Origin of the sequence: Pedobacter sp. KBW01, from assembly GCF_003852395.1 — a bacterium.
In the GTDB taxonomy this organism is placed as follows: Bacteria; Bacteroidota; Bacteroidia; order Sphingobacteriales; family Sphingobacteriaceae; genus Pedobacter.
Map to the genome: position 1 here is coordinate 115,344 of NZ_QAJQ01000006.1, position 57,671 is coordinate 173,014.

Genomic DNA, 57,671 nt, shown 5'->3' on the forward strand with positions numbered 1-57,671 from the left:
CAGCCGGGAAGCCCATAGGAAGCTCGTTTTCTTTAGTCATTAAATCCTGTAAACGATCTACGTATGCGCGTTGCAAGTTACGTTTAAACGCATCTGCTCTGCCTGCAACAAAAACCGATGATCTTAAATCAGTAAACAGTTCTGGTAAAGTATAAGCTTTAGCCGCACCGTTTTTAGTTTCGTTGTCTAACAAACGTGCAATACGCGAAGGTGATAACAGGTTAGCAAGGGTATTGGTTTGAACACTTTTAATACGGTTTAACAACACACCATTATCGAACTTGCTCAACTGGTCGTTGCTGATTAACCAAAGTGGTGTAGTAAATAACTGCTGATTAAAGAAAGTAACAGCTTCTTTTTGTTTTGCTTTTGGTAAGTAAGCATAAACTGCTCCTTTTTGTTCGTAAGTTTTAAAGTTTTCGCTTAAACCACCCACATTAGTAGATACATGGCCCATATAACGGTTAAACTGACCAACAATCTCTGTGTAAATCTCTTTTAAATCGCTATAGTCTTTACCTTTCTGGTAAGTCCATTTTTCTACATTTGGTAAAATGCGTTTTAAGTTAGCAATACCATAAGTACTGGCTTTCATGGCATTGTCTCCTAAATCTTCGCTTTGTAAACGTGGATCTAATGAAGTACCTTGACGGCCGTAGAAGTACAATGGATTACCTGCATTTTTTAAAGTCCATTGATCCAGGATCTCCTTTTCCTGCTCAGCAGTTTTATTCCCCGGAATCCATGAATATCCCCATTTCACAACCCATTTATCGTACTCGCCAATTTGCGGGTGCAGTTTGGTTACACCATCACCTGGCTGGGCAATGTAGTTAAAACGAGCATAGTCCATAATAGATGGGGCTGTACCATGTTTATCAGTAAATGCTTTTGAACGTAACGAATCAACAGGGTAAGCATAGCTCGAACCAAAGTTGTGCGGCAAACCTAAAGTGTGGCCAATCTCGTGCGAAGAAACAAAACGGATTAACTCACCCATTTGCTCATCTGTAAATTTAGCTTTACGTACTTCAGGGTTAATGGCAGCAGTTTGTACAAAATACCAGTTGCGCAATAAGTTCATTACGTTGTGGTACCAGCCAATGTGTGTTTCCAAAATCTGTCCGGTACGTGGGTCGCTAATGTGCGGACCGTAAGCATTTGCAATATCTGAAGCGAAATAACGTACCACTGAATATCTCGAATCTTCTACGCTAAACTGAGGATCTTGCTGTGCAGTTGGAGCTTCTTTACCCATAATGGCATTTTTAAAACCAGCGGCTTCGAAAGCTACCTGCCAATCGTTAATACCCTGAATTAAGAATGGCACCCATTTTTTAGGCGTTGCCGGATCGATATAAATTACGATAGGTTTAACCGGCTCTACCAATTCGCCACGTTTGTACGCGTTGGTGTCTTTAGGTACCAGGTTCCAGCGGTGAATATAAGCGGTACGCTCTGCCTTTTGTGCATTGCTACCGTAATCAATCTGCGACTGGCCAAAGAAACCTACCCTGTTATCCATAATTCTGGCTTTAACAGGTATTTTTGGCAATAACAGCATCGAGGTATTAAACTCGAAAGTAACCGCTCCGTTGCTGCTATCAGTTGGCGATTCGGCTGCACGGTAAGTTTTAGCTGTTTTTACCTCCACATTGATCGGGAAGGTTTTAACAGTATCGATATACGAGCGACCAGCATCGTACATGGTAACTTTATAGGCTTTACGGATCTGATCGGTAGCACCGATGGCCATTACATCGCCATTGTAAAAATCAGTTACATCGATTACTACACCTGTAGTGTCTTTATTATAAGCTTTAATTTCAAAACTGGCCAAAATCTGCGCAAGATTAGAGTTTTGAACTGATTCGTACATGTCGCTATTTGGATCAGCTTTGGTTGAGTAGCTTGGTACACGGATGAAAACCTGTTTACCTCTGCGCTCCCATTTCCAAACCTGCTCGTTAAGCTGCTCGCCACCATATTGCTGGTTGCCAACTTTAACGCCTGCCGGTACTTTAGCCAAACGGGTAACTACAAGCATTTCTCGGTTGATCATCGAATCAGGAATTTCGAAATACCATTTATCATCAACTTTATGGGTTTTAAACAAGCCATTGGTGGTTCTTGCTTTTGCAGTAATGATTTCTGAGAATGGTTTTATGCCCTCTTTTTTAGGGGCTGCAGCAGCAGCGGCTGGTGGTGTGGCAGGCGTTGCGCCTTTACCTTTTTTAGGAGTCTTCTGGGCGTATACCGAGTCCGTTGCGGCTACACCAAGTGCTACAATACCTGCTAAAGCAAGTATTTTAAAGTTTTTCTTCATGTGCAATTAAAAGTTAGTTTGCTTGGCAATTAAGAGGTTAAAGTTAAAGGCTTGTTACAAGCCAAGCACTATGTAACCGGAAAATTACGTTCAATTAAATTCGTTTCTCCAATTTTACCACTTTAAAGAACACTTGTTTATCACGATATACTTCAAAAATGATATTCCGCTCGGCCTTCGATTTAAACAGCTCGGTAAGATCGTTCAAAGAATAAGCGTCAACGCTTTTAAAGTTTACACCTATAATTTCGTCGTCCTGGCAAAGGCCTGCCCGTTCTGCCGGGCTATTGGGGTCTATTTCGCCAATCAGTAATCTTTTGTATTCTTTCTGGTCTAAATAAATCACCATACCAACCATATCGTGCTCGAAGGGTTGCTTGCTAAAACTGTTTGGTTTAATGTAGATAAAGCCCTGTTCGTAATTAATTTGAAGGTTAAATTTACGGAGCAGGTCGGCACCCAGATTTCCATTCCGTTTGGAGAGATCAATTTTATCTGAAATGGTTTTAAAATCGGGAAAACCGGCCACAACATCTTTAAAAGTATAATCGCCTAATTTAAACTTGCGCACTCTACCCACATAGCCTTTAATTTGACCGCTAAGGCTCATCCCTAAATTGGCACTAATGGTTTTGGCCGGCAGTGGAAATGCTTCTCCACCGAGGGTTTCGAGCGATAAGGCATGACTGGCTCCTGTATCAATCAGAAACCTGGCGTTAATGGTTCCGCCATCCGGAATTTCGATAGTAGCCATCAGGTAAGGTTTTTGGTTTTCGACTACAATGGGTATTTTTTCTCCACGATATTTGATCTTTGTGCCATAATTGTGCACAATAATCCTGTTTTCGTTATACCTGATCTCAACCACAAAGCTGTTAAAAAAATTATAGCCGATTAAGCCATAAATCTTAATCCCCAAATGCCCGGATAAATTAAAAAGATCTTCTTTTAAAATGGCCGTAGGCACATGATCCATCACCGCATTCCCCAAGCGGGCGGTAATATTTTGCGAAACAAAAGCTTCGACCGTTTCGATACCCAAACCCGAGACTTTAATTTTGCGGAGCATGTTAAAATTCAGCGAATCGATAATTGAAGGGTCGGTAACAATCATAGGCCCCACGCCAGTATCTAAAACAAAATCGTAAGGTCCTTTTCCATTTACATAGAGCGGAACAACAATCAGATTTTTAATGCATTTAAAGGTAATAGATTGCTTCTGCTGGTTCCGCCTGAAAGCAAACTCCTGGGCAGTTGCCTGAAAAATAGTCAAAACCAGGCCCAGGCAAATAATCAACTTGCGTAAACAGATTATTACAACAGGGCTATACTTGGCTAACATTTAACTAAATTTAATAAATTAGTTGATAATTGTGCTTCCCTAAATTTAGAACATGTTCCCTTTAAAAAAAACATATACTTTTTTTCTTGCCATTGCAATATGTATAAGCCTGTTTAGCGGCTGTTCTACCGATAAAATGATAGCTAAAAAAGTAGCCAGAACCTTTAAAAAGTCGGAAGCAATTAAACAGTACCAGGTTGGTTTTGCTCTTTTCAATCCGACCAATAAAAAGATGGTTTTTCAGCGGGATGCAGATAAATATTTTACCCCTGCCTCGAATACCAAACTCTATACCTTTTTTGCGAGTTTAAAAATGTTGCCCGATGTGATGCCTGCCTTAAAATATATAGAGCGGAATGACTCACTGATTTTTTGGGGAACCGGAGATCCTTCATTTTTGCAGTTTGCCATAAAAGATAAATCGGCCTATAATTTCCTCCTAGCATCAAACAAAAAGCTGTTCTTTGCCCCCGGTCGTTATTCGGGTAGTTTTTTTGGCGACGGGTGGTCGTGGGATGATTACGATTTTTACTACCAGCCCGAAATTACCGAGCTGCCCATTATGGACAATATGGTTACCTCCACCTATGCTGGCCCAAATAAAATCAACATCGAACCCCGGGTTTTTAGCTCCTGCTTCGAAATCGACTCTACTAAAACCTCTGGCAATTTCCAGGTAAGCCGCGATTTCCTGACCAACACTTTTCATTATCCTGCGGTAGCAGCAAAGCCGGGCTACAACCAGCAAAACCCGTATAAAACCAGTCCGCAGCTTACTGTAGAAATACTATCAGATACCTTGCACAAATCAGTTGGTCTGGTTAACCTTAAAATACCAGCTAATGCTAAAACTTTACCTGGTGCAAAACGCGATTCGGTTTTAAAACACATGATGTTACCGAGCGATAATTTTATAGCCGAACATTTATTGCTGGTATGTGCCAACCAGATTGGCGATACTTTAAGCACAGTTAAAGCCATTCAGCACATAACCAAAAACTACCTTTCATTTTTACCCGATAAGGTAAAATGGGTGGATGGTTCAGGCCTGTCGCGCCAAAATTTATTTACCCCGAGGGATAACGTGTACCTGCTCGATTCGATTTACAGTTTGGTAAATAACCCCGAAAAACTTTTTAATATGTTACCTGCAGGTGGAAAGAGTGGCACTTTGAAAAATGCCTACCCTAAAACCGATAAGCCCTTTGTATTTGGCAAAACAGGTTCGCTGGGTGGTGTACATAACCAAAGTGGTTATGTTTTAACCAAAAAAGGTAAAACCTACATTTATGCTTTTATGAACAATGGCTTTGTTAAGCCAACAGCCGAGGTACGGGCAGAAATGGTTAGGATAATTACTTATATACACGACAATTTTTAGGTTTAGCGCATGAACACGGCATTTAAAGCGATAAATCAGCCCCTAAGCAACAAAATAGCTGTTGATGGAAAAAGTTACCTGTATTTTGGCGGCACCGCATATCTGGGCATTCCAAAAAACACCGATTTTATTAAGTTATATATTGAAGGGATTAACAAACTTGGCTTAAATAATGGTACAAGCCGCACCAATAATATTCAGCTTGGCATTTATGATGAGGCCGAAAAAGTAGCAGCAGCGCGTTATGGTGCAGCAGCAGCGCTGATTACCTCGAGCGGATATTTAGCCGCACAGCTTACAGTTAGGGCCTTAGCCAACCTGGGCCAGGTAAGTTATGCCCCGGCAGCCCACCCTTCGCTTTGGCTAAATGCGCAACCCTCCTCTTCTGATTCTTTTACAGCCTGGAAAGCAGAAACTGTTGAAAGGATTAATGCTTCGACCGAACAAAACTGGGTGCTCATCAGCAATTCGATGAACAACCTTGTACCCGAGATTTACGATTTTACTTTCCTGAACGATATCGATGCCAGTAAAAAACTGGTGGTAATTGTAGATGATTCGCACGGCATAGGTGTAAACAATGGGGGGTTAAGTGCGTACTCTGGTCTACCCGAACGGCCCAATACTGAATATGTTGTGGTGGCCTCGATGGCTAAAGCACTGGGTATAGATGCCGGTATTGTTTTAGGCTCGCAGAAAATAATCGGCCAGCTTAAAAAAAGCCCTGTTTTTGTTGGGGCTTCTCCCCCGGCTGCCGCAGGTCTCTACGCCTTCACCAAGGCCGGAGAAATTTATCAGGCTGCCTGGCAAAAGCTCCAGCAGAATATTGATTTACTGGCTGGTAGCTTAAGTTCCACGTGGAAATACGAGCCCGGGTTCCCTGCTTTCTTAACTTACGACCAACAAATTGAGCAGCACTTTTTCAAGCAGCAGATTCTGATTTCATCCTTTCCGTACCCTAACCCAACCAGTGCTCCCATTAACCGGATTGTATTAAGCAGCTGGCACGAAAAAGCCGATATCGAAAAATTAATTAGCAGTATTAATGCATAGGGTCTCGCAATATTTTTTAATCTTTATAAAATGAAACGACTATTCCTTTTCCTGCCCCTGCTATTTATCCTCTCCACTTCTGTTTTGGCGCAAACTACCGATGTTTGGATTGTGAGGCATGCAGAAAAAGATAAATCGAACCCACAAGATACGAACCCGAGCCTGTCAGATGAAGGCAGAATCAGGGCCGGCGACCTCGCCACCTATCTAAAGAAAGTAAAGTTCGATGTAGCTTTCAGTACTCCTTTTAAAAGAACCCACCAAACCTTAGATTCTTTAATCGTTCAAAAAGTTGTAGATTATAAGGACGCTAAATCACTGGTGGATTCGGTTAAGAAAAATTACAGTGGAAAAACGGTTATTGTGGCAGCCCACTCTAATACGGTATTAGAAATTATTGAGGCTTTTGGCGGTAAAAGGCCAATGGAAATGCTCACCGACGATGATTACGACTACATTTTTCACTTAACGGTAAAAGACGACAAAGCGCGTGTAAAGAAAGACCAGTACGGTAGGCCACACCACTTGTAGTTGGGAGTTAACAGTTTTTAGAGTCGAGTCGGATGTTCCCAGCTGACTCAGATCTACATTTGGCATCTAGCCCAATCAACAAATGACCAATGAACTACTGAACCTTTAAAGCTTTTCAAAGGGAATATCCATCAGGTTGTAGTTTTTCCAACCCACGAAATCGTAGTGCCACCATTCATTTTCTAAAACCTTAAGCCCGTGTTTGGCCATAGTGCCGATTAGTAAATCGCGGTTCTTTTTTTGTTGAGGCGATACCTTTTCATAGTTAGCAGCCGCAGCCGCCGAAAAGCTATCATACGGAGTAGGCATAGGTATCTCTTTGCCTGTTTTTAAGTTAATAAGGGTTAAATCTACAGCGCAGCCCCTGTTATGTTTGGAGCCTTTGGACGGATTAGCCACAAAGTTCTTATCGCTCGCTTTTTTATAAAACTCAACCGTAATGGCATAAGGGCGGTAACCATCAAATATTTTTAAACCAAGGCCTTTTTTGTTCAACTCCTGCTGAATTTTCTTTAATGCCTCTACCACAGGCTTCCTTGCAAAGGCCCTTGCCTGTTTATACATTACTTGCTGCATAAAGTTATTTTTAGTAGCATAACGGATATCGAGCGCAATATTGGGGATCGCTTTTTTAATCTCTACCAGTTCGTTGTTCGGATTCGATTTTACTGAGGCCTGATATTGGGTATAGGCGCTAACCACGACTAGTTTCTTCGTTGCGATAGGTTTGTTTTGGGAGGAGGCCGAAACAGCGATAAGGAGAAAAAATATCAATACACTGAACTTCATAAACGGTTATATTTAGATTGCTTCATCGTTTTTCTAACATCGAACAGACTCCAATAAAAGGATCGTCATCTCGACTGAAGCGAAGCGAATGCCTGCCCGTACAGGCGGGGAGAGATCTATGAAGGTAGATTTCTCGGCTGCGTTACACTCCGCTCGAAATGACGGATTATGACCTACTGATTCGAAACAACCAGTAATTCCAGATCTTTAAAAGGCAGGTTAAACATATCCGAAAGGTCTTTATTGGTACAATTGCCCTGATAAATGTATAGCGCTTCGCGGATACCCGGATTGTTCCAGGCCATGTTCACCAATCCACCCAATTCACCTATATCCAATAAAATTGGCGCAAAAATATTGGTTAGCGCATAAGATGCTGTTCTAGGCACCCTGGAAGCAATATTAGGCACACAATAATGAATTACATCATATTTGCGGAAAACCGGATTGGTATGGTTGGTTACTTCGGAAGTTTCGAAACAGCCTCCCTGATCAATACTTACATCAATAACCACCGAATGGGGTTTCATGCGGGCAACGGTTTCTTCCATTACAATGCAGGGACTGCGGCCGTGGGTTGCCCTGATGGCACCAATTACCACATCGCAGGTTACAATGGCTTTATTAAGCACAATAGGCTGCATTACCGAGGTAAAAACCCGGCTGCCCAGGTTATTTTGTAAACGGCGTAAACGGTAAATAGAGCTATCAAAAACCTTTACTTCTGCCCCCAGGGCTAAAGCGGTTCTTGCAGCATACTCGCCCACCGTACCAGCACCTAAAATTACAATTTCGGTTGGTGGAACTCCGGTAAAGCCTCCTAACATTAAACCTTTGCCTCCGGTAACATTACTCAGGTACTCTGCAGCAATTAAAATCGATGTCGAACCTACAATTTCGCTCATGGCCCGCACCACACTCAACACATTACCTTCATCGCGCAGGTTTTCGAAACACAGGGCATTAATTTTTTTATGCATCAATGCTTTCAGGTAATCCTGCTTTAAGGTACCGGTCTGTAAAGAAGAAAGCAGTGTTTGCCCCTTGTGCATCATGTCAATTTCTTCCAATGTTGGCGGCGCAATTTTTACCAGAATATCGGCTTCGAAAACCTCTTTTTTGTTGTAGGTTATTTTAGCACCTTGTTCTGCATATTCAGAGTCGGTAAAATTGGCTCCGATACCGGCACCACTTTCAAGGACTACACGGTGGCCATTATTTACCAGCAAGGCAACAGAAAGCGGGGTTAAAGCAATTCTATTTTCCTGGAAAGAAATTTCTTTGGGTATTCCGATATATAGATTGTTCTTTTTATTTCTGGTTTCGAGTTTTGCCTCTTGTGTTTGCAATAAACCCTGACGAGCTATATCGGCCATTCCTTCGCGTAATCCTGTAGCCATGTTGAATTAATATTTTGGTAGTTTTAGGTTGTTCAAGGTAAGGAAAATCTGTTAATTAATTGATAACTAATTGTTATACCTTACAAAGACTAAACAATCGTTCATTTTCGTCTACCACACTAATTTCAACTTTGATATAATTTTCGGGCAATAACTCGGCTACCCGCTCCGGCCATTCAATCAGGCAAATGCCCCCTCCGTAAAAATATTCTTCGTAGCCAAGATCGTAAGCTTCGCGAATATCTTTAATCCGGTAGAAATCGAAATGGTAAACCGATCCGTTAGGACTTACGTATTCATTTACGATAGAATAGGTTGGACTGGAAACTACGTCTTCGATGCCTAAGTGGGCACAAAAGTGCTTAATAAAGGTCGTTTTTCCTGCGCCCATCTCACCTTCAAAAATGAAAATCTTTTCTTTACCGGCGAAGGCTAAAAGCTGTTCGGCTACCTGAGGTAAATCTGATAAACCATTTACTGTAATTTCCATGCTAAAAAAATAAAGGCAAAAGTAATACATAAATAAATTGCTTTTACTGATTTCTTAATATCAGCGCTAAAAGCCAAAAAAAAGTTAATATCTGTTTACCCTTCCTTTACCTGTTGTTTACCCTTTATTGGTACCATGTTAACCCCATGGTTACCCTGGCGTTACCTCCTGTTTACCTAAAAAGCGAATTTAAGCCAACATTTAGGTCGGGAGCAAGCCTTGTTAAGGTCTTGCTGATACCCATTTGGTAGCAACAACGGGGCGGTATCTGAGCCATATGAATAATTGCAGGGCAGGGCAAAAAAAAAGCCCAACTTGTAGATTGGGCTTTTTCTGGTAACAGGCGTTTTATCTCGGCGAATAAGTTACCACCGGAATGATCATCTCTTCGAGTGAAATCCCCCCGTGCTGAAAGGTTTCGTTATAGTAATTTACAAATTGGTTGTAATTGTTGGGATATACGAAATAACTGTCTTCGCGGGCAAAAATATAACTGCTGCTGATGTTGATTTTTGGTAGCATAGCATCATGCGGATTTTTAATCAGGAAAACATCTTTAGCATTAAAGTTCAGGTTTCTGCCCTGTTTATACCTCAAATTGGTATTGGTGCTTCTATCGCCAATAACTTTAACGGGCTTTTTAACGCGAATGGTACCATGATCGGTGGTGATGATTACTTTAACCTTTTTCTGCGATATCTTTTTCAATAAATCCCAAAGCGGCGAATGCTCAAACCACGATAAGGTTAACGAGCGATAGGCAGCGTCATCGTTGGCCAGCTCGCGGATCATCTGCATATCGGTACGCGCATGGCTCAGCATATCAACAAAGTTGAAAACAATGGCATTAAAATCATTTTGCAACAGGTTGTTGGTTTGGTCTACCAAATCCTTACCCTGTTCAAAAGTTAAAATTTTATTGTAGCTGAATTTGCAGTCCCTGCGTAAAGTGCGTTTAATGTTATCGGCCAGAAAGGCTTCTTCATGCATGTTCTTTCCGCCTTCATCATCATCATTTTGCCAAAGCTGAGGGAAACGTTTTTCCATATCCAAAGGCATTAAGCCCGAAAAGATAGCATTTCTGGCATACTGTGTTGCCGTTGGCAAAATACTGCTGTACATATCCTCCTCATCAATACGGAAGTACTCCGAAATTAAGGGGTTAATGATTTTCCACTGGTCGTAACGTAAATTATCGATCAAGATAAAAAACACAGGGGTAGTTTCGTTAATGTGCGGGAAAGCCTTCTTCTTTAACAGCTCGTTCGAAAACAACGGGGCTTTATCTTTTTCCTTAATCCAGCCTAAATAATGCTCTTCAACAAATTTCGAAAACTGGGTATTGGCTTCCTGTTTCTGCATGGTTAAAATTTCATGCATTTGCGGGTCATCCAGCTTTTCCAGCTCCAGTTCCCAGAAAACAATCTTTTTGTAAACGTCTACCCACTCATCGTAGCTCAGCTTATCGCCAAGGGTCATGCCCAAACGGCGGAAATCCTGCTGGTAGGCCATTGATGTTTTCTCGCTTACCAAACGCTTGTTATCAATCAGCTTTTTAATGGTAAGCAGCACCTGTTTCGGGTTAACCGGCTTAATCAGATAATCATCAATTTTACTCCCAATGGCATCTTCCATCAGGTTTTCTTCCTCACTTTTGGTAATGAGTACCACCGGCACGTCCGGATTCAGGTTTTTAATGGCCCCAAGCGTTTCAATCCCACTCATCCCCGGCATGTTTTCGTCTAAAAACACAAGGTCGAAATGTGATTTTCCGAATGCTTCAAGCGCATCGTTCCCATTGGTAAATGTGGTTACATTATAACCTTTATCATTTAACAATAATATATGTGGTTTTAACAGGTCGATTTCATCGTCGGCCCATAATATCTTAGTTTCTTGCATGTTTATGTAAAAATAGGTATGTATTGCCTTTTTATTTTGGCAGGTAAATCAAACTCTAAATAAAAATAGCAATTTTTGTACCGTATCTGTCTATTTAACTATTTTTAACGATTGAACAAGAAGAAAATCATAAATGATCCGGTTTACGGTTTCATAAGCATACCATCGGCCTTAGTTTACGATGTAATATCGCACCCCTATTTCCAGCGGCTGCGCTACATTAAACAACTGGGCATGACCCATTTGGTTTATCCGGGCGCATTGCACACCCGTTTTCATCATGCCCTGGGTGCCATGCATTTAATGTGTTTGGCTATTGGTTTGCTAAGAAGCAAAGGACATGACATTACCGAAAGAGAAGAAGAAGCGGCCATTTTGGCCATTTTACTGCATGACATTGGTCATGGTCCTTTTTCGCATGCACTCGAGCATTCGCTGGTTACCGGTATTAAGCACGAAGATATTTCGGTAAAGCTGATGAACGACCTCAACATCCATTTTGAGGGCCGTTTAACACATGCCATTGAAATTTTTAACGGTACCTACCCCAAACGGTTTCTACACCAGTTAATTTCGGGCCAGCTCGATTTAGACCGGATGGATTATTTAAACCGCGATAGCTTTTTTACGGGTGTAAGTGAGGGGGTAATCAGTTTCGACCGCATCATTAAAATGTTTAACGTTCATGATGATGATCTCGTTATCGAAGAAAAAGGGATTTACTCTATCGAGAAATTTCTGATAGCGCGCCGGCTGATGTACTGGCAGGTTTACCTTCATAAAACCGTTATTGCAGGCGAGATGATTTTAGTGAAATTGCTTGAACGGGCCAAAGAGCTATCGGGCAGAGGCGAAGATTTATTTGCTTCACCATCGTTAAATCATTTTTTAAAGCATAACATTAACGAGGGCAACTTTTTTGAACAGCATGAAAACCTCGAACATTTTACCAACCTTGATGATCAGGACATTTATGCGGCTGTTAAAGTTTGGGTAAAGCATCCCGATAAAATTTTATCAACCCTTTGTAATATGCTTACCTCGCGTAACCTGTACAAAGTAGAAATGGGCAATGAAATGGAAAAGGCCGATCGGTTGGCATTTTTACAGGATGCAGCGGTTAACCTGCTCGGAATTAAGCCCGAAGAAGCCCGTTATTTTGTTTTTACCGATACGATACAAAACCGCGCATACAATGCCGGCGTTGGCAATATTAAGATTTTAATGAAAAATAACACCATTGTTGATATCGCAAAAGCTTCGGATTTATCAAATCTCGAATCATTGCAAAAAACAGTAGAAAAATATATACTCTGTTACCCCAGGGGCATTTAAGCTTATTTAACAAAATATTTAACTTTTACTGCCGTTTTAAGTCTTATTATTGTGTAAAATATACACAGCTTAACCGTTGCAGGTTTTTTTGTTCATATCAATTTAACATTTACCTTTGTACGATGCAATTTACTGCCAAGCAGATAAGTCAGTTTCTGAACGGTTCCATAGATGGTAACCCCGACGTAGCCGTTACCGAACTCTCTAAAATAGAAGACGGAAAGGAAGGCTCTTTGTCTTTTCTTTCCAATCCTAAGTACGAAAACTTTTTGTATTCTACTCAGGCATCAGTTGTAATCGTATCTAAAGATTTTGCCCCAACCCAGCCCTACACCAGCACTTTGGTGCGTGTAGAAAATCCATATAGCGCTTTTACTATCCTGCTGGATAAATACAACGAAGCAGTAAATGCACAAAACACACAAACGGGTATTGATAAAATGGCTTTCGTGCACCCAACTGCAAAAATTGGGGAGAATGTGTTTATTGATGCTTTCGCCTATGTGGCTGAGCACGCTGTAATTGCCGATGGCTGTAAAATAAATACGCAGGTTTTTATTGGTGCACATTCTAAAATTGGCGAAAACACTACTTTTTACCCGGGTGTAAAAGTTTACCACAATTCGGTAATTGGTAGCCGCGTAATAATTCACGCCAATACGGTTATTGGAAGCGATGGTTTTGGTTTTGCCCCTCAAAAAGACGGCACATACAATAAAATCCCTCAAATTGGGAATGTGGTAATTGAAGATGATGTAGAAATTGGCGCCAATACTACTGTAGACCGTGCAACCATGGGATCGACCATTGTAAAAAAAGGCGCAAAAATCGATAACCTGATTCAGATTGCCCATAATGTAGAAATTGGCGAAAACACCGTTCTAGCGGCACAATCAGGCATTTCGGGAAGCACAAAAATTGGCCCTAACAGTGTTGTGGGTGGCCAGGTTGGCATTGCAGGCCATTTAACCTTAGCCAAAGGCACCCAAATTGGGGCGCAGGCAGGCATTAACTTTAACATTACAGAAGAAAATAAACAATGGCACGGCAGTCCTGCCCAACCATTGCGCAACTGGATGCGCGCATCGGTAATTTTCAAACACCTCCCCGATGTAGAAAAAAGAATTAACGCACTCGAAGAGGAATTGAAAAAGCTTACAGCTGAACTGGAAAAGAATACATTACACAATGAACGTTAGACAAAAAACGATTAAGCAAGAAATATCAGCATCTGGTGTTGGTTTACACACAGGCGCTAATGTTACTTTAACATTTTGCCCTGCCCCCGAAAATCATGGTTTTAAATTTCAACGCATCGATTTAGATGGGCACCCGATTATCGAAGCGGATGCTGATAATGTAACCGATACTTCGCGCGGAACTACCATTACCCAAAACGGCGCCAGCGTAAGCACTGTTGAGCACGTAATGGCTTCATTGATCGGAATGGACCTCGATAATGTGCTAATCAAATTAGACGGGCCTGAAACCCCGATTATGGATGGCAGCTCAATCCAGTTTGTCGATTTATTGGAAGAAGTAGGTACTGTAGAGCAAAATGCCGATCGCGAATACTTCACCATCCCTCATAACATTACCTATACAGAAGAAGACAGGAAAGTAGAGATTGTGGCTATGCCGCTTGACGACTACCGTTTTACCTGTATGATTGATTATAACTCGCCTGTTTTAGGCAGTCAGCATGCCGGCATTAACACCATTGCCGAGTTCAAAAAAGAAATCGCTTCGTGCCGTACTTTCTGTTTCTTGCACGAATTAGAATACCAGTTATCGCACAACCTGATTAAAGGAGGCGATTTAAATAACGCGATTGTAATTGTTGATAAAGAAGTTACCAAAGACGAATTGAGTCATTTGGCTAAGCTTTTCAACCGCAAAGATATAGATGTTGCCCCGCAGGGAATATTAAACAATATGGAGCTACGCTACCAGAACGAGCCTGCCCGTCATAAACTACTGGATATGATTGGCGATTTAGCTTTGGTTGGCATGCACTTAAAAGGCCATATTATGGCAGCACGCCCCGGCCACGCAGCCAATGTTGCCTTTGCAAAAAAAATTAAGGCAGCCATTAAAAAAGAGAAAAACAAAAAAGTACAAAAGGTTTACGATCCAAGTGCAAAACCATTATATGATGTGGTTCAGATTATGGACATTTTGCCACACCGTCAACCATTTTTATTTGTAGATAAGATATTAGAATTATCAAAAAACCACGTAGTGGGCGTTAAAAACGTAACCATGAACGAAGAGTTTTTTAAAGGGCATTTCCCTGGTGCGCCGGTTTTTCCTGGAGTAATCCAGATTGAAGCTATGGCTCAGGTTGGCGGTATTTTGGTTTTAAGTACCGTTCCAGACCCAAGAAACTATTTAACCTATTTCTTAAAAATAGATAACGTACGTTTCAGGGCACAGGTGCTTCCAGGCGATACTATTGTTTTCCGTTGCGATTTGCTCGAACCAATCAGAAGGGGTATTGCCCAGATGAAAGGTGTGGGTATGGTTGGCGAAAAAATCGTTGTCGAAGCCGAAATGATGGCCCAAATTTCAAAAGTTAAACAAGCAGAACCCGCTCAATAATGATACAACCTTTAGCATATATACATCCTCAGGCAAAAATTGCCGAAAACGTGGTAATCGAACCTTTTGTAGTGATACATAAAGACGTTGTAATTGGAGAAGGAACCTGGATTGGATCGAACGTGACCATTATGGATGGTGCACGTATTGGTAAAAACTGCCGCATTTTTCCAGGTGCCGTTATTTCCGGCGAACCACAGGACTTAAAATTTGCAGGAGAAATTACCACTGCAGAAATTGGCGACAACACTACCATTCGTGAGTGTGTTACCATTAACCGCGGCACTAAAGATAAATGGAAAACCGTGATCGGCAGCAACTGCCTAATTCAGGCTTATTCGCACATTGCGCACGATTGCGAAGTAGGAAACAACTGTATTTTCTCTAACAGCACCACTTTAGCAGGCCACATTACCATTGGTAATAATGTGGTACTTGCAGGCCTGGTGGCTATTCACCAGTTTGTTAAAGTAGGTTCTTACGCTTTCGTAACCGGTGGTTCCTTAGTACGTAAAGATGTTCCGCCTTATGTTAAAGCTGCACGCGAGCCGCTTTCTTACGCAGGTATTAACTCTGTTGGCTTAAGAAGAAGAGGTTTTACTAACGAGCAGATTGACGAAATACAGGAAATTTACCGTGTACTTTTCGTTAAACACAATAACGTAACCAAAGCTTTGGATATGATCGAAGCCGAATTTAAGCCTACTGAAATCCGCGACGAGATTGTAGATTTTATCCGCAACTCTAACCGTGGGGTGATGAAGGGTTTCGGCATGGGAAGCTAATAAAGGTAAAAGGCTGAAAGGTTTAAGGCAGAGGGCAAAACCTTGCCTTAAACTCAAAATAAACATTCATGAGTGATTTAACGCTAATCAGAACCAGTTCAGATAATGCCGATTTCAGAAAATTGGTTAGCCTGTTGGATCGCGATTTAGCCGTTAGAGATGGCGATGAACATGCTTTCTATGCCCAGTTCAACAAAGTTGACGCCATTAAAGAAGTGATTGTAGCTTACCAGAACAATAATCCCGTAGGCTGTGGCGCAATCAAGCCATTTTCCACCAGCCAGGCCGAAGTAAAACGGATGTTTGTTCATCCCGACAGCAGAAAGCAGGGTATTGCAGCCAGCGTTTTAAACGAACTTGAAACCTGGGCTACCGAAATTGGTTTTAGCGCCTGCGTTTTAGAAACCGGTAAAAAACAACCCGAAGCCATAGCCCTGTATCAAAAGGCTGGCTACCAGATTATCTCAAACTACGGGCAATATATTGGTGTTGATAATAGTGTTTGTATGTTAAAGCAACTCAATACTCCTACAATACTTGATACTCGACACTTGATACCAAATAAATGAAAATAAGCTTAAACAACGTTGGCCGGAGGTTTAACAAAGAATGGATTTTCAGGAACCTGAATACCGAATTTAGTGCAGGTAACAGTTATGCTATACTTGGCCCAAACGGATCTGGTAAATCTACTTTGCTGAGCATATTAACTGGTAGCTTATCCCCTTCTGAAGGAGAGATTTCATTTTCTCAAGGTACCGATATACCAATAGAAAACATTTACAGGCACATCAGTTTAGCTGCCCCCTACCTAGAACTGGTAGAAACTTTCAGCTTAAAGGAGATCATTGATTTTCATTTCAAGTTTAAAAACTTTGCGTCAGGCGTTGATGCCAAAAGCCTGATTAGTATCCTTGGACTTGAAAAAGCAGCAAACAAAGAAATTAAGTACTTTTCTTCTGGAATGAAACAAAGAACCAAACTAGCTTTGGCCTGTTGTACCGATACACCAATTTTATTTTTAGACGAACCAACCAGCAATTTAGACGTCCAGGGAATGAATTGGTACCGTGAACTGATTGAAAATTTTGCGAAAGACCGTTTAACCATAATTGGATCGAACCAAATTCAGGAATACGAATTCTGCAATCATCAAATTCAAATTGCTGATTACAAGTAAATTAAATACCTAAAACCCAGCATACAAAATGCCTGTTTTGTCATACATTTGTATTATAAATAATTTTTTCAAAAAATATTTTGTAATTGAAAAATAGTTCTTACCTTTGCACCACCAAAAAGAGAAACAAATATTAAATTTATCTCTTCAAGGAAAAGATTAAATTTCTGCTTTGGCAGAATCCAAAATATACGCCTTCAAAGGCAAAGAGTTTTTCATAGTTTAGTTTGAGGTTTAGGTTGATTATGCCTTTGGAGTGGTTCCCAAAGGCATTTCTTTTATACAGGTATTTTTCTTCAAACACCAAACCTCACAGCTTATATTTTTTACACATGCTCTAACTTGTGAGGTTTTGAGCGATCGGCTTTAAGGATTACATTCCTTTTTTTTAACTTTGGCATTCAAAAATTGACAAAACAATATTTTATTATCAAATGGCAAAGGCATCAGAAGTAAAAAGCGGAAACGTACTTCGTTTTAACGGAGAGTTGGTAAGTGTTGAAGAATACATCCACCGCACCCCGGGAAATTTAAGGGCTTTCTATCAGTCACGTATGCGGAACGTAAAAACAGGTAAAATTGTAGAGTACCGTTTCCGTACCGATGAAGAGGTTACTATTTGCCGTGTAGAAACCAACGATTACCAATATCTGTATGAGGATGGCGATTATCTTGTGGTGATGGACAACAACACTTTCGATCAGCACAATATCCCGAAGCTTCTTTTCGGCAATGCAATCAAATTTTTAAAAGAAGGCATGAATGTGACCATCGCATTTGAAAGCGACGAACCGATTGTAGCCCAGTTACCCAACAGTGTTGAGCTTGAAATTACTTACACCGAACCTGCAGTTAAAGGCGATACTTCTACCAGTGCCCAAAAATATGCAACTGTTGAAACTGGTGCAGAAATAAGGGTGCCTTTATTTATTAATCAGGGGGATAAGGTTAAAGTTGATACCAAAACCGGCGATTATATGGAAAGGGTAAAATAGTAACAGCAAAGGCTTACAACGGACTAAACCCTAAGCCTTATGCCTTAAACCTTTATAGGTTTTTATTAAAATAATTTTACCTTTGCCAACGCAAAAAACAGAAATATTAAATCCAATTCAGGATAACAACATATGGCTAAAGCATCAGAAATTAAAACAGGTAACATTCTTCGTGTAAACAACGAACTGGTTACTGTTGACGAATGGAATCACCGCACACCTGGTAAAGGTGGTGCATTTTACACTGGTAAATTCCGCAACATTAAAACAGGTAGAATTGTAGAAGCCCGTATGAATACCGACGAGGCTGTAGAAATCTGTCGTGTAGAAACCAACGACTACCAATACCTTTATGAAGATGGTAACTACCTGGTAGTTATGGACAACAACTCTTACGAGCAATTTAACGTTGAGAAAACTTTATTCGGTTCGGCAATTAAATTTTTAAAAGAAGGTATGAACATCATTGTTTCGATGGAAAGCGACGAAGCAATTATGGCACAATTACCAAACTTTGCTGAATTTGAAATTACTTATTCGGAGCCTGCAGTTAAAGGCGACACTTCGACAAACGCCTTAAAAGCAGCTACGCTTGAAAACGGTGTTGAAGTTAAAGTTCCGATGTTCGTAAATCAGGGAGATAAAATTAAAATCGATACCCGCACCGGCGACTACGTTGAGCGTGTAAAGTAATTTAACCAATAGTATTCCAAAGCCTCTGAAGTTTAATCTTTAGAGGCTTTTTTATTTCCGTTTTTTAGACCTGCAATTAAAAACCTTACAGGCCTGTAAAATATTTACCTTTACGATTATGCTAAAAGCCGACATCAGAAAACAAGCGTTAAAAGATAGATTGCGATTAGATGACGCCACTTATCAAGAGCTTAACAAAGCGCTCTTAAATCAGTTTAAAACGCTCGATTTTAGCAAAATTAAAAGCATTCACATCTTCTTGTCAATTACTGAAAAGAAAGAGCCCGATACCTTCCTGCTGATCGACTGGCTGACGACAAACCATCCTGAAATTAAGATTATTGTACCCAAAGCCGATTTCGAAACGGCACTGATGACCCATCATGAGTATATTGGCTTAGAGGATTTAAAGAAAAACACCTATCAGATTCTCGAACCGCAAAATGGGAAACTGCATCAGGGTGAGATTGACCTGGTTATTGTTCCGCTTCTGGCATTCGATTTACAAGGCTACCGCGCGGGTTATGGCAAGGGTTTTTACGATCGCTTTCTGCAAAATATAAATGCTCAGAAAATAGGCTTATCTTTGTACCCTGCAATTGAAAAAATAGATGATGTGAACGAACACGATATCCGTTTGGATTTTTGCATAACACCAACAGCAATAATAAAATTTTAAATTAAAATGGCACAGGAGATCGTTATTAAAACCGAAAAGCAGTACGAAGACAATATGATTGCCGTGTTCGAATTGCAAGAGAAGGAAGAGCTGACTGCCGATGATTTAAAGCAGATTGAACTCATGTTAAAAGCTGGCGAGAAATACGAAGCTGAACATCTATAACGATATTTCAGCATCTCCCCACCAGAAAATGAAGTTACATTAAACTTACTTTTGCGCTTTCACAAAGTCGCTCACCAAATACGCAATCAGCTTCGCCGTTAACCTGCTCACCCGCCCATCTAGCATACGGGTAGCCCCTTCGCAGATATGCAAATAAGCAAACTGCCTGTTACTGCTCAAAATCAGTTTCCGAATCTCGTTTGCAGCAAAACCAGATGGTGTTTCAGCGCTTGATAGCACATGCTGAATACAATCTACATCAATTTCCAAGCCCGGCGCACCTTCAACTTTGCTTAAAAATCCGTTAAAATCAACTCCTCCGGTTAAAATATCTTCGAAAAATACCGCATCAAGCTTCAGATTGGTTTCAATCTGATCCAAAATAGCCTCATTATTGTAATTCTGATGCAAACCATACATCAAATAATGGTTCAGGTAATTTTCTTTTAAAGCGTAAGAAAATCCGTTTCCGCTATGCCTTCCTTCAAGCGATCTTAAATCTGCATGGGCATCGATATTCAGCACATTAATTGGTGCCTTTTTGGCCGAAGCAACCCCCTTAATCAAAGGAAAAGCATTGTTATGCCCTCCACCAATTACAATTGGGATTTTCCCTGCCGCAACAATTTTTTCAATTACCGGATAAACCAGGTTATCGATTTCTTCAACCTTTTTCCTCAGTCCGGCAACCGACGAATCTGCCGGTTCCTTAATTTCAAAATGACCAAGGACCAAAATTTCATCCCCCTTTAAAAACCGGTTGCTTTGAATATTCAAAAAGGTAACCAAACTTGTACGCCAGGCGGATGCCGCACCTGCGATGCCAAAATTGGCCCGTACACCAATATCCTCAGGAATGCCTAATAGCACAAACTTAGCTTCGCTATTGGCTAAAACAGCCGTCAAAACAGCACCATCATTGGAAGGATATGACACTACCCTTTCGCCAAGTTTGGTTTCACCATCCCGGTTAATAACCAGTTGGTCGATATCTTGCTGACTGTATATTTTAAAGCTGTCCATTATAAATTTCTCCGTTTAAAATAACTCGATCTACCTGTGATTCGCCAAAACTATAAGGTAAATAGGCGATTGATGGCATAGGTTTGGTGATAAACAAATTGGCCTTTTTACCAATGGCGATACTTCCGTAATTTTCGCCAATTTCCATTGCGGCCGCACCATTTAGCGTGGCTGCATTAATGGCCTGCTCCGGAAACATCTTGAGCTTAATACAAGCTAAAGCAACTACAAAATTCATATTTCCGGATGGCGTAGACCCCGGGTTATAGTCGGTTGCTAAAGTCACAGGTAAATTGGCCTTGATAAAGCTTTTAGCATCCGCAAACGGAATACCTAAATAAAACGAGCAGGAAGGTAGTAATGTTGCTATGGTACTGGAATTTTGTAAGGCCGTAATGGTTGCTTCGTCGCTTTCCTCCAAATGGTCGACTGAAATGGCCTGGTTTAATACCGCAACCTCAACAGCACCTGATACAGAAAGTTGATTGGCGTGAACTTTTGGTTTTAAGCCATACACACCACCTGCTTTTAAAATTCGATCGGTTTCGGCTACCGAGAAAAATCCCTTCTCGCAAAAAACATCAATGTAATCAGCCAATTGTTCTGCTGCAATTTGCGGCAGCATTTCGTTGATGATGAGATTAATATAACCTTCATGATCATCTTTATACAATGCCGGAAAAGCGTGAGCAGCCAGAAAGGTAGCCTTTATCGGAACCGGAAAACTCGCTTTCAGGCGTTTAATAACACGAAGCATTTTAATTTCGCTTTCAACCGTTAAGCCATAGCCACTTTTAATCTCTACAGCTCCTGTGCCCTGCAGAATCATTTGCTTAAGCCTTACCGAGGCGCTTTCGAACAGCTCATCTTCAGTGGCCTTTTGCAGCTTATTGGCAGAGTTTAAAATTCCGCCACCGGCAGCAGCAATTTCTTCGTAGGTTTTGCCTTGTATTTTCATAGCAAACTCTTCTTCGCGTGTAGCCGCAAAAACAATATGGGTGTGACTATCGCACCAGGAAGGAAAAACATACCTGCCATTGGCAGAGATTTGAGATGGGACATTAGAGATATGGGCGGGGATTGAATCCATTTCGCCAAAATCTTTAATCAAATCGTTTTCAATTAAGAGCCACGCGTTCTCCAAAACATGTAAATCGTTCAGTTCGCTGCCGCGGAGCATCAGTTTGCTTTTTGGATGTAAGCCAACAAGGCCTTTTATATTGGTGATTAGCATTTGCCAGATCGTTAATTGTTGAAACTATATAATTGGTTAATCGAATGTTAGTTACAGTTAACCGGTTCAAACAATTAACCAGTTAACCAAATACTTAATCTAGCTCCAACAGCACAGGGCAATGGTCAGAGTGTACGGCATCTGGTAAAATCCTTACGTTCTTTAACCGGTTTTCCATTGGCCGGGTAGCTAAATGGTAATCAATACGCCAGCCCAGGTTCTTGCCCCTCGAACCGGCCCTGTAACTCCACCAAGTGTAATGATGCGGATCTTTGTTAAAATGACGGAAAGTATCGATAAAGCCATTATCTAAAAATAACTGCATCCACTCGCGTTCCTCAGGCAAAAATCCCGATGAATTGGCATTCGATTTTGGATTGTGGATATCAATCGCGGTATGGCAGATGTTATAATCGCCACTTACAATTAAATTCGGGATCTGATTGCGAAGCTTTCCGATATAGACATCAAAAAAGCGCATAAATTCATACTTTTTAACCTGCCGTTCATCACCGCTTGATCCGGAAGGCATGTAAAGGCTCATTAAAGAGAAACCGTCAAAATCGGCCCGTAAAATACGGCCTTCACGATCTATCCATTCTTCACCACAACCATACTCTACATGGTTAGGCTTAATTTTCGACAAAATCGCCACGCCACTATATCCCTTTTTTTCGGCAGGGAACCAGTAATGATGGTAGCCCAGCTGCTCAACAAGTGCAATAATTTCGGGGATCTGTGCCGGTAAAGCTTTTACTTCCTGCAAACAGACCATATCGGCATTGGTAGCCTGTAACCAGCCAAAAAAGTTTTTGGTACTGGCAGCCCTAATCCCATTTACGTTATAGGAGATGATTTTCATCAGTTAAGTTTCAATTGTTGTGGGCGGTAAATTTAGAAATTAATTGAATAAATGCCGGGTAATTGGATTCAATTAATGATATCTAAGTAGAAATTTAGTTTGAACGGGTCGCCAATCCTGGCCATACCGCTGCGAAACATATAATCCGATTCGTGGTTCTGTTCTGCCCTACATGACAACCTTATCTTTTAAAGAGGCTTGTAACAATTGTTTCTCGATTTTTTTCGCTTCCCTTTTCTTCAAAACGGTAATTTCCATTTTCACATCCTGTTTTGGGCGGTTATTTTTATCTGTGGGTAGTACTGCAATTTTATCAACCATTTCTAATCCGGAAATAATTTCACCATAAACCGTATAATTGCGGTCAAGATGAGGTGTACCGCCAATGGTTTTATACACCTGCCTTTGCCACTCCGGTAATTTAAACTTCAAGCGCTTTTGCTCTACATTATTCAATTGCTCATCGGTAAAAACCTTTCCTTGTACCAGGTAAAACTGACTGCCGCTCGATGCTTTTTGTGGATTAACGTCATCCCCTTCTCTGGCCGCAGCCAAAACACCCTTTTTATGGAACAAACTATCGTTAAACTCGGCCGGGATGGTATATTTTGGTCCACCTTCTCCCAATAAAGAATCTGGTTTGGCATTTCTCGAATCGGGGTCTCCGCCCTGGATCATAAAATCTTTAATCACCCTGTGGAAGAGCACACCATTGTAGTAGCCCTCTTTTACCAGTTTAAGAAAATTATCGCGATGCAAAGGTGTTTGATTATATAGCTTTAAAATGCATTCGCCATATTCGGTTTTAATGCGCACATATTGATTTTTAGGTTTCGCAGCAAAAGCGGTAAGCATCGAAAAAGTGCAGAGGAATAGTAAAATTTTCTTCATCAAAAAGGTGTTTGAGGCTAAATTAAGCTAAAAAATGAAATTCAATAAATAAATGCCCTTATAAATCGATATTTTTTGCTTTACCTTTGTAATCATGAAGCTCAAACAAAAAATAGCACTTTCTTTGGCTGTATTCTATGCAGTTAGTGTGATGGGTTTGGCTTTAAGTTTACACTTTTGCGGTGGGAAGCTGGCAAACGTAAAAATCTTCAGCAATGAAGTTTCCTGCAAATTCTGCAAAGAAATTCCTGCTGAAAAGAAAGATGACGGCTGCTGCAAAAATACACAGGTAACGGTAAAAGTTAAGGATAGTCATCAGGCAGAGGCACAAATACAAATGCCAAAGCTTTTTTCTATTCAGCTGTTTATCCACCCACCGGTGCTGGAGTTTATCTCGAACATCAGTCCCGATTTTTTCAGTAAAATCTCAAACAAGGCCCCTCCGCTTTCTGCGCGGGTTGCCCTGCATCTTTTCAATTGTATTTTTAGGAATTAGGATTTTATCGCGCCCATCATTTCGATCTGATAGCTATCGGATGAAGTGACGGGAATTAGAAATCTGATTAAAAAACTCCGTCGGATAGGCGGATTGTTTAATTCCAATTCAATAAAATCATGAAAACGATAAAATTATTCAGCATTATTATGCTTTTCTTCGCCGTTAATGCTTCGGCGCAACAAATATCAACTGCCGATTTACAGGTTACCGGATTAACCTGCTCGATGTGCTCTAATGCTACGCAGAAATCTTTGGAAACATTAGGTTTCATTAACTCGGTAAAACCAGATCTAAACAAAAACATCTTTGTGCTTACCTTTAAAAAAGGTGCCGACATTAACCTCGATCTGGTACGTAAAAAAGTTCAGGATGCCGGTTTCTCGGTAGGTGGTTTAACCGCCGACTTCACTTTCGATCAGGTTAAGGTTGACGATAAAGGTCAGGCAATTGTGAATGGAAATGTTTACCGTTTTATAAACGCCAAAAACAAAACCCTTAACGGTACTGTAAAAGCATCGGTTATCGATAAAAATTTCATTTCGGGCGCAGCATTTAAAAAGCAGGCTACTTCGGTTAATTCTGATGCCTATGCAAGCGGCACGGGTGTTGTTAACGGTAAAAAAACCCGGGTTTACCATTTAGTGCTTTCTTAAGCCATGAAAAGGATATTAATTTTAGCACTGGTTCTGGCTGGTGCTTTTAATCATACTTTTGGTCAGGAACTATACGTTTTTACCGAACCGGCAAGCAATATGCCTACAAAATCAATTGGGGTACGCATTACCAACGAGGGCATATTCAACAATCCCGGTTTTGTGAGCCGTACCATCCCAGAGGTGATGATCGGATTCAATAAAAACCTGATGGCCCATGCACAGGCTTTTCTTTCAGACATGGACGGTAAATACCGTTTGGAAGGCGGAAGCTTATATGCAAAATACCGCTTCCTATCGATAGACGAGACGCATAGTCACCTCAGGGCAGCAGCTTTTGGCCGGATAAGTACGAGTAGGCGGCCAACATTTACCCGCGATATCAATTTAGAAGGCGACAATAGTGGTGTTCAGGGTGGTTTAATATTTACGCAGCTTTTGCATAAATTGGCCTTATCGGCAACATTGGGCTATGCGCATGCCTTCGAGAATAATGACAGGCAAATTGCCGGGATGCCGAGGCCAAACAACATGTTTTCTTACAGTTTATCATCAGGTTATCTGGTTTTACCAATTGTATATAAAAACTATAAGGAGCCGAACTTTAATGTTTATTTTGAAATGCTGGGTAAAACAGATCCTGGTACAGGCCAATCTTACCTGGATTTAGCGCCTGCACTCCAGGTTATTTTGAACAGCACCACACGGATTGATTTGGGTTACCGTTTTCAGGCAGCTGGAAACATGACCAACCGATATACCAAAAACATGTACCTTTTAAGGGCAGAATTTAATTTTTTTAACGTATTAAAATAAAAGATCTCATGAAAAAAATAATGATCATGGTGGCAATAATTGCCATCGCAACTACAAAACTAACTTTCGCACAAAGTAAAACAGATGCAGCTTTTAATCAGCTCCTAACTGCTTATTACGATGTTAAAAATGCTTTGGCTACCGACAAAAAAGATCTTGCAGCTGAAAAGGCAAAGGCTTTATCGGCTAAAGTTGATGCTATTCCGCACAAAGACTTACCTGCAACGCAGCACATGCCCTGGATGGAACAGGCTAAAATAATCAAAGCCAAAGCTGCCGAGCTCGCCGCTGCAAAAGATATCAAGGCGCAACGTAAGTCGTTCGAGGGTATTTCTTATGCGATGATTAAAACCGTTAAAAGCGTTAAATTCAATAATGCCACCGTATATGTGCAACACTGCCCTATGGCTAAGGCCAGCTGGTTAAACGAAAAAGAAAACATCGAAAACCCGTACTACGGCAGCATGATGTTTGATTGTGGTGACGTTTCAGAAACGATTAAATCGAAATAATGCACCTGCATATCAAAAATATGGTATGCAACCGCTGTAAAATGGTGGTTAAAGCCGAGCTGGAGAAGCTCGGCTTTAATCCTGTTTCGGTTGAACTGGGCGAAGTTATCCTCCCCGGAAGTTTAACAGCTGATGATAAACTCAAAATCAGTGAGGCTTTACATTCTTTTGGGTTCGAACTTTTGGAGGATCGGAAGACTCAAATTGCCGAGCAGATCAAAACTTCCATCATCAACCTGGTACATTATTCAAAAGAACCTTTAAAAATTAATCTCTCTGCCTATTTAAGCGAGCAACTTAAGCTCGAGTATCCACAGCTAAGCCTTGTTTTCTCGGAGGTAGAAAAGCAAACCATCGAAAAGTACTTCATTGCGCAGAAAATAGAGAAGGCAAAAGAAATGTTAACCTATGGCGAGCTCACACTGAGCGAAATTGCTTATCAACTCAACTACAGCAGCGTTGCCCATCTTTCTGCGCAGTTTAAGAAAGTTACGGATCTTACCCCATCAGCCTATAAAGCCAAAACGGCGAATAAGCGCAAAACGCTCGATGAAATTTAACCCCTTGTTTTCTTAACATACATCAAGACTATCTTTCTGAATGTCAACGTACTTTTGTTAAAAAAGAACAAGACATGAAAAAATTATTTTTATTCCTGATAGCTACCTCAATAAGCGTGGCTTCTTTCGCACAAACAACCTGGAAAATCGATCCAATGCACTCATTTGTTAACTTTTCGGTTAAGCACATGGGCATTTCTTTTGTTGATGGTTCGTTTAAAAAATTTGACGGGACAGTTACTGCAGCTAAGCCTGATTTAACGGATGCAAAAATCAACTTCACGGTTGATGTGAACAGCATTACAACAGGCGTTGACATGAGAGACAATCACTTGAAAACGGATGATTTTTTCAATGCAGAGAAATTTCCAGCCATGAAATTCGAAAGCACTGGTTTTAAAAAATTAAGTGGCAACAATTACGAACTAAGTGGTAAATTAACGATCCGCGATGTAACCAAAGATGTAAAATTTGCGGTAGTTTACGGTGGAACCGCTAAAGACCAGCAAGGCAATACAAAGGCGGGCTTTGGCGCCACCACAACCATTAACCGTTTAGATTATAACATTAAATACGACCCAACTGGTGCAGGTGTAGCTAAAGATGTTGCCATTAAATTAAACCTGGAGTTTGTTCAGGCAAAATAATATACCTTATCATCATTCCGGGCTTGCCCCGGAATCTCTTTCATCAGATCCTGAAACAAGTTCAGGAGAACGGTCTTTAAATTTCGATTAGACAAACACGATATTATGTCATCATTATCTCAATTCAAAAACTTTACTCAGCGTTTGCCTCAAACGGATTTAATGCCAACTTTATTTATTGGCCATGGCTCGCCCATGAACGGTATTGAGCACAATGAGTTTAGCCAGAGCTGGGCCGATTTGGCGAAGCATATTCCGGTTCCTAAAGCAGTCCTCGTGGTTTCGGCGCATTGGTACACCCGTGGCACCTTTGTTACTGCAATGGACTTTCCATCTACCATCCACGATTTTGGTGGCTTTCCACAGGCCTTATTCGACGTGCAATATCCTGTCCCGGGTGATGCTAAACTTGCTGCAGAAATCCCATCGCTAATTCATAGCACACCAGTTGGCTTAGATCACGATTGGGGTTTAGACCACGGTACCTGGACCATTGTAAGGCACATGTATCCCAAGGCCAATATCCCCGTGCTTCAATTGAGCATCGATTACACCAAAGCACCCGAGGAGCACTACGAAATTGCCAAAGAAATTTATGCCTTGCGTAAAAAAGGTATTCTGGTAATTGGCAGTGGCAATATGGTGCATAACCTGCGCATGTTAAGCTGGGAAATGATTAATGGTGGCGGTTACGATTGGGCTAACGAAATGAATGATAAATTCAAAAACCTGATTGCAAACGGCGACCATAAGCCTTTAATGAATTACCGGAATTTAGGCCCTGACGCCATGCTTGCCATCCCAACGCCAGAACATTATTTACCCTTAATTTATACCCTTGGCCTGAAAAACGAGCAGGAAGATATTACTTTCTTTAACGATAAAGCCGTTGGCGGTTCGCTAACCATGACATCGGTTTTAGTGGGGTAATACGGTTGTCATGCTGAGGCACGAAGCATCTGCAAATGAAGAATACCTCCTCTCTAAACAGTAAAAGATTCTTCACTACGTTCAGAATGACAGAATCCAAAATTCTATAAAACTTTATGGTTATTCTGTAACAGATCAGGTTACCGGATGAGGTAAATTTGTTTAAAATTTATAACATGACACACACCTATCAACTTACCGGCATGACTTGTGGCGGTTGCGAAAATAAAGTAAAAAGTAACCTTTTGGTTTTACCTGACATCACCTCGGTTGATGTTTCGAAAGACACCAACTCGGCCACCATTAGCATGGATAAGCACATTGGCTTAGCCACCCTGCAAGATGCTTTGGGCGGTAAAGACAGTAAATACCAGATCTCACCAATTGCACACAACGAAATGGTAGAAGAAACCAAATCGTGGGCCGCAACCTATAAACCGATCTTACTCATTTTTGGCTATGTTACTGCGGTTTCATTAATTGTTTCTTTGCAAAACGGCACTGTAGATTTTATGGTTTTCATGCGCATTTTCATGGCCGGTTTTTTCCTTACCTTCTCTTTCTTCAAAATGCTCAATTTAAAAGCATTTGCCGAAAGCTATGCCATGTACGATATCGTTGCAAAAAAATTTAGTGCCTGGGGTTATATCTACGCATTTATCGAATTGGGATTAGGCTTGTCGTTCGCTTTAAACCTATCTCCTATTGTGGTAAACTGGGCTACGTTAATTGTAATGACAGTTAGTATTTTGGGTGTTTTAGAAAGTGTGCTGAACAAGAAAAAAATTCAGTGCGCCTGTTTGGGTGCCGTTTTCAACCTACCCATGAGCACCGTTACCATTGTTGAGGACGCCATTATGATTGCCATGAGTGCAGCGATGCTGGTACTGATGTAGTTATTTCCTTATGTACTTAAACTCCGATTTTCGGCTTTTACCATTAAGCTCGCCTTCAATCCAGGCGAGCATTTCTTTTTTGCCCTTATTCTGGTAAACAATTCTTTGCGGGAAATCGTGCGTTTTATTTTCGAAAACGTAAGTCTGATCTGTGGTAGAAATCAGTTTAAAAGATACTTCTTTACCTTCATTTTGTCCATTTACGGTTGAGCAATAAAAAGTATCCTTTCCAATGTTTTTAATTTGAAGGGTTTCTGTAAGTGTACTATCCCCTTTCGCATTAATGCGGTAACTTTTACCGCTCAGTGTCTTATCCGGATTTTGCACCCATTGCTCTACAAGTTTCCCTTTCGGCGTTTGCATTTCCCAGGAGCCTAAAACAAAAGCAAAGGTTTTGGATGGAGCTTTTTGGGCATTCGCTAAGGTCGAAAAACCAATAAGCAATAAGATCAGTAAATTTAAACGGGCATTTTTCATTTTATTATGGTATTGGTAATGTGTGCCAAATGGTGTTTGCCGTGCCAGGCATACATGCCCAGCATATTAGCTAAAGTAAGTTCTTTACCATGCTCGGGATGGATATATTTACGCTGGTAATCGGCAGGCTGCAGTGTTTTTAAAAAGGTAACCCAGCGTTGATGCAGCGCTGCGATTAAAGCAAGAGAAAGTTCGATATCACCGTTCTTCGCCTCTCCTGTTTCGGCCCAGCGCTCTTCGTAATACGGCCTTATTACGGGCACATCTTCGGTAATGGCTTGCTTAAAACGGATATAGGCATTAATGTGACTATCGGGAATGTGGTGAACAACCTGACGTAAAGTCCAGCCCCCAGGCCGATAGGCTTGGCTTAAATCTTCATTGGTTAAGCTTTCAGTAGCTTTTCTAAGTTGTCCGGGCAAGGCCTTAATTTCAGCAATCCATTCATCGATTTGCTTTTGATCGAAAATAGCCGGCATAGAAAATTGACCGATGGGATATTTAAGTTGCTCTAGATCCATGAACCTAAAATAAGCTTTTTAAGGGAGAATTATCGAAATAAGCTGGAAGGTTAAATGTTAAAAAGTTGGAACGTTGAAAAGCGCGAACTTAACCTTTAAACCTTCCAACATTAAAACACAAAATTACATCAACTTCTTCAACCACTTTAACAATCCCATTTTTGGTGCATACGGAGGGTAAATCATTTTAGTTACCCCCAATTTCGATTGAAAAACCACGGCCCTTTCGTGCGAGAAGGTTTTGAAACCAAATATACCATGGCAACTTCCTATACCACTATTGTTAAGGCCTCCAAAAGGTAAATTAGGATTACCAATGTGCACCAGCACATCGTTTACACAGGTTCCGCCTGCACTGGTTTCGGTAATGATTTTATTTTGGTTAGCTGTTCTACCGGAAAAAACATAAAGGGCTAAGGGCTTTTGCTTCCTGTTTATTAAATCGATTGCTTCCTGCAAATGTTTATATCCAACAACCGGCAACACCGGGCCAAAAATTTCATCTTGCATAATCTCACTATTTTCGGTTACAGCGGTTAAAAGCGTTGGTGTTATGGTTAAATCCTTTTCATCAAACTTACCCCCAAAAGCTACAATTGCGCCTTCTGCCACAGCAGCGTAAACAAGTTTATTTAAACGATTAAACTGTTTTGGATTCACAATTTTAGCGTAATCGTTTTTATTAATTTCCGAATGCTCAAAAAACATTTTGTCTACCGCAGTCTGGTAATGCTTTACAAAATCAGCTTCCAGACTTTCGTCAATCAATACATAATCAGGCGCAATACAAGTTTGCCCGGCATTTACCAGCTTACCCCAGGCAATTTTTTCTGCCGCTTTCTTTAAATCGCAGGTGCCATCTACAACAGCAGGCGATTTTCCGCCTAGCTCAAGGGTAACAGAAGTCAGGTTCTTCGCCGCAGCCTCCATCACTACTTTGCCAATAGCAGTACTTCCGGTAAAGAAAATATGATCAAAGGGCAATTCCAGCAATATTGTAGAAACAGCTGCATCACCTTCAAAACAAGCTATTTCTTGTGGGTCAAAAGTATCAGCAATAAGTTTACTGATAAGCCCGGCCGTTGCTGCGCTTATTTCAGAAGGCTTAAGGATGGCGCAGTTACCGGCCGCTATTGCCGAAACCAGCGGACTCATCATCAGTTGCAAAGGATAATTCCAGGGGGCTATAATAAGGCAAACACCTTTGGGTTCGTAATAAATTTTATTGCGGGCAAAAAAATTGCTCAAAGTTTTGCCAGCCGCTTTAGGCCTCATCCAGCTCCTAAGTTTTTTTATGGCGTGGTCTATTTCGGCATAAGTAAAATACAGTTCGGTAACAGCACTTTCGAAAGGGTTTTTGCGCAGATCTTCTTTAAGTGCAGCAAAAATCTCCGCTTCCGAATCTGTTAGTGCCTGTTTAAGCCTTTTCAGCTTTACAATCCGCATTTTTGCGTCGCTTTTCCGCAATTCCAATTTGTGCTGCTGCTGTAAGTCGAAAACTGATTTTATCTCTTCTTTCATAATTAAAGTTCGATGGCGGTTTGGCCGGTATGCTGGTTAAATTTAGTTAAAATCAACTCATTTCATTAAAAATTCATTCATTTAAAGCATATTGCAGCAAATTTTAATTCTAAAGATGAAAAGATTGTTTTTTGTTTTCGCATGCTTAATTCCCATGGTTATGCGCGCCCAAACCCTAAAAACAGATGTACTGGTAATTGGAAATGGCGACGCCGCCTATTCTGCTGCATTCCAATCCTTCAAATCGGGTGTTAAAACTATCCTGCTTACACAAAAGGAGCAATTAACGGTAGCTAACAAACCACAAAGACTACTTTCTTTTTATCAGAGTTTTTTTAAAAGAGAAACTGAAAACACACAAAACCAGAATCTCCCGAAGCCTAAAAGAGATAAAAAAAATCCGGCGAAGATAGCTGTTGATAGCACCTTGCTTTTAAGTGTAATTAACAACAGTCCTTACAATGAAATTAAAAGATCAGCAAGCGGCTGGGAATTGAAACTTAACAAAGACCTCAGCATCAGAGCAAAAGTGCTGATCATGGCCGATACCCCTGAAAAATTAATCGCTGCATTAAAGGTTAGTACATTAAATCCAGCCTCATTAAGCCCGTTAAATTATGATGAAAATCTATACAGAACCAGCGTAGCAAGTATTGTGGCAAAGGGAGCAAACTTTTTATCCCTGTACAGCCTGCTCATCCCTGACCAGGAAAACCTGATATATATTGCTGCTGATTCATTCGAAACCGGGCCTTCAGCCGGAGCAACGGCAGCTTATGCTGCATTTTTCGATACCAAAACCAGTTTAGCTAATTTAAAAAGGATTCAGGGTGAGTTATTAAGCTACAAACATGCACTTATGCCTTTTGAGGATGTAAAAACAGTTGATTCAAATTGGCTTGCTATCCAAAAAGTTGGGATAACTGGTATTATAAAAGCAGAGCTAAAACAAGGGAAAGCCTTTTTTAACCCCGAAAAAGAGGTTAGCTACGATGAAATTAAACAACCCATTAAAGACTATTATTACAAAGCTCAAATCTGGTTCGACGATCATCAAAATGCGCCTGTCAATTTAGAAAACACCGTAGCCATGGTAAGTTATGTAGGTAATAAATCGGCCGATGCAACTAAAACAGAGTTACAGAAAAAATGGAACAAGAGTTATAAATTTTCGTCAACATACGATCTTAAAAAAGTTTTAACGCGAAGGGAATTTGCAGTTATCATTAACGACTACCTGAAACCCTTTGATGAGGTGAATGTAGATAAAACCGGAAGGGTGATCCGTTAGTTATGCACCACAGATTTGCACAGATAAACACAGATTTTTGACATAATTACAAAAGATTATCTGTGTTCATCCTTTTTATCTGTGGTTTATTTACAAAATGAGGTGGTGTAACATTTCCATTTCCTTCTTGATTTAATCTTGTCATTATCTAAATTGCACCAAACCTAAAATTCATGAAGAAATATTTACTCTTTCTTTTGCTCTGCACCGGAGAATACACTTTTGCGCAACAAATTGCCCCCTTAACCGTAGAAAAAATAATGCGCGACCCTAAATGGATGGGCGTTGCACCAGGCAATTTCCGTTGGACGGCCGATAGCAAAACACTCTACTTTAACTGGAACCCTGAAAATAAACCAAAAGAAGAGCTTTTTAAAATTTCGGCCACAGGAAGAAAACCTGTTAAAGCGACTGAAAAGGAAGATGAAAAATTACTAAGCTTAAATTATACTTACAATGCCGATCGTTCGCAGGGACTTGTAGAAAAGAGTGGCGATATTTATCTCCAGAACTTTAAAACAGGTAAAGAAATCCGTCTCACAAATACCCTTGAAAGAGAAAACAGCCCTGTTTTTTTAAACAACGGGAACATCGTTTACCAAGCGGGTGATAATTTGTTTGAAGTAAATTTAAAATCGGCCGAAACCAGCCAGATCACCAATTTTATTAAAGGTAAAAAACCAGGAAGATCGGAAGCGAAACAGGCAACAGAGCAAGACAAATGGTTAAAAGCACAGCAAACGGAGTTATTCGATATTATTAAGAAACGTAACGCCGAATCGCGCAATGCCAACCGTGGCGGAAGAGGTCGCTCTGGGGCTACCGGTACCGAGAACAAACCGTTAAAAGAACTTTATACCGACGACCGTTTTTTAAATAATGTAGTAATTAGTCCTGACGGGCGTTTTGTTACCTACAAACTCACTACTCCAGCACAGAATAACCACAATACTGTGGTTCCAAATTATGTTACCGCTTCTGGTTATACCGAAGATATTCCAGGCAGGGCAAAAGTGGGCGAAAATGAGAATGTCTCGCAGGCTTTTATTTACGATACTCAGCGCGATACGATATACAGCATACTTACTTCAACCATACCCGGGATAAAAGACCTTCCTGATTACCTAAAAGATTATCCGAAAGAACTGGATACGCTAAAAAAGAAAAACGCCGACCGGCCTGTTAATCTTTTTGGCCCGCTTTGGAATGATAACGGAAGTATGGGCATCGTGGTTGCAACTTCTACCGACAACAAAGACCGCTGGATTTTAAAACTGGACGCCGCAACAGGCAAACTTACTTTGCTCGATCGCCAGCGTGATGAAGCCTGGATAGGTGGTCCGGGGATTAGCAGCTATTACCAGGGTAATACCGGATGGATTGATAATAACCACTTTTACTACCAAAGCGAGGCAACAGGTTACTCACATTTGTACATGGTAAATGTGGCCACGGGAGATAAAAAACAATTAACCTCAGGTAAATGGGAAGTACAAACGCTACAATTATCGAAAGATAGAAGTACCTTTTACATTAAGGCCAATAAAGAGCACCCCGGCATTACCAATTTCTTTAAAATTGCAGCAAATGGTGGCGAGCTTGTGCAGCTTACCAACATGAAAGGTTTGAGCGATATCACACTTTCGCCAGATGAGAAATACCTGGCTATAAATTACTCTTACCTCAATAAACCCGGCGAATTATACCTGCAAACCAATAAAGCTGGCGCTAAAGCCGTAAAAATCACCCAGTCTACTTCGGTTGAATTCGATTCGTATAAATGGCGCGAGCCAGATATGGTTAGCTTTAAAAACCGATACGGTGCAGATGTTTATGCCAGGGTTTACAAATCAGACAACCCACACCCGAACCATCCGGCAGTGGTTTTTGTGCACGGAGCAGGCTATTTACAAAACGTGCATTTCGGCTGGAGTACCTATTTCCGCGAGTTTATGTTCAATAATTTACTGGCCGATAATGGCTATACGGTTATCGACATCGATTATACCGCAAGTTCGGGTTATGGCCGCGATTACCGCACCGGCATTTACCGCCACATGGGTGGAAAAGACCTGACTGACCAGGTAGATGGCGTTAAATTTTTGGTTGAGAAATATGGCGTAAACCCAAAACATGTTGGTTTATACGGAGGCTCTTATGGAGGCTTTATTACGTTAATGGCTATGTTTAACGAATCGGATGTTTTTACCAGTGGTGCCGCTTTACGTTCGGTTACCGACTGGGCACATTACAACCATGGTTATACTTCAAATATCCTTAACGAGCCTTTTAACGATCCGATTGCCTACAAAAGAAGTTCGCCAATTTACTTTGCCGATAAATTAAAAGGCAATCTACTAATGGCCCACGGTATGGTTGATGTGAATGTTCATTTCCAGGATATTGTACGCATTACACAACGATTTATCGAGCTGGGCAAAAACAACTGGGAGCTTGCCGTTTACCCGGTAGAAGACCACGGCTTTGTTGAACCCAGCAGCTGGACAGATGAATACAAACGGATTTTTAAACTGTATGAGAATACGTTAAAGAAATAACTGCCCCTACGGTCGTCATTTCGAGCGAAGTGCAGCGCAGTCGAGAAATCTATCAAAATGGATCTCTCCATTCCACTGCGTTTCAGTCGAGATGACGGCCAGTTTATAAAAAATAGGATTCCGCTATACTTTAACAAAACATTATAGTTTTCATCTATACCGCCATCAATAAATACAATTAACAATTAGTAGATCGGGGTTGATTGACTACGCTTTTAGCCGTACCTTTGTGGCACAAAAATAAAAGATAAAAAATTATGGCAATAGTAGGCAAAAAATTCCCGAGTGTTAGTATTGATGCAATGTCAGACATGGGTGATGACTTGAAAATCAATGTATTTGAAGAGGCTGTAAACAAAAATAGTAAAGTGTTATTATTCTGGTATCCAAAAGATTTTACTTTTGTTTGTCCTACAGAATTACACGCTTTCCAGGCTGCTTTACCTGAGTTTGAAAAAAGAAATACAATCGTAATCGGTGCATCATGCGATACCAACGAAGTTCACTTCGCATGGTTAAACACACCAAAAGATAACGGCGGTATTGAAGGTGTTACTTACCCAATCTTAGCTGATACACACAGACAATTATCTGGTATCTTAGATATTTTAGATCAAGAAGTTAATTACGATGAGGAAGGAAACGAATCTTTCTCTGGTTCAAATGTTTCTTTCAGAGCTACTTATTTAATCGATGAGACTGGTAAAGTTTTCCACGAAAGTGTAAACGATATGCCACTTGGTAGAAACGTTAAAGAATATTTACGTTTAATCGATGCTTACGCACACGTTCAGAAACATGGCGAAGTTTGTCCTGCAAACTGGGAAGAAGGTAAAGAAGCAATGAACGCAAACAGAACTGGCGTTGCTGAATACTTAGCTGCTAACTAATTAAACAAAAGGTTATGTTTTTAGAATTAACAGAAGATAATCTTCAACAATATCTGGCCGAGAACTCAAAGGTGATGGTTCAGTATGCTGCATCGTGGTGCGGTAACTGCCGGATCATGAAACCCAAGTTTAAAAAACTGGCTTCAGAAAATGAAGATGTAGCTTTCTTGATTGTTGATGCCGAAAAACTTCCAAACTCACGCAAATTTGCAAACGTTGATAATTTACCAACTTTTGCAGCTTTTGAAGGCGGCAATTTGGTAGATCAGGTACAAACCAACAAAGCAGAAGGCTTGATTGAACTATTTAACAAGATAAAGTAATGAAGATTCCAGTTATAAGACAATTATTTCAAAACACCACTCCAGCACAGCTGGAGACTACTTTAGAGGTGTTAGAGGCTTTTTGCGAATTTAGAGGCGTTAGTGAGCATGAAGTGGATGTAGCAGGCGAAATGATTACCAATATTTGCGGCGCGCTTGAAGTGCACCAGATGGTAAGTGAAGGCACTGCCGAAAAAGATGCATTAAATGCTTTCGGCCAAAAAGTAATGGGTTCGATTGACAGATAATCGTCTTAAACTTTAATCGGGCTTTTTCGAAATATAAACCCCTTGCAGATGAAAATTTGCAAGGGGTTTTTGTTTAAGCGTAATTCGTCATTATAAAACTAAGCTTCCATTGCGAACTAAATGTTGGTCGGGATTTGCAATAAGGAGTATTTGAAATCTTACTGGTGTCATCTGTCTAAAAAATGAATAAATTAAAGACGGGTTGCAAATCCCGACTAACGGATAAGGGAGCTAAAGTCGGCTCATCTGCATATCTGATTTATACCAACTTAAGGGTAAATCCGCATATAATCCGCGTTTTATAGCATTAATGCGGACTTACTGTGGATTTGATACGGATTTGTAGTATAGTAGTATTGAAGGAGATACGCAGCAGGTAGCCATTAAGAACAGTTCATTAATATTACTTATAAGTATGGCCATTTTAGACAGAAAGAACCTCCGTGGTTCTATTCGAAATTTATCGTTTAGCAAGCAGGGTAAAACACTGTTGTAAAATCGAAACCGGGTAAAGGCAATGTTAAACAAACGCGGGGCACTAAAAAAGTACATCTGTTTTAAGCTCGCGCTCGTTTTTAACGAGTACGCAAAGCTTAACGATTTCATCGTTCTTGTGTTAATTCCACGCGCATTTGGAAACGCGCGTGAGCTTAAATAAGAAAATCAAAAAAGGCCTATGATTACACAGGCCTTTAGTTATACTTTTAAACCTCACAGGTTTTAAAAGTGAGGTTTGGAATAGTTTTAAGCCAAATTCCTTCCGGCATTTACAATACCAAATACAGTTCTAACCGCCAGCTTTTCTAAAGCCTGCTGATCTTTCTCATTTTGGTCATGCTGCAATTTCTCTAAAGCAAAATGCTGAATCAATACCAAAGGCAAAATAATTTTCTCGCGCGTAGCGATTGATTTTTTATCGATAGGATAATTAGCCATCAAAGTTGCCTGTCCTGATAGTTTTAAAAGCATCTCCTTCGCTAATTCAAATTCGTTGTGTAATTGAGTCCAAAAAGCACCGAACTCTTTATCTGCAGCCATATGCGCTGTAATGGTGAAGTCTGATTTACTCATGCTCATCATACAGTTATCTACAATTGTTTTCAAATAATCAGACTCTTCATAAACCTTAACTACTTTATCCCAGTTACCAGCTTTTTCCTGATTTTTAAGTGCGGTTCCCATTCCGTAAAAACCCGGAACGTTTTGCTTTAACATACTCCAGGCAGTAACAAAACTGATTGCCCTTAAATCTTCCAGTTTCATTTCACCACCACCATTTCTTTTTACCGGACGACTGCTGATATTGGCCTGCGATAATAGTTTTAATGGTGAAAGTTTCTCCAGGTAACTCACAAACAGCTTGTGTTCACGCAAATCGACAAATGTGGTATAAGCATCTTCAGCCATTTCATCAAGTAAGGCCTTGTTTTCCGGATCGAGAAGAACATTGTGTTTTTCTTTTAAGCCAGAGGTTAAGCCTGCATTGATTAATTGCTCGATATTAAACTCAGCGCTTTCTACCGATCCGTATTGCGAACTGATGGTTTGGCCCTGCACGGTTAACTGCATGTTTTTGTTGGCAATTTCTTTACCCATTGAAGCATAGAAACGGTGTGTTTTACCTCCGCCACGTGCCGGCGGGCCGCCACGACCATCAAAAAAGGCCAATTGGATATTGTGTTTTGCCGAAACGGCCGATAATGATGTTTTTCCGTTAAAAATAGACCAATTGGCCATTAAATACCCCCCATCTTTAGTACTATCGGAATACCCCAGCATAATGTGCTGTTTATAGCCGCGTTTAGCCAGGTGTGCTTTGTAGAACGGGTTGCTGTACAAAGTATCCATAATTGCCGCAGCACCTTTTAAATCGTTTACCGTTTCGAAAAGTGGCACAAAATCGATTGTTAAGGAATCTTTGCTCCAGCCATTCCAAAGGAAAAGTTCTATCAACTGAAGAATGTCGCTCGCCTGCTGGCAGTTACTGATGATAAAGCGGTGACAAGCCTTTTCGCCGTTGCGTTGTTGAATGCCTTTAATTTCTTTAATTACCTCAATCGTATCTTTGGTTAAAGCATCAGGCTCACTTGCATAAGCAATGGTTGCTTCTTTAAACGAAATCAGATCCAGTTTCTCTGTTTCCGAAAGTTTATCGTAATCGGCAGGATATAATGATGAAATCGGCTTATTTGCGCGGCAGTATGCATGTACATTGCGCAATACGCGGCTATCCTGACGAATATCTAACGAAGCAAAATAATTACCATACAAATCGACTTTGCGGATCAGATCATTAACCAGATCAACAAACAGTCCATCATGCTCTTCTAAAAGCGTGTCCTTAATTTTATTCAGGTTCTCTTTCAGTTCACTTGAAATATCCTGAAGCTCGCAAGTTTGATCGAAAGCATTTTTATACAATACATCGTGCAGTTTAACAATGTTCTCTTCAACGCCTCTGAAAGTAATGCGGCGTTTAATTACCCTGAAATCGCGGTAATAGCAGCGGAACAAAATCTGACGAAGCATCTTCGAAACCTCTAAAGTGGTATCGGCATGGATATTCGGGTTTCCGTCCCTATCTCCTCCCGGCCAGAAACCGAGTTCTAAAATCTTTTTGGTTTCGAGGTTATATTCATCCAGGTTCTGGTCTATTTCTTCCTGAATGTTCGCCGCAGCGAAATAAAAGGTGTTTTCTAAGAACCAGGCCAGGTTTAATGCCTCATCAACAGGTGTAGGCGATTTTTTATTGAAAAACGGCGTTTTACCCAACTGCTGTAATAGCGAGTTCATTGAGGTAAGGTCGTTATCGCGGATGGCTTGTGTTAAATCGGTAATAATAGCCAGTACGGTACCCGGATAAAATTGTGTCGGGTGTGCGGTTAAAACCAAACGTAGCGAAAGTTCGTCTATCAGTTTCTCTATTTTAGCCAATACAGGCTTGTTATCAGCATTCTTCTTTAAAATAAATGCAAGAGTACTCTGCTCATCAGTAGTATTTAGTTTGGTAAAAGAAGCGTCTTCTACGGCATCAAAAAGTACTACCTGACGCTCGATGTATTGAATGAACCTGAAAAGCAAATCAACGATATCCTTTCGGTCGGTATAGCTGGTGTATTTGGCAAAAAACTCTTCAATAATCTGTGCAGGTTTTTCTCCGTTTGCAATGCCTTCTTCACAGCTCTTAAAAAACAGCGGAAGCAAGGTTCCGGTATCTTTAATTTTGTAAAAAGGCAAGGTGAGAAATAAACTGTTAAAGAGTTCGAATTTTGAGATTACCTCATTATTAAAAATAGATTCTCGTTGCGTAGTTAAACGAAGTTTAGGCATAGCTTATGCAATAGTTTTGTATCCCGTAATACTACAAAAAATGCGTAAGGTATTAAAATTCTAAGGCTTACAATTTGGAAAATTGTAGAATAAATTTTAATTTTAGAATCTTATTTGGCCACCATGTGGTTGAGTAAGAACATTTGCAATGTTTAAGGGCATTGCATTGATTGTTAATTTTTTGGGTTAAAACAGCCGATGTAATAAAATACACCGGCTGTTTTTGTTTTTTGCCAATATTTAGGCTATTTCTTTGCGAATTTTAGTGCACATCCGTCGGAATATTTGCATTTTTCTTAAACTTTTGAAGATAAAGTAAAGGAATTGAGAACAACATAATTAATCCGGCAACCCAATATGCATCATCATAAGTAAGTAACATTGTTTGTCTGGTAACGATTCCTTCCATCGCTTTTGCAGCCATAATTTTAGCATCGAACAAACTTTGTCCTTTTGCCATAAACCCTCTGATTAAACCATTAAAACGCTCTACAAATGCAGGGTTATAATCGTTCAGATTGGTTAACAAATTACTTCTGTGAAAACCTGAGCGAATGTGGATCAACGTAGTCAAAGCGGCGATACCAAACGAACCACCTAACTGGCGCATCATGTTATTTAAACCTGATCCCTGACCAATTTCAGGGCCTTTTAAATCCTGAATAGCCAATGTAGTCAACGGTACGAATAAAAGTGCCATACCTACACCACGGATTACCAATGGCAGGAAGAAATCGCCTGTACCCGATTGCAATGTCGATTTACTCAACATCCAACAGAAAATAAAGAAAGCCAACATACCAAAAGTAGCCATAAACTGGGCTGGTATGCCTTTTTTAAGCATAATACCTATAAATGGCATCATTACTATGGTACATAAACCACCCGGAAACAGCAATTCGCCTGTTTGTAAAGCCGAGAAACCTAACAGATTCTGACAGAATACCGGAAAAATAAACACCGATCCGTATAATCCAAAGCCCAGAATGAATGAGGTAAACATACCCACCGCAAAACTACGGTGACGCATAATTTTAAAGTTCACAATGGGGTGGTCTGTACTCATTTCGCGCCAGATAAAAAGCAACAAACCAAATACCGATGCTGCTGCCAAAGCCGTAATATATGGTGTGGCAAACCAGTCTTCGCTCTCTCCTTTTTCTAAAACGGTTTGTAAACTACCTACTGCAATAGCCAATAAAGCAATACCCCACCAATCGACAGGTTGACCCTGCCCTTCTTTAGGGGTGGCGCGTACAAAGGTATAGGTACAGTAGGCCGCCAGTATCCCGACGGGAATGTTTACATAAAAAATCCACGGCCACGAACTGATATCCAGAATATAACCACCAATGGTTGGCCCAACAGTTGGTCCAACTACTGCTCCCAAACCAAAAAGGGCGGTTGCAATACCCACATCTTCACGTGGCCAGGTTTCGATTAAGATGGCTTGTGCAGTTGATATTAAACCACCACCGGCCAAACCTTGTATAATCCTGAATAAAATAAGTTCATTTAGTGATGTTGCGTTTCCGCAGAGAAACGAAACCAGTGTAAAAACAATAATGGAGGTTAGAAAATAATTTTTCCTGCCAAACCGGTTACCCAACCAGCCCGACATTGGCAATACGATAACGTTTGCTACCGCATAGCCGGTGGAAAGCCAGGCCACATCCTCCAGGGTGGCGCCCAGGTTTCCCTGTATTTGTGGAATAGCTACGTTTACGATGGTCGTATCAATCAGCTCCAATAACGAAGCTGTGATCACCGTAAAGGTAATAATCCACTTTTTTAAACCTACTTCGGCCATTTTAAATATTAATTAACAGAAACTGAAGCTTTAACGCTCATACCCGGACGTAGTTTAGCCAGTAATTCTTTTGATGGATGGATTTTGATTTTTACCGGAACACGTTGTACAACTTTAACGAAGTTACCAGTAGCATTGTCAGGAGGCAATAAAGAGCCTTTAGCACCTGTAATTGGAGAGAAATTGTAAACTTCACCTTCAATTTTTTCGTCAGGATAAGCATCAACCTCTATTTCTACTTTCGAGCCCGATTTGATTTTCTCTAACTGGGTTTCTTTAAAATTGGCGGTAACGTAAATGCTTCCGTCGTTTACTACCGAGAATAACGACTGACCAGCTTGTACCAACTGTCCTTTTTGTACATTCTTTTTAGAAACAATACCCGAAGCCGGTGCTTTGATATCGGTATATGAAAGTTGTAAGGTAGCAAAATCGATATCGCTTTGGCGCTGACTGATAACATTGCTGCTTACAGCTAATTGCGATTGTGTTGTGCCAACTTGTTTAACCGCTGCGTTGTATTGGTCTTGTGCGCCTTGATATGCTGCTTGTGCCGCTTGTTTTGCCGCTTCAGCTGCTTCCTTAGATGCTTTTGACTGATCGAAAGCCTGTTGAGTGATCGAACCATCTTTTACCAGGTTTGCGTAACGTGCAAAATCTTTCTGAGCTAAATTTAATTTAACAATTGCCGCCTGAACATTTGCTTTAGCTGTTTCTACATTTGCTTTAGCAGTGCTTGTATTGGCTTGTGTAGCGACAATTTGAGATTGTGCTACACCAACACCTGCACTTGCGCCTTTCTGGCCCGATTGCGCTTGTTCCAATTTAACTTTATAATCGTTATCATCAAGTTTAACCAAAACCTGACCTTCGGTTACGTGTGTATTTTCTTCGAAATTAATGTCCTTAACATAACCACCAACACGGGCAACAACCGGACTGATGTCGCCATCAATCTGTGCATCGTCGGTATCTACGTGCTTGCTATAATAATTCCATTCGGTAATACCGAAAATTATACCTATTACTAGTAAAACGCCTAAAATTATAGGTACTACTAAGCTCTTTTTTTTCTTTTCAGTTGTCATTGCTGTATTTATTGCGTTATTTTTCCTGTTGATTTTAATAAGGTATAGTAAGCCAAACCTGCGTCCGCTTTTGCTATCTCCAAGTTTATTTTTGCCTGATATAATAAGGTTTCAGCATCGATACGATCGGTAACTGATGCGACATTGTTTTTATACTTCGAGGCCAGTAATTTGTCGTTTTCTGTTGCCTGTGAAATTGAGGTTTCTAAGACCTGAATTTTATTTACAGCAACCTGATAGCTTTGGAAATTTTTATTGATATCGGTTTTTACCTGATCTGATAAAATATCTTTCTGAATGCTAATGGCATTTTGCTGGATTTTAGCCTCACTTACTTTGTTTTTGTTCGTCCATAGGTTACCAATGTTCCACGAAACGGTAGCACCTAAAGTAATTGGCATTAAATACTGGTTTGTTGGTGGAATAAAATTACCACTAGGGTTAATATAGTAAAGGTTTGCGCCTACACCTACGGTAGGTAAAGTATTGGCCCTAATGGTTTTGATATTAAAACCGGCAACTTTGTTTTGTACATCGAGTTGTTTTAACTCCTGGCGGTTGGCCATGGCTAAACCGATATACTCGTTAAGCGAACCTGCTGCTTTTAAACCAGCACTCGGATCGGTAATCTTAACTTCCGTATCTTCCGGTAAACCCAAAAGAATATCTAAGTTGTAATTAATTACCTTGCGGTTGCTTTCGATATCCATTTGCGTAAGCGTAACATTGGCCTGCTGCAACTGAAAACGCAATACATCATTTTTGGTTACAATGCCTTGCTCGAAGAAACGTTGTGCCTGCTTAATCTGGGCTGCAATAGCTTCTAAATTCTGATCGACTACTTTTCTGCTCTGCAAAACTTTATACAAAGCATAGTAAGTATTAATTACGGCGTAGGTAATTTCCTCTTTGCTTTTATCGGCATCTAAACGGGCTACATCGGCCAGGAGTTTGGTCGATTCTTTGGCGTATTTTAATTTACCACCACCATAAACCAGTTCCTGTACGGCTGCAGTTCCTACAAAGGCATCGGCCCTTTTAGGGAGGTGAAACGAAGATTCGCTGCCCGGTAAGGTAAAAGTAGTGGTTGGGATTTCGGCGTGATTGTACATAAAGCTGGCATTAGCTGTAGGTAAAACATTATCTTTTACCACAGCCAGTTGTGCAACCGCCTCATCAATTTTGTTCTGCGAGAGTTTTAAATTTTTACTATTGGCTATGCCAAGTTCTATTGCCTGATTGATATTTAATTCCTTGCTGCCTTGTGCAAATAAAGCGGCAGGAACTAATGATGCCACAAGCATTAATTTTATTGGTTTGGGTATCATCTTTTCGTTGTTAAATAAACTGTTGTAAGGTCTTGCAAGTGGGTTATGGCCCGCTCTTTAATCATTTTTTTATCTTTCGGATTATTTAAATCGAAGTTAGAGCAGGATAGAATTTTATTAGGTGCGATTACAACATTGGAAATCGTTCCCATAATGGTAGCAATGATCATCCGCACATCAACATCCTTATTAAAAGAACCATCCTCAATCCCATCGGTAATAATGCGATCAATTAGCTGCATGTTCTGACTCATGGCATCTTTAATCTTATCGTACATTTCGGGTCTTTGCGTTAAAGAAAGCTCTCTGTGCATCATTTTATGGAATGCAGTATTGTTCAGGATCCGGTTTACATAACCTTCAATAACTTTATGAAGTTTTTCAATTGCTGATATCTTATCCTCGTTGATGATTTTTAACTGAGATGCAAAACCAGCAATGCGCTCGTTCATGATCTCTACAAAAACGCCCTCTTTCGAACCGAAATAATAATTTATCATGGCCATATTTGCTCCAGATTCTTTTGCAATCTGGCGGGTAGAAGTTCCTTCATATCCGGTTTCGCAAAACAGCTTTTCCGCTGCTTCCAAAATGGCTTGTCTTTTATCTACTTTTTCTGTTTTCATTTTCTTTTTGACGATGCAAAATTAATCAAACGATTGATTAATTTCCAAATGTTTAGGCACTTCTTTTACATTATCTTGATAAAACCCTAATTTTAAATGTAATAATCCTCCTTAAAGTATGAAAAATAAACTCCTCGCTACTATAATGACATTAAGTGCCTGCCTTATTTTATATGCTTTTAATGCGAATAAGCATCAGAATGAAGAAAGTTGGATCAGGATAAATTTGCTTGGCTACACAACCGAAAGCATTAAAGTAGCTGTATGGGTAAGTAAAACAGATCACATACCCAATCGTTTCGAAATCTTAGAAAAAGAAACCAAAGCTGTTGTATATTCCTCTACCAACATTAAAAGTTTTGGCAACTACGGGCCTTTCAAACAAACTGCCCGGTTAAACTTTAGCGATTTTAAAAGAAATGGTAGATTTTATATTCGTGCAGGTGGAGCTACTTCGCCACTGCTGTTAATTAATAATAATGTTTACAAAGGTACTGCTGATTTCTGTTTACGCTATATGCGGCAGCAACGCAGTGGCTTTAATCCGTATTTAAAGGATAGCTGCCACACACATGATGGTTTTGTGCTTTACGGCAACAAGGCAGGAATTAAAGACAGTATCCATTTCGATGCCTCGGGCGGCTGGCACGATGCCAGCGACTATCTGCAATATGCTACCACGTCAGCAAATGCAACTTACCACCTCTTAATGGCTTACCGTGATTTCCCTCAGGTTTTTGGTGATACCCAACAGGCTAATGGGTTGGGTGGAAAAAATGGGAAGGCCGATGTTTTAGATGAAGCCAAATGGGGACTGGACTGGCTCCTAAAAATGCATCCGAAGCAGAACATCATGTTTAATCAGCTGGCCGATGACCGCGATCATATCAGCATGCGTATTCCTAAAGAAGATAATCAGTATGGCAAAGGTTTTGAACGTCCGCTATATTTTATAACCGGCGAGCCACAACAGCGCGGTAAACTGATGAACAACACCACCGGTACCAGTTCTACAGCAGCTAAATTTACCAGTGCTTTTAACCTAGGCGCTCTATTGTTTAAAAATGTAGATCAGCAATATGCCCAAACACTAGCTAAAAAAGCCCAAAGTGCCTATCGCTATGCTTTGCTTAAACCAGGTGTAACTCAAACCGTTTCGGTAAAATCGCCTTACATATATGCCGAAAACAATTGGGTTGATGATATGGAGCTCGCCGAAGCTTCATTTAACTTTGGTAAAGAAAAACCCGACAAGAAAAAGGTTACACTTGCCTTAAAATATGCTCAACGAGAAACCGTTACACCCTGGCTGCAGAAAGATACTGCAGCACATTACCAGTACTATCCTTTTATCAATTTGGGTCATTACGAAGTGGCTAAACAGGGCGAGCATACAACCACAGCCTACTATAAAACAGGCATAGAGGCGGTATGGAAACGCGCAAAAAACAATGCGTTCTCCCGTGGCATTCCTTTTATCTGGTGCAGCAACAACTTAACGCTTGCTTTTACGATGCAATGTAACTGGTATGAGGCATTAAGTGGCGATGATACCTTTGCCGAACTGGCACAAGCCAACTTCGACTGGATTTTTGGCTGCAATCCCTGGGGCACCAGCATGGTTTACGGCCTGCCGCAATGGGGTGATACGCCAACCGATCCACATTCGGCCTTTACCCATTTGAAAAAATATCCGATTGACGGTGGATTAGTTGACGGTCCTGTTTACACCAACATATACAAGGGGCTAATTGGCATTAAATTAAACGAAGCAGATGAATACGCTGATTTTCAAAGTGATTTGGCAGTTTACCATGATGATTATGGCGATTACAGCACGAACGAACCAACAATGGACGGCACGGCATCGTTGGTTTATCTACTCGCCTCTAAAGAAGCCCAGGCAACCTTAACAGATCATAAAACCAAAAGCCTGGGTGCTATTATCCGTGGCGATTCTACGCAAAAGAAAATCCATTTGGTTTTTACCGGTGATGAATTTGTGGATGGCGGAGAAAAAATCAGGACAGTACTGGCACAGGAAGGGGTAAAAGCATCATTCTTTTTAACCGGAAATTTTTACAGGAACAAAAATTTCAGCGCTTTAATTAAAGGGCTCAAAAAAGATGGTCATTATTTGGGGCCGCATTCAGATAAACACCTGTTATACTGCGATTGGGGCAAACGTGATAGTTTGCTGGTTACACAAGCCACTTTTGTAAACGATCTAAAAGCCAATTATACTGCTATGGAGGCTTTTGGCATCACCAAACAAGCAGCAACGTATTTTTTACCTCCATACGAGTGGTATAACCAAGTCATTTCCAATTGGACAAATGAGCAGGGTTTGCAACTGGTTAATTTTACGCCCGGAACGCGCTCGAACGCCGACTACACCTACCCGCAAATGGGAAAAAATTATAAAACCAGTACCGAAATATATCAATCAATAACCACTTTTGACGAGACAAAGCCAAATGGTTTAAACGGATTTATTTTGTTGTTACACATTGGCACTGATGCCCGAAGAACGGACAAATTTTACAGCCGTTTACCCGAACTCATTGGCTATTTAAAAAACAAGGGTTATAAATTAGACCGAATTGATAATTAATTAGAATATTGGTGCTAATCACAAATTAAAATTTAAAATAAATATTAACTTTGCCTCCAAATAATAAAAAACATGAGTGTACAAGAGAACAGCAGCAATAATTTTAACTGGTTATATTATGCTTTAGGTTTATTCTTCGGAGTTTTAACTGGGGCAATTATTACACATAACTACATTTTCGCTTTATTAGGTGGTGTTTTAGGTTTGTTAACAGCAGGCTTATTTTTAAACGCTATCGTTAAAGGTAGAAAATACTAATTCATTTTATTTACGTATAAGCCCTAAAGTGTCGATGCACTTATAGGTTACGCCTTAATTCACAGCAGATGAAACATATATTCATTGTTGTTTTCGCTCTTATATGCTTTAGTTCAAAGGCTCAGCAGGCCACAGAAGTAAAATTCCCTGTTGCAGACTCTAGTCCGGCAGATATTGTATATTTTCCATTAAATGCACCAAAGGCAAAAGCCGGCGATTTAACTAAACCGGTAATTAAGGTTGTTTATTCCCGTCCACAGAAAAAAGGACGCGATATTTTTGGTGTTTTAGAGCAGTACGGAACAGTTTGGCGTTTTGGCGCCAACGAAAGCACAGAGATCCGTTTCTTTAAAAAAGTAAACATAGGCGGAAAGAAAATCAAAGCAGGCACTTATAGCTTATTTGCAATTCCTAATAAGGATACCTGGACCATTATTATTAATAGTGAAACAGATAAATGGGGAGCATTTAGCTACAACCAGGCTAAAGATATCGTGCGGGTAAATGTTCCGGTTAAAACTTTGGCTAAACCAATAGAATATTTCTCTTTAACATTTATCCCAGCAACCGAAGGTGCAACTCTGATTGCCGGTTGGGATAAAACACAAATAGAATTGCCGATAAACTTTTAAGATCAGCATAACTTAAATAAAAAAGGCCCGGTATATTTTACACCAGGCCTTTTCTATTTAACATAAAACCAAAATTTAAACCAGTTTTTTAGCCTGGCTTTCGCTCGTAACGAAAACTTTGTATACCTGAGTAATTTTCCACTCTCCTTCTTTATTTTTCTCTATTATTACAAAGTTCTGTTGTGCACCATCAAACAGCTCGTAATTTACATCTACACGGGCAATAACTAATGCATCTGTTTCAGAAACGATGGTAGAGCTGATGTTACAGTCTTTTTGTATTACACCTTCATCTTTTTTCATTTGAGCCAGAACCTCACTTGCTTTGTGCTTTATCACCCTCACATCCCTGTTCGATGTAAATACAGCATCCTCACTTAAAACAGCTTTCAATTTCTTGTAATCAGAATTCATATAGCTATCCATAAAGTAATTAATAACCGATTTATGACTTGCAGTAGGTTTTTCTGCTGCTAAAACATTATTTGTGATTGTAATACCTAGTAATAGAATCACCAAAGCTTTTAGTTTCATAACTATCTGTGTTTTTTTATTAAAGATCGGCTACAAAGCAGAATAATAATGTGCCGATAACACCATAATTATCAGGTAACTAAAATGTGATAAAAGCAAAAAAGGTTATGTTTTATCCTGAACAAATCATTTCAAAATACAACATAACCTTTTTAAAAATCATTACGGATTTTGTTGTCCCGCCAAACCAGAATTGGCTTCCATTTCGGCTCTCGGAATTAAGAACTGCCATTTAACATCGCCAGCAGGAATAGATAGTGTACCTGCAACAGAAGCCGACACATAATTAGGGACTACTGTACGGTCTAAAGGAAGATTTAGACGTTTTAAATCTAACCACCTGTGCCCCTCACCCCAAAGTTCTACTCTTCGATTGAAAAGGATTTCATCAACTAGAGCCTGCCCTGTATTTGCCGAGATTACTGCCGCCGGATCGCGTTGCTTAACCAAGTTTAACAGCACAGTTCTGGCCAAAGCCTCACTTCCCATGGTTTTAGCATAAGCCTCGGCTAAGATCAAATACATTTCAGAGGTACGCATTAATGGAACATCACCCAAAGATGGGCCACCCACCTCTTTAACCGAAAATTTACGACTCATGTAAGGTTGGCGGGCAAAGTTTGTAGCAGGAAGCGGGAAGTTCGCCGTAGTTGGAGCAGGTTCCCACATCTTTTTACGCACATCTGTTGCCGATATCTGGTTGTAAAGTGCAGAATTAATCCTTTTTGGATTTCCGCGCATAAAGCTTGTGTTTGCGTTATAAGCTATTTGAGCAAAATACGATCCGAATGTATCTCCTTGATCTAATGTTGGCATAGAGGCCCAGATAAACTCACCTAATGTCGCATTATTAAAGCCTGCTTGGTAATCAGTAACGGATAATAGCGGATATTGGTTGGCATCTACAATATCTTTAGCATATTTAATTGCATTTGGATAATCTTGCATTACTAAAGCGACCCTAGCTCTAACCCCTTTAGCAACGGTAACACCTGCATGGCTTTTATTAGAAGCCACAGCATTAAGCGAAATGGCTGTTTCCAAATCCTTAACAATAGCTGAATAAACCGTTTCTACACTTTCGCGAGGCTTATTGGTATCGGTTGAGGCCAATAAAAGCGGCACGCCTAACTGGTTATTTGGTTTGGCATTGGCATCATATCTTTTACCAAATAGCTGTACCAAACCAAAATAGGCATAGGCTCTTAAAGTTAGCGCTTCAGCTTTCACGGTGTTTTTATCAACAGCTGCACCTGAGGCCTGATCAATATTGTCGATGATGTAATTCACATTTCCGATAATACGGTAATATGTTCGGTACATATACGTTAACATGGTACTGTTATCGGTGCGCGGACTAATCCACGATCCCCCATCAGAAGTATACCAGTTTGAAGAAGAGATACCGATATCTTCGCCCATAAAATCCATGTACAACATAATACCACCTACACCAGGCTTATTTTGCTGAGCATTATCTGGCACAGTGGTAGAACGCTCAAACATGTACCTGTAAACACCGTTTAAAGCATTTTTTGCATTTGCAGCAGAGGTAAACAGCGCCGAATTATCAACCTGATCGGTCGGTTTTGTATCGAGATAGTCTTTTTTGCAGGCGGTAATGCTTAACAGAGTCAATCCTGCAAAAAGTAAATATTTTTTATATTTCATGATAGTAACAATTAAAGTGAAACATTGATTCCGAAGCTAATCATCCGCGAAGGCACATAATTAGTTGTATTTACGCCTGTAAACGACTCAGTTGGATCCATTCCTTTTCGCTTAGATATTAAACCAAGATTTTCGCCTGCGGCAAAAACCCTAACACTGCTCAATGTTGCGCCTTTAATCCAACGTTGCGGCAAAGTATATGATAAGTTTACATTACGGAAAGCAATATAAGAGGCATCTATTAACCAGCGGCTTGAAGTACCGTTAAACTGGGTAGAGCGGCCAATATCCAAACGTGGGATATCGGTAACCTGGCCTGGTGTCATCCATGAGTTTAACACATCAGTATGTAAAGCTGAACCATAGGTGGTAGACATTAACGACTGATAATTTGAATCGTAGAATTTGCCTCCAATCTGGTAACTGATTAAGAACGATAGCCCAAAGTTTTTATAGTTAAAAGTGTTGGTTACCGATCCATATAAATCAGGAATTGCTGATCCCGAGTAATCAGAACGCGCATTATTGATATTGGTTGTTAAAACACGTCCGTTAACGGTACGGAGATCCGTTGTAACACCTGCGTTCGGTTCAAATAAGGCAGAACCATCTGTAGGGTCTACCCCTGCCCACTGGCGCAGGTAGTAAGCATAAATATCTCTTCCCACCTCAAGCCTTTTTGTACCACTGGTTACAGTAGGCGTTTCAGCCGGCATTTTGGTTATTTTGTTTTTTAACCACGACCAGTTACTCAATAAATTCCAGTTGAAATTTTCTGATCTTAAGATATCTCCGCTTAGCTGTAAATCGATTCCAGTATTGTACATTGAGCCAATATTACGGCGAATAGAAGTAATGGGATCTGATAATGGTTGCGGCACTGCAAACAGTAGGTTTGATGAGCCACGTTTAAAATACTCTATCTCACCTTTCAATCTATTATTGAACAAGCTAAAGGCTATACCTGTGTTAAATGTATTTACCGATTCCCATTTCAAATCTGGTGTCGCAGCTGTTGCCAATAGTAAACCTGGCTCACTACCATTATTCCATCCCAACTCGTAAAAGGCCTGGTAATTGTAATAAAGGCTGTTGTGTTCAACAAGGGTAGCATCAATTAAATTATCGTTACCTACTTCGCCGTATGAAGCTTTTAAACGCAAATCGTTAATCCACTTCACTTCGTTCATGAAGTCTTCTTTATTGATAGCCCACGATGCTCCTGCAGAGAAGAACGTTCCCCACCTTGATTGTTTTGATAAACGTGAGGTTCCATCGCGACGGATCGAGGCATCAACAAAGTATTTATCCATATAACTGTAGCCTGCTTTACCAAAATAAGATTCTACCCGATAAGTATCTTTATAACCACCGGCATCGCTTGGCGTCACAAAATTTGGAAACTCAGTATTACCATCTAAAATTTGGCTCTGTTTGGTTGCACTTAATCTGCGCCAGTCGTAATCATAATTTTCATGTCCCACCAAAGCATTTACGCTATGTTTGCCAAATGTTTTGCTGTAAGATAAAACCTGGTTGAATGTATAACTCTGTGTTGGTGTACTCCGTTTAGTAGATGAACCACCAACGGTGCTTCCATCTCCAACAATCGAATTTCTATACTCGGTACTGTAAGCATTAATAAAATCAATACTGATAGTAGGCTTAAAAGTAAAATCTTTTAGAAATTTAATTTCAGCGTATGCCCTGCCATTTAATGCGAGCCTACGGCTTAGTACATCATTCAGCATCGTTTCATAAATTACGTTCCTGCCAGCTGATGCACCTTGCGGCCTGTTAACAGCTCCCGGATGTCCTCCATAGTCGTACCATTGTTCTCCAGTGGTCGTTAAAATGGGATTGCCACTTGCATCATATGCGTGTACAGGATAAATAGGCCCAATACCACGGGCAAAGTTGAAAACATTAACAAATGCAGTTGCGCTACCTGTTGATGCATCTTGTGCAAGGTTTCCGTTCGATAAACTACCGGCAAGATTTATCCCTGTTTTTAACCACGGTCTTAACTGGGTGTTTGCGTTAATCCGTGCATTAAATCTTTCAAAATCTGTTTTAATCAAATAACCATTATCTTTCAAGTAATTCATCGAGAAATAATAGTCTGTTTTTTCTCCTTTAGCGCTTGAGTTAACATTGAATTCGGTTCTTTTACCAACTCGTGAGGCCTGCTTATACCAGTCGAAGTCGCTGTAAAGCAGCTGTGCATTAGGGTTTAACTTTCCGTCTACACCTACAATTTGATTGTTTGGTACATTAAAAGGATTGTAAACCAATTGTCCTTGTATGGTATTGGTAGCTTGTGTTGCCGCGGCCGATTCACTTATTCCGGTTCCGCTTGAAGGGTATACCAAACTGTTTTTTAGGGCCTGCCACATTAATGGATAATAGTCTAAAGCACCAATTCTATCATACTCAGGAATACCTCTTTTAGAAAAACCCTGGCTATAGGTAGCATTTAATGTTGGGGTAGTCGATTTACCTTTTTTTGTGGTAATGATTACTACACCGTTGGCAGCCCTCGAACCGTAAAGTGCCGACGAAGATGCATCTTTCAATAATGAAATGCTTTCAATATCGTTGGCATTAATGTCGCCCAACTCACCGTCGTATACCGAACCATCCAATACAAAAAGCGGACTATTAGATGCCGAAATGGAACCAAAACCACGAATACGGATGGCTGAACTGCTCCCTGGCTGTCCGTTTCCTGAAGTGGTTACCACACCTGGTGCAACGCCTGCCAGTACATTGGTAACATTAGTGATAATCCGATTGTCGAGCTGTTTAGCGCTCATAGTTGCAACGGAGCCTGTAATGGCTTCCTTTTTACTTGTACCATAGGCTACGACAATTACATCCTGCAGGTTTTTACTCGATGAGGCCAAGCGAATCGTTAAGGTTTCGCCTGTTATTTTAACCTCTTGTTCGGTGTAACCAACGTAGCTTAGAATTAAAGCTTGTGCATTTTGCGGCGCAGACATGGAGAAAGTACCCTGGCCTGTGGTTTGGGTTACCTGGGTCGTTCCTTTTATTTTTATCGATACGCCTGGCAATGGCAAGCCATCGTCTGCATCAACCACCTTGCCGGTTATGGTCTTATTTTGCGCAAGGGCATTAAAATAAGACAAAACCGTCACCATTAAAATCAATAGTAATTTTTGTTTCATGTTAGGAAATAAATAGTTAGTAATTAATTAGTTCTTCAGTTTATGGCAGAGATGCACGAAACCAAATCAATGAACAATGTAGGCACTTGAGGAATCCGAAAATGTGTGAAAATCACCATTTTAGCCTTTTTTATAGCGTGATAAATGCAAAAAAGCAAACTCCAATCCTGGCAGTTTGCTTTTTTAATCATTATTAACCTAAACAGGAAAAAACTTCTACAAATTGTCCTGCAAGAGCTTCAAAAATAGTTTCATCTGTATATACAAAATATGCAGATATCACTATTTGTATTTTAATTCAACCTACTCTTTTTATACTTTAAAGGAGTGATATTGAATGTATGTTTAAATAACCTGATGAATGAACTTGGGCATTCGAACCCAACCAAACCCACAATTTCATTCAGAGAATAAGAAGTGGTTTGTAATAGTTTTTTAGCGCGGTTTAGCCTCAGCTGCATTAAAAACTGATATGGGCTAATTTCATACGCTTCTTTAAAAGTGCGCAATAAATGGTTAACTGATAAACAGGCCTGTTCTGCAATTTGCTCCAGTGTAATGTTCTGGTTGTAATTGCTGCTGATATATTCTTTGGCAAGTGTTAACCTTTTTAAAACCTCTTGTCTTGTCTTTGTTTTAATAAAGCTTAGCTTGTCTAATTTTTGGATAACCTCTTTATCGTAAATTTTATAATAATTTAAAAGGCAGTGATATAGATACTCATTAATGAGCATTTCATCTTTTAAACCTTTATCCAGCTGGCTTTTAAGATGCAGTACATTGAAGCGCATATCGCCCATAAAAGGATATAAAGACTCCATAAACTCCGGCATTTGGCTGGTATCCTTTCCATCCAACAGGTTTTCATCGCTGCAAGAAAAGCTACGGTGAAAATCCGTTATAAAATTTTCACCAAAAGAAACGGCAAATGTATTTACCGGACTAATAGAATCTATTTTGCTGCTAAAATTGCTTCCTGCATTAACCACAGCAAAAGTATCGGGGTAAATATTGAATTTACGTTTATTGATTTCGCAGGTTTCGGCACCGCTAAAAACAAATTTAATGGTGTACGCATCGTTTTGCTGTTCGTACAAGGCTTCGCAAGTGCTTTCACTTACAATCTTGTTCCTGTTGCTTAATTCTTTTACGTATCTCATGGCTTAATCCTCATTGTAGTTACGTTGCTCCAAAATGGTAAATTCGTTACCATACGGATCAGAAAACTCGACACTTAAACCTTCGCTCAGATAAGCCGGTGCTTTTTTAAACACCACACCGCGCGATTTTAGCCTGCAATAATCTTCCAGGCAATCATCACTGCTTAATACTATTTTACGTGTCTGATTTTGGTGTTTTTCTTCCGAAAGAAAGAGATGGGTATCCTGATCGACTTTTACCAGCAGCCCTTTTTCCTTTGCAGAAATCATGGTGGCCTCGGTAAGCATTCCTAAACAATTGGCATAGTAGCTTTCTGCATCGTTTAGTTGCTTAACTTGCACATAAAAAGATTTTGCAGATTGGCCCATTACCTTGTTTAATTGTATGATGTAAAATTAAACTGAAATTGGACCGAAAGGATCACCCAAAAAGGGTGATTTTAGCATTATTTTTTACCGAAAATGTGTTATTGATTAAATAAACCGCTTTTCTTTCGCCGTTTTAATCGCGTCTGATTTTGAATTTACATCCAGTTTGATATAAATATTTTTAACATGACTCCGCACGGTTTCCTGATCAATGAAAAGATCGTTGGCAATTTGTGATTTGGTTTGTCCGTTAGCAATTCTGTCTAAAATCTCTGTTTCGCGTTTGGTTAAGGGCGAATCGAGGTTTTTTTGGAAGGAATGCATTACTATCCTGGCTACATTGGTGCTCATGGCTCCACCACCGGTACTTACTTCCCTAACTGCATCTATAATTTTTGCTGCACTCGAGTTTTTAGTTAGATAGCCCCCCGCTCCCATAGTTAATGCTTCGAAAACGAGCTCAGGCGAATCGAAAACCGTAAGGATAATTATGTGCGTGTGTGGAAGGGCTTTTTTAATAAATGGCAACGCCTGTAATCCGTTTGTGCCCGGCATCTGGATATCCAGTAAGATCACATCGGGCTGATCGGCTACCAGTTGTTTTTTGGCTAAATCGTAAGAGGCGTAAGAATTTACAACAGAAAATTCAGGCACATCGGTTAATAAAGATTCGTAACCCATTCTTATAATGTCGTCATCTTCAATTAAAACGATTCGTAAATTTTGGCTCATTTTGGATGGTTTTTATGATTAGATGCCTTTTATTTCATTTTGTGACAGGAATTCGTGTAGAAATTGTTGTTGTAGTACCTTTTCCTTTAATTGATGATATCTCGAAGGTAGATTTAATGCGTTTACAGCGTGTTTGGATATTATTTAGGCCCCTTCCCCTTTCTACCGATGCGAGATCAAAGCCATCGCCATCATCGGTAGTTAAGATATTAATCGTGTTATGATTTGTTTCTATTACCATGATCAACACCTGGCTTGCATTAGCATGTTTTAACACATTATTAAGCATCTCTTTAAAAATAAGAGTCAGGTTACGGTTAAACTCCATCGATAAATGCAGTTTCTGATATTCGCTTAATACCCCTTCCATTTTAAATTCTACACCAGTATTTTGGAAAAGATCTATCCCGAAATTTTTAATATGCACCAATATTTCGAACAGGTTATCGCTGTGCGGATCTAAAGCCCAAAGAATATCCTTTGTTCCGGTATAAAGCAAACCTGCATTTTCCCTAATCATTTTTATCAGCTCTTTCTGCTCCTTTTGTGCGCCATCTACTTTTTTGTCCAAAATCTCCGACAAAACATTAATCCGCGTAAGCTTATTGCCAATATCATCGTGAAAATCTTCGGCAGTTTGCTTTCTTATTTTTTCCTGTTCTTTTAACTTCAGCTTTTCGAGTTGAAACTTTTTGCGCTCACGGGTTTTAAAAATCAGGTAAAAAATTAACCAGATTAAAAATATCATTACCAAAAATGCAATCACCTTAAACCAAATGGTATCGTAAAATGGCGGCACAATGGTGAAACTGAATTGCTCTATATTCGACTTTTGCCCGTTTGCAATGGCATATACCTGAAAAGTATAACTTCCTGGCCTGATGGCCGAATATTCAATTTCGGTATTGGGTACCGGCTTGCTAAAATCGTTATCGGCACCAACTAGCTTATACCGGTAAAGCACACTTTCGGGGCTGGTAAGGTAAACACCTTTAAAACTAATTGAAATGTGGTTCTGACTATAGTTGAGCTTGTAAAATTTATCCCCCTGGCCGTTCAGGTCAACAGAAAGATCTTTCGAACGATCGTTTTTATGATAAATGCCTACCTGCTGAATATGGATAAAGGGATTCTTTTTCTCTTCAGCAGATGCAAGCACTTTGCACCGCACAAGGCCAGTAATGGTACCAACTAATATGCTGTTTTTGTAATGTAGAATGGCATTTTGGTTACATTCTACAATAAGCGGATGATCTCTAAAAACCGTATAACCATTTTCGGCTTTGTTAAAAGTGAGCTTGTTAATCCCCCGTCCGGTTCCCACCCAAAGTT

54 protein-coding genes (2 of these 54 cut by a window edge) are annotated in these 57,671 nt (G+C 40.2%); 29 read left to right on the forward strand and 25 right to left on the reverse strand.

Features of this window, described 5'->3' with window-relative positions; genetic code table 11:
- A protein-coding gene (locus tag DBR40_RS06230) for a zinc-dependent metalloprotease (protein WP_124558886.1) crosses the window boundary here: on the reverse strand, positions 1–2,326 show its 5' portion. Its footprint begins 191 nt before the window's first position; only the first 2,326 of its 2,517 coding nucleotides appear in the window; it begins with the start codon at positions 2,324–2,326; its stop codon lies beyond the left edge, outside the window.
- A gap of 94 nt (positions 2,327–2,420) precedes the next feature.
- Complete coding sequence (locus DBR40_RS06235; protein ID WP_124558887.1) at positions 2,421–3,668, reverse strand: aspartyl protease family protein; 1,248 nt, start codon at positions 3,666–3,668, stop codon at positions 2,421–2,423.
- 52 nt (positions 3,669–3,720) lie between these two features.
- Here DBR40_RS06235 and DBR40_RS06240 point away from each other — a divergent pair, with 52 nt between their 5' ends.
- The 3 genes from DBR40_RS06240 to DBR40_RS06250 are packed head-to-tail and all read left to right on the forward strand — an operon-like array spanning position 3,721 to position 6,633.
- Positions 3,721–5,049, forward strand: coding sequence for a D-alanyl-D-alanine carboxypeptidase/D-alanyl-D-alanine-endopeptidase (locus DBR40_RS06240; protein WP_124558888.1), 1,329 nt, complete (start codon positions 3,721–3,723; stop codon positions 5,047–5,049).
- Positions 5,050–5,058: 9 nt separating this feature from the next.
- On the forward strand, positions 5,059–6,102 hold the full coding sequence (locus DBR40_RS06245; RefSeq protein ID WP_124558889.1) for an aminotransferase class I/II-fold pyridoxal phosphate-dependent enzyme: 1,044 nt from the start codon (positions 5,059–5,061) through the stop codon (positions 6,100–6,102).
- A gap of 30 nt (positions 6,103–6,132) precedes the next feature.
- Positions 6,133–6,633 carry a SixA phosphatase family protein gene (locus DBR40_RS06250; RefSeq protein WP_124558890.1) on the forward strand — a complete coding sequence of 167 codons (501 nt, stop codon included), beginning with the start codon at positions 6,133–6,135 and terminating at the stop codon, positions 6,631–6,633.
- Positions 6,634–6,738: 105 nt separating this feature from the next.
- On the opposite strand, the gene DBR40_RS06255 is transcribed toward DBR40_RS06250, so the two are convergent.
- The 4 genes from DBR40_RS06255 to DBR40_RS06270 form a co-directional block, all read right to left on the reverse strand.
- On the reverse strand, positions 6,739–7,422 hold the full coding sequence (locus DBR40_RS06255; protein WP_124558891.1) for a M15 family metallopeptidase: 684 nt from the start codon (positions 7,420–7,422) through the stop codon (positions 6,739–6,741).
- A gap of 173 nt (positions 7,423–7,595) precedes the next feature.
- Positions 7,596–8,822: an alanine dehydrogenase gene (locus DBR40_RS06260; protein WP_124558892.1), complete on the reverse strand. Its 1,227-nt coding sequence runs from the start codon at positions 8,820–8,822 to the stop codon at positions 7,596–7,598.
- Between the two features lie 73 nt (positions 8,823–8,895).
- Positions 8,896–9,312 (reverse strand): tRNA (adenosine(37)-N6)-threonylcarbamoyltransferase complex ATPase subunit type 1 TsaE, encoded by a 417-nt coding sequence (gene tsaE, locus DBR40_RS06265; protein WP_166208181.1) that lies wholly within the window; start codon positions 9,310–9,312, stop codon positions 8,896–8,898.
- 348 nt (positions 9,313–9,660) lie between these two features.
- Positions 9,661–11,214 (reverse strand): PglZ domain-containing protein, encoded by a 1,554-nt coding sequence (locus DBR40_RS06270; RefSeq protein WP_124558894.1) that lies wholly within the window; start codon positions 11,212–11,214, stop codon positions 9,661–9,663.
- A gap of 111 nt (positions 11,215–11,325) precedes the next feature.
- Here DBR40_RS06270 and DBR40_RS06275 point away from each other — a divergent pair, with 111 nt between their 5' ends.
- The 10 genes from DBR40_RS06275 to DBR40_RS26650 all read left to right on the forward strand — a co-directional run bounded on the left by DBR40_RS06275 (position 11,326) and on the right by DBR40_RS26650 (position 19,647).
- Positions 11,326–12,549, forward strand: coding sequence for an HD domain-containing protein (locus DBR40_RS06275; RefSeq protein WP_199748292.1), 1,224 nt, complete (start codon positions 11,326–11,328; stop codon positions 12,547–12,549).
- 122 nt (positions 12,550–12,671) lie between these two features.
- A complete protein-coding gene (lpxD, locus tag DBR40_RS06280; protein WP_124558895.1) occupies positions 12,672–13,748 on the forward strand; it encodes a UDP-3-O-(3-hydroxymyristoyl)glucosamine N-acyltransferase in 1,077 nt (358 codons plus the stop codon).
- Complete coding sequence (locus DBR40_RS06285; RefSeq protein ID WP_124558896.1) at positions 13,738–15,150, forward strand: bifunctional UDP-3-O-[3-hydroxymyristoyl] N-acetylglucosamine deacetylase/3-hydroxyacyl-ACP dehydratase; 1,413 nt, start codon at positions 13,738–13,740, stop codon at positions 15,148–15,150. Before lpxD ends, DBR40_RS06285 begins: the two co-directional genes overlap by 11 nt.
- The gene (gene lpxA / locus DBR40_RS06290; protein WP_124558897.1) at positions 15,150–15,935 is read left to right on the forward strand and encodes an acyl-ACP--UDP-N-acetylglucosamine O-acyltransferase; all 786 of its coding nucleotides are present in this window, start codon (positions 15,150–15,152) and stop codon (positions 15,933–15,935) included. Before DBR40_RS06285 ends, lpxA begins: the two co-directional genes overlap by 1 nt.
- A gap of 68 nt (positions 15,936–16,003) precedes the next feature.
- Positions 16,004–16,504, forward strand: coding sequence for a GNAT family N-acetyltransferase (locus DBR40_RS06295; protein ID WP_124558898.1), 501 nt, complete (start codon positions 16,004–16,006; stop codon positions 16,502–16,504).
- A complete protein-coding gene (locus tag DBR40_RS06300; RefSeq protein WP_124558899.1) occupies positions 16,501–17,115 on the forward strand; it encodes an ABC transporter ATP-binding protein in 615 nt (204 codons plus the stop codon). Before DBR40_RS06295 ends, DBR40_RS06300 begins: the two co-directional genes overlap by 4 nt.
- Before the next feature lie 434 nt (positions 17,116–17,549).
- Positions 17,550–18,110, forward strand: coding sequence for an elongation factor P (gene efp / locus DBR40_RS06305; protein ID WP_124558900.1), 561 nt, complete (start codon positions 17,550–17,552; stop codon positions 18,108–18,110).
- Positions 18,111–18,242: 132 nt separating this feature from the next.
- Positions 18,243–18,803 carry an elongation factor P gene (efp, locus tag DBR40_RS06310; RefSeq protein ID WP_124558901.1) on the forward strand — a complete coding sequence of 187 codons (561 nt, stop codon included), beginning with the start codon at positions 18,243–18,245 and terminating at the stop codon, positions 18,801–18,803.
- 118 nt (positions 18,804–18,921) lie between these two features.
- Positions 18,922–19,482, forward strand: coding sequence for a 5-formyltetrahydrofolate cyclo-ligase (locus tag DBR40_RS06315; RefSeq protein ID WP_124558902.1), 561 nt, complete (start codon positions 18,922–18,924; stop codon positions 19,480–19,482).
- Positions 19,483–19,488: 6 nt separating this feature from the next.
- Positions 19,489–19,647, forward strand: coding sequence for a hypothetical protein (locus tag DBR40_RS26650; protein WP_156131537.1), 159 nt, complete (start codon positions 19,489–19,491; stop codon positions 19,645–19,647).
- 45 nt (positions 19,648–19,692) lie between these two features.
- On the opposite strand, the gene DBR40_RS06320 is transcribed toward DBR40_RS26650, so the two are convergent.
- The 4 genes from DBR40_RS06320 to DBR40_RS06335 all read right to left on the reverse strand — a co-directional run bounded on the left by DBR40_RS06320 (position 19,693) and on the right by DBR40_RS06335 (position 23,657).
- Complete coding sequence (locus DBR40_RS06320) at positions 19,693–20,670, reverse strand: formimidoylglutamase (protein WP_124558903.1); 978 nt, start codon at positions 20,668–20,670, stop codon at positions 19,693–19,695.
- Positions 20,657–21,904, reverse strand: coding sequence for an imidazolonepropionase (gene hutI / locus DBR40_RS06325; protein WP_124558904.1), 1,248 nt, complete (start codon positions 21,902–21,904; stop codon positions 20,657–20,659). The genes DBR40_RS06320 and hutI overlap by 14 nt, the downstream gene beginning before the upstream one ends.
- Before the next feature lie 94 nt (positions 21,905–21,998).
- Complete coding sequence (locus DBR40_RS06330) at positions 21,999–22,766, reverse strand: exodeoxyribonuclease III (RefSeq protein ID WP_124558905.1); 768 nt, start codon at positions 22,764–22,766, stop codon at positions 21,999–22,001.
- Positions 22,767–22,934: 168 nt separating this feature from the next.
- Complete coding sequence (locus DBR40_RS06335) at positions 22,935–23,657, reverse strand: peptidylprolyl isomerase (protein WP_124558906.1); 723 nt, start codon at positions 23,655–23,657, stop codon at positions 22,935–22,937.
- A gap of 94 nt (positions 23,658–23,751) precedes the next feature.
- On the opposite strand from DBR40_RS06335, the gene DBR40_RS06340 reads away from it, so the two are divergent.
- From DBR40_RS06340 to DBR40_RS06375, 8 genes are all read left to right on the forward strand, one after another.
- Positions 23,752–24,153: an HYC_CC_PP family protein gene (locus DBR40_RS06340; protein WP_124558907.1), complete on the forward strand. Its 402-nt coding sequence runs from the start codon at positions 23,752–23,754 to the stop codon at positions 24,151–24,153.
- A 119-nt stretch (positions 24,154–24,272) separates the two neighbouring features.
- Positions 24,273–24,809 (forward strand): heavy-metal-associated domain-containing protein, encoded by a 537-nt coding sequence (locus DBR40_RS06345; protein WP_124558908.1) that lies wholly within the window; start codon positions 24,273–24,275, stop codon positions 24,807–24,809.
- A gap of 3 nt (positions 24,810–24,812) precedes the next feature.
- Positions 24,813–25,625, forward strand: coding sequence for a hypothetical protein (locus DBR40_RS06350; RefSeq protein ID WP_124558909.1), 813 nt, complete (start codon positions 24,813–24,815; stop codon positions 25,623–25,625).
- Between the two features lie 8 nt (positions 25,626–25,633).
- The gene (locus DBR40_RS06355) at positions 25,634–26,137 is read left to right on the forward strand and encodes a DUF3347 domain-containing protein (RefSeq protein WP_124558910.1); all 504 of its coding nucleotides are present in this window, start codon (positions 25,634–25,636) and stop codon (positions 26,135–26,137) included.
- On the forward strand, positions 26,137–26,697 hold the full coding sequence (locus DBR40_RS06360; RefSeq protein WP_124558911.1) for a helix-turn-helix domain-containing protein: 561 nt from the start codon (positions 26,137–26,139) through the stop codon (positions 26,695–26,697). The genes DBR40_RS06355 and DBR40_RS06360 overlap by 1 nt, the downstream gene beginning before the upstream one ends.
- A gap of 74 nt (positions 26,698–26,771) precedes the next feature.
- Positions 26,772–27,344, forward strand: coding sequence for a YceI family protein (locus tag DBR40_RS06365; RefSeq protein WP_124558912.1), 573 nt, complete (start codon positions 26,772–26,774; stop codon positions 27,342–27,344).
- Positions 27,345–27,449: 105 nt separating this feature from the next.
- Positions 27,450–28,274: a 4,5-DOPA dioxygenase extradiol gene (gene ygiD, locus DBR40_RS06370; protein ID WP_124558913.1), complete on the forward strand. Its 825-nt coding sequence runs from the start codon at positions 27,450–27,452 to the stop codon at positions 28,272–28,274.
- 176 nt (positions 28,275–28,450) lie between these two features.
- Entirely contained in the window at positions 28,451–29,170 is a 720-nt protein-coding gene (locus DBR40_RS06375) for a heavy-metal-associated domain-containing protein (protein ID WP_124558914.1), read from the forward strand.
- Here DBR40_RS06375 and DBR40_RS06380 read toward each other — a convergent pair whose 3' ends face one another.
- The 3 genes from DBR40_RS06380 to DBR40_RS06390 all read right to left on the reverse strand — a co-directional run bounded on the left by DBR40_RS06380 (position 29,171) and on the right by DBR40_RS06390 (position 31,689).
- A complete protein-coding gene (locus DBR40_RS06380; protein WP_124558915.1) occupies positions 29,171–29,647 on the reverse strand; it encodes a DUF6265 family protein in 477 nt (158 codons plus the stop codon).
- Positions 29,644–30,168, reverse strand: a complete 525-nt coding sequence (locus DBR40_RS06385; protein ID WP_124558916.1) for a YfiT family bacillithiol transferase — start codon at positions 30,166–30,168, stop codon at positions 29,644–29,646. Before DBR40_RS06385 ends, DBR40_RS06380 begins: the two co-directional genes overlap by 4 nt.
- Before the next feature lie 123 nt (positions 30,169–30,291).
- Positions 30,292–31,689 (reverse strand): aldehyde dehydrogenase family protein, encoded by a 1,398-nt coding sequence (locus DBR40_RS06390; protein ID WP_124558917.1) that lies wholly within the window; start codon positions 31,687–31,689, stop codon positions 30,292–30,294.
- Between the two features lie 115 nt (positions 31,690–31,804).
- Between DBR40_RS06390 and DBR40_RS06395 the strand changes: the two genes are divergently transcribed.
- The 5 genes from DBR40_RS06395 to DBR40_RS06415 all read left to right on the forward strand — a co-directional run bounded on the left by DBR40_RS06395 (position 31,805) and on the right by DBR40_RS06415 (position 36,999).
- Positions 31,805–32,980: a hypothetical protein gene (locus tag DBR40_RS06395; RefSeq protein ID WP_124558918.1), complete on the forward strand. Its 1,176-nt coding sequence runs from the start codon at positions 31,805–31,807 to the stop codon at positions 32,978–32,980.
- A 173-nt stretch (positions 32,981–33,153) separates the two neighbouring features.
- Positions 33,154–35,538 carry a S9 family peptidase gene (locus DBR40_RS06400; protein WP_233603819.1) on the forward strand — a complete coding sequence of 795 codons (2,385 nt, stop codon included), beginning with the start codon at positions 33,154–33,156 and terminating at the stop codon, positions 35,536–35,538.
- 257 nt (positions 35,539–35,795) lie between these two features.
- A complete protein-coding gene (locus DBR40_RS06405; protein ID WP_025141704.1) occupies positions 35,796–36,428 on the forward strand; it encodes a peroxiredoxin in 633 nt (210 codons plus the stop codon).
- A 14-nt stretch (positions 36,429–36,442) separates the two neighbouring features.
- A complete protein-coding gene (locus tag DBR40_RS06410) occupies positions 36,443–36,751 on the forward strand; it encodes a thioredoxin family protein (protein WP_124558919.1) in 309 nt (102 codons plus the stop codon).
- Entirely contained in the window at positions 36,751–36,999 is a 249-nt protein-coding gene (locus DBR40_RS06415; protein WP_124558920.1) for a DUF6952 family protein, read from the forward strand. Before DBR40_RS06410 ends, DBR40_RS06415 begins: the two co-directional genes overlap by 1 nt.
- A 744-nt stretch (positions 37,000–37,743) precedes the next feature.
- Here DBR40_RS06415 and DBR40_RS06420 read toward each other — a convergent pair.
- The 5 genes from DBR40_RS06420 to DBR40_RS06440 all read right to left on the reverse strand — a co-directional run bounded on the left by DBR40_RS06420 (position 37,744) and on the right by DBR40_RS06440 (position 45,181).
- Complete coding sequence (locus tag DBR40_RS06420) at positions 37,744–40,329, reverse strand: phosphoenolpyruvate carboxylase (RefSeq protein WP_124558921.1); 2,586 nt, start codon at positions 40,327–40,329, stop codon at positions 37,744–37,746.
- A gap of 262 nt (positions 40,330–40,591) precedes the next feature.
- Positions 40,592–42,139 carry a DHA2 family efflux MFS transporter permease subunit gene (locus DBR40_RS06425; protein WP_124558922.1) on the reverse strand — a complete coding sequence of 516 codons (1,548 nt, stop codon included), beginning with the start codon at positions 42,137–42,139 and terminating at the stop codon, positions 40,592–40,594.
- A gap of 8 nt (positions 42,140–42,147) precedes the next feature.
- Positions 42,148–43,227, reverse strand: coding sequence for an HlyD family secretion protein (locus tag DBR40_RS06430; RefSeq protein WP_124558923.1), 1,080 nt, complete (start codon positions 43,225–43,227; stop codon positions 42,148–42,150).
- Between the two features lie 8 nt (positions 43,228–43,235).
- Complete coding sequence (locus tag DBR40_RS06435; RefSeq protein ID WP_124558924.1) at positions 43,236–44,555, reverse strand: TolC family protein; 1,320 nt, start codon at positions 44,553–44,555, stop codon at positions 43,236–43,238.
- Positions 44,552–45,181, reverse strand: a complete 630-nt coding sequence (locus DBR40_RS06440; protein WP_124558925.1) for a TetR/AcrR family transcriptional regulator — start codon at positions 45,179–45,181, stop codon at positions 44,552–44,554. The genes DBR40_RS06435 and DBR40_RS06440 overlap by 4 nt, the downstream gene beginning before the upstream one ends.
- Positions 45,182–45,299: 118 nt before the next feature.
- Between DBR40_RS06440 and DBR40_RS06445 the strand changes: the two genes are divergently transcribed.
- The 3 genes from DBR40_RS06445 to DBR40_RS06455 all read left to right on the forward strand — a co-directional run bounded on the left by DBR40_RS06445 (position 45,300) and on the right by DBR40_RS06455 (position 48,685).
- Positions 45,300–47,795, forward strand: a complete 2,496-nt coding sequence (locus DBR40_RS06445; protein WP_124558926.1) for a glycoside hydrolase family 9 protein — start codon at positions 45,300–45,302, stop codon at positions 47,793–47,795.
- Between the two features lie 72 nt (positions 47,796–47,867).
- Entirely contained in the window at positions 47,868–48,053 is a 186-nt protein-coding gene (locus DBR40_RS06450; RefSeq protein WP_124558927.1) for a hypothetical protein, read from the forward strand.
- Between the two features lie 68 nt (positions 48,054–48,121).
- Positions 48,122–48,685: a DUF2911 domain-containing protein gene (locus DBR40_RS06455; protein WP_124558928.1), complete on the forward strand. Its 564-nt coding sequence runs from the start codon at positions 48,122–48,124 to the stop codon at positions 48,683–48,685.
- Between the two features lie 75 nt (positions 48,686–48,760).
- Here DBR40_RS06455 and DBR40_RS06460 read toward each other — a convergent pair whose 3' ends face one another.
- The 7 genes from DBR40_RS06460 to DBR40_RS06490 all read right to left on the reverse strand — a co-directional run.
- Entirely contained in the window at positions 48,761–49,219 is a 459-nt protein-coding gene (locus DBR40_RS06460) for a nuclear transport factor 2 family protein (protein WP_124558929.1), read from the reverse strand.
- A gap of 162 nt (positions 49,220–49,381) precedes the next feature.
- Positions 49,382–50,890 (reverse strand): RagB/SusD family nutrient uptake outer membrane protein, encoded by a 1,509-nt coding sequence (locus DBR40_RS06465; RefSeq protein WP_124558930.1) that lies wholly within the window; start codon positions 50,888–50,890, stop codon positions 49,382–49,384.
- A gap of 11 nt (positions 50,891–50,901) precedes the next feature.
- Complete coding sequence (locus DBR40_RS06470; protein WP_124558931.1) at positions 50,902–54,078, reverse strand: SusC/RagA family TonB-linked outer membrane protein; 3,177 nt, start codon at positions 54,076–54,078, stop codon at positions 50,902–50,904.
- Positions 54,079–54,371: 293 nt separating this feature from the next.
- A complete protein-coding gene (locus tag DBR40_RS06475; protein WP_124558932.1) occupies positions 54,372–55,238 on the reverse strand; it encodes a helix-turn-helix transcriptional regulator in 867 nt (288 codons plus the stop codon).
- A gap of 3 nt (positions 55,239–55,241) precedes the next feature.
- Entirely contained in the window at positions 55,242–55,580 is a 339-nt protein-coding gene (locus DBR40_RS06480; RefSeq protein WP_124558933.1) for a VOC family protein, read from the reverse strand.
- 132 nt (positions 55,581–55,712) lie between these two features.
- Complete coding sequence (locus DBR40_RS06485) at positions 55,713–56,339, reverse strand: response regulator transcription factor (protein WP_124558934.1); 627 nt, start codon at positions 56,337–56,339, stop codon at positions 55,713–55,715.
- A 34-nt stretch (positions 56,340–56,373) separates the two neighbouring features.
- Positions 56,374–57,671 carry the final stretch of a two-component regulator propeller domain-containing protein gene (locus DBR40_RS06490; RefSeq protein ID WP_158673995.1) on the reverse strand. 1,618 nt of this gene lie beyond the right edge of the window, so the window shows 1,298 of its 2,916 coding nt (coding positions 1,619–2,916); the start codon falls outside the window, past its right edge — the gene reads right to left on this strand; its stop codon occupies positions 56,374–56,376.

Excerpts from the sequence above, each read along its gene's own strand:
- DBR40_RS06235 (WP_124558887.1), bottom strand. The coding sequence starts at position 3,668 with ATGTTAGCCAAGTATAGCCCTGTTGTAATAATCTGTTTACGCAAGTTG.
- DBR40_RS06240 (WP_124558888.1), top strand. The coding sequence starts at position 3,721 with ATGTTCCCTTTAAAAAAAACATATACTTTTTTTCTTGCCATTGCAATA.
- DBR40_RS06245 (WP_124558889.1), top strand. The coding sequence starts at position 5,059 with ATGAACACGGCATTTAAAGCGATAAATCAGCCCCTAAGCAACAAAATA.
- DBR40_RS06250 (WP_124558890.1), top strand. The coding sequence starts at position 6,133 with ATGAAACGACTATTCCTTTTCCTGCCCCTGCTATTTATCCTCTCCACT.
- DBR40_RS06255 (WP_124558891.1), bottom strand. The coding sequence starts at position 7,422 with ATGAAGTTCAGTGTATTGATATTTTTTCTCCTTATCGCTGTTTCGGCC.
- DBR40_RS06260 (WP_124558892.1), bottom strand. The coding sequence starts at position 8,822 with ATGGCTACAGGATTACGCGAAGGAATGGCCGATATAGCTCGTCAGGGT.
- tsaE (WP_166208181.1), bottom strand. The coding sequence starts at position 9,312 with ATGGAAATTACAGTAAATGGTTTATCAGATTTACCTCAGGTAGCCGAA.
- DBR40_RS06270 (WP_124558894.1), bottom strand. The coding sequence starts at position 11,214 with ATGCAAGAAACTAAGATATTATGGGCCGACGATGAAATCGACCTGTTA.
- lpxD (WP_124558895.1), top strand. The coding sequence starts at position 12,672 with ATGCAATTTACTGCCAAGCAGATAAGTCAGTTTCTGAACGGTTCCATA.
- DBR40_RS06285 (WP_124558896.1), top strand. The coding sequence starts at position 13,738 with ATGAACGTTAGACAAAAAACGATTAAGCAAGAAATATCAGCATCTGGT.
- lpxA (WP_124558897.1), top strand. The coding sequence starts at position 15,150 with ATGATACAACCTTTAGCATATATACATCCTCAGGCAAAAATTGCCGAA.
- DBR40_RS06295 (WP_124558898.1), top strand. The coding sequence starts at position 16,004 with ATGAGTGATTTAACGCTAATCAGAACCAGTTCAGATAATGCCGATTTC.
- DBR40_RS06300 (WP_124558899.1), top strand. The coding sequence starts at position 16,501 with ATGAAAATAAGCTTAAACAACGTTGGCCGGAGGTTTAACAAAGAATGG.
- efp (WP_124558900.1), top strand. The coding sequence starts at position 17,550 with ATGGCAAAGGCATCAGAAGTAAAAAGCGGAAACGTACTTCGTTTTAAC.
- efp (WP_124558901.1), top strand. The coding sequence starts at position 18,243 with ATGGCTAAAGCATCAGAAATTAAAACAGGTAACATTCTTCGTGTAAAC.
- DBR40_RS06315 (WP_124558902.1), top strand. The coding sequence starts at position 18,922 with ATGCTAAAAGCCGACATCAGAAAACAAGCGTTAAAAGATAGATTGCGA.
- DBR40_RS26650 (WP_156131537.1), top strand. The coding sequence starts at position 19,489 with ATGGCACAGGAGATCGTTATTAAAACCGAAAAGCAGTACGAAGACAAT.
- DBR40_RS06320 (WP_124558903.1), bottom strand. The coding sequence starts at position 20,670 with ATGGACAGCTTTAAAATATACAGTCAGCAAGATATCGACCAACTGGTT.
- hutI (WP_124558904.1), bottom strand. The coding sequence starts at position 21,904 with ATGCTAATCACCAATATAAAAGGCCTTGTTGGCTTACATCCAAAAAGC.
- DBR40_RS06330 (WP_124558905.1), bottom strand. The coding sequence starts at position 22,766 with ATGAAAATCATCTCCTATAACGTAAATGGGATTAGGGCTGCCAGTACC.
- DBR40_RS06335 (WP_124558906.1), bottom strand. The coding sequence starts at position 23,657 with ATGAAGAAAATTTTACTATTCCTCTGCACTTTTTCGATGCTTACCGCT.
- DBR40_RS06340 (WP_124558907.1), top strand. The coding sequence starts at position 23,752 with ATGAAGCTCAAACAAAAAATAGCACTTTCTTTGGCTGTATTCTATGCA.
- DBR40_RS06345 (WP_124558908.1), top strand. The coding sequence starts at position 24,273 with ATGAAAACGATAAAATTATTCAGCATTATTATGCTTTTCTTCGCCGTT.
- DBR40_RS06350 (WP_124558909.1), top strand. The coding sequence starts at position 24,813 with ATGAAAAGGATATTAATTTTAGCACTGGTTCTGGCTGGTGCTTTTAAT.
- DBR40_RS06355 (WP_124558910.1), top strand. The coding sequence starts at position 25,634 with ATGAAAAAAATAATGATCATGGTGGCAATAATTGCCATCGCAACTACA.
- DBR40_RS06360 (WP_124558911.1), top strand. The coding sequence starts at position 26,137 with ATGCACCTGCATATCAAAAATATGGTATGCAACCGCTGTAAAATGGTG.
- DBR40_RS06365 (WP_124558912.1), top strand. The coding sequence starts at position 26,772 with ATGAAAAAATTATTTTTATTCCTGATAGCTACCTCAATAAGCGTGGCT.
- ygiD (WP_124558913.1), top strand. The coding sequence starts at position 27,450 with ATGTCATCATTATCTCAATTCAAAAACTTTACTCAGCGTTTGCCTCAA.
- DBR40_RS06375 (WP_124558914.1), top strand. The coding sequence starts at position 28,451 with ATGACACACACCTATCAACTTACCGGCATGACTTGTGGCGGTTGCGAA.
- DBR40_RS06380 (WP_124558915.1), bottom strand. The coding sequence starts at position 29,647 with ATGAAAAATGCCCGTTTAAATTTACTGATCTTATTGCTTATTGGTTTT.
- DBR40_RS06385 (WP_124558916.1), bottom strand. The coding sequence starts at position 30,168 with ATGGATCTAGAGCAACTTAAATATCCCATCGGTCAATTTTCTATGCCG.
- DBR40_RS06390 (WP_124558917.1), bottom strand. The coding sequence starts at position 31,689 with ATGAAAGAAGAGATAAAATCAGTTTTCGACTTACAGCAGCAGCACAAA.
- DBR40_RS06395 (WP_124558918.1), top strand. The coding sequence starts at position 31,805 with ATGAAAAGATTGTTTTTTGTTTTCGCATGCTTAATTCCCATGGTTATG.
- DBR40_RS06400 (WP_233603819.1), top strand. The coding sequence starts at position 33,154 with ATGAAGAAATATTTACTCTTTCTTTTGCTCTGCACCGGAGAATACACT.
- DBR40_RS06405 (WP_025141704.1), top strand. The coding sequence starts at position 35,796 with ATGGCAATAGTAGGCAAAAAATTCCCGAGTGTTAGTATTGATGCAATG.
- DBR40_RS06410 (WP_124558919.1), top strand. The coding sequence starts at position 36,443 with ATGTTTTTAGAATTAACAGAAGATAATCTTCAACAATATCTGGCCGAG.
- DBR40_RS06415 (WP_124558920.1), top strand. The coding sequence starts at position 36,751 with ATGAAGATTCCAGTTATAAGACAATTATTTCAAAACACCACTCCAGCA.
- DBR40_RS06420 (WP_124558921.1), bottom strand. The coding sequence starts at position 40,329 with ATGCCTAAACTTCGTTTAACTACGCAACGAGAATCTATTTTTAATAAT.
- DBR40_RS06425 (WP_124558922.1), bottom strand. The coding sequence starts at position 42,139 with ATGGCCGAAGTAGGTTTAAAAAAGTGGATTATTACCTTTACGGTGATC.
- DBR40_RS06430 (WP_124558923.1), bottom strand. The coding sequence starts at position 43,227 with ATGACAACTGAAAAGAAAAAAAAGAGCTTAGTAGTACCTATAATTTTA.
- DBR40_RS06435 (WP_124558924.1), bottom strand. The coding sequence starts at position 44,555 with ATGATACCCAAACCAATAAAATTAATGCTTGTGGCATCATTAGTTCCT.
- DBR40_RS06440 (WP_124558925.1), bottom strand. The coding sequence starts at position 45,181 with ATGAAAACAGAAAAAGTAGATAAAAGACAAGCCATTTTGGAAGCAGCG.
- DBR40_RS06445 (WP_124558926.1), top strand. The coding sequence starts at position 45,300 with ATGAAAAATAAACTCCTCGCTACTATAATGACATTAAGTGCCTGCCTT.
- DBR40_RS06450 (WP_124558927.1), top strand. The coding sequence starts at position 47,868 with ATGAGTGTACAAGAGAACAGCAGCAATAATTTTAACTGGTTATATTAT.
- DBR40_RS06455 (WP_124558928.1), top strand. The coding sequence starts at position 48,122 with ATGAAACATATATTCATTGTTGTTTTCGCTCTTATATGCTTTAGTTCA.
- DBR40_RS06460 (WP_124558929.1), bottom strand. The coding sequence starts at position 49,219 with ATGAAACTAAAAGCTTTGGTGATTCTATTACTAGGTATTACAATCACA.
- DBR40_RS06465 (WP_124558930.1), bottom strand. The coding sequence starts at position 50,890 with ATGAAATATAAAAAATATTTACTTTTTGCAGGATTGACTCTGTTAAGC.
- DBR40_RS06470 (WP_124558931.1), bottom strand. The coding sequence starts at position 54,078 with ATGAAACAAAAATTACTATTGATTTTAATGGTGACGGTTTTGTCTTAT.
- DBR40_RS06475 (WP_124558932.1), bottom strand. The coding sequence starts at position 55,238 with ATGAGATACGTAAAAGAATTAAGCAACAGGAACAAGATTGTAAGTGAA.
- DBR40_RS06485 (WP_124558934.1), bottom strand. The coding sequence starts at position 56,339 with ATGAGCCAAAATTTACGAATCGTTTTAATTGAAGATGACGACATTATA.